General features: G+C 69.2%; 49 protein-coding genes and 6 pseudogenes. 40 read left to right on the top strand and 15 right to left on the bottom strand.

The features are described 5' to 3' along the window. Positions 1 to 314: pseudogene (locus ACWCQ1_RS42535) on the bottom strand (IS1380 family transposase); the annotation flags it as partial. A gap of 354 nt (positions 315 to 668) precedes the next feature. On the opposite strand from ACWCQ1_RS42535, the gene ACWCQ1_RS42530 reads away from it, so the two are divergent. Then, positions 669 to 1,826, top strand: a complete 1,158-nt coding sequence (locus ACWCQ1_RS42530) for an RNA-guided endonuclease InsQ/TnpB family protein (RefSeq protein ID WP_451028943.1) — start codon at positions 669 to 671, stop codon at positions 1,824 to 1,826. 441 nt (positions 1,827 to 2,267) lie between these two features. Here the strand turns inward: ACWCQ1_RS42530 and ACWCQ1_RS42525 are convergent, their stop codons facing one another. Further along, positions 2,268 to 3,113 carry an IclR family transcriptional regulator gene (locus ACWCQ1_RS42525; RefSeq protein ID WP_451028942.1) on the bottom strand — a complete coding sequence of 282 codons (846 nt, stop codon included), beginning with the start codon at positions 3,111 to 3,113 and terminating at the stop codon, positions 2,268 to 2,270. A 187-nt stretch (positions 3,114 to 3,300) separates the two neighbouring features. Between ACWCQ1_RS42525 and ACWCQ1_RS42520 the strand changes: the two genes are divergently transcribed. From ACWCQ1_RS42520 to ACWCQ1_RS42480, 9 genes are all read left to right on the top strand, one after another. Beyond that, positions 3,301 to 4,176: a 2-keto-4-pentenoate hydratase gene (locus tag ACWCQ1_RS42520; RefSeq protein ID WP_451028941.1), complete on the top strand. Its 876-nt coding sequence runs from the start codon at positions 3,301 to 3,303 to the stop codon at positions 4,174 to 4,176. Positions 4,177 to 4,324: 148 nt separating this feature from the next. Beyond that, the gene (locus ACWCQ1_RS42515; protein WP_451028940.1) at positions 4,325 to 5,698 is read left to right on the top strand and encodes an aromatic ring-hydroxylating dioxygenase subunit alpha; all 1,374 of its coding nucleotides are present in this window, start codon (positions 4,325 to 4,327) and stop codon (positions 5,696 to 5,698) included. Continuing rightward, positions 5,695 to 6,042, top strand: coding sequence for a bifunctional 3-phenylpropionate/cinnamic acid dioxygenase ferredoxin subunit (locus ACWCQ1_RS42510; RefSeq protein WP_451028939.1), 348 nt, complete (start codon positions 5,695 to 5,697; stop codon positions 6,040 to 6,042). The genes ACWCQ1_RS42515 and ACWCQ1_RS42510 overlap by 4 nt, the downstream gene beginning before the upstream one ends. Next, entirely contained in the window at positions 6,039 to 7,259 is a 1,221-nt protein-coding gene (locus ACWCQ1_RS42505) for an NAD(P)/FAD-dependent oxidoreductase (RefSeq protein ID WP_451028938.1), read from the top strand. The genes ACWCQ1_RS42510 and ACWCQ1_RS42505 overlap by 4 nt, the downstream gene beginning before the upstream one ends. Positions 7,260 to 7,354: 95 nt before the next feature. Then, positions 7,355 to 7,918 carry a 3-phenylpropionate/cinnamic acid dioxygenase subunit beta gene (locus ACWCQ1_RS42500; protein WP_451028937.1) on the top strand — a complete coding sequence of 188 codons (564 nt, stop codon included), beginning with the start codon at positions 7,355 to 7,357 and terminating at the stop codon, positions 7,916 to 7,918. Between the two features lie 24 nt (positions 7,919 to 7,942). Beyond that, a complete protein-coding gene (locus tag ACWCQ1_RS42495; RefSeq protein WP_451028936.1) occupies positions 7,943 to 8,809 on the top strand; it encodes an alpha/beta fold hydrolase in 867 nt (288 codons plus the stop codon). 3 nt (positions 8,810 to 8,812) lie between these two features. Next, the gene (locus ACWCQ1_RS42490; protein ID WP_451028935.1) at positions 8,813 to 9,652 is read left to right on the top strand and encodes an SDR family NAD(P)-dependent oxidoreductase; all 840 of its coding nucleotides are present in this window, start codon (positions 8,813 to 8,815) and stop codon (positions 9,650 to 9,652) included. A gap of 50 nt (positions 9,653 to 9,702) precedes the next feature. Continuing rightward, entirely contained in the window at positions 9,703 to 11,280 is a 1,578-nt protein-coding gene (locus tag ACWCQ1_RS42485) for an acyl-CoA synthetase (RefSeq protein ID WP_451028934.1), read from the top strand. 7 nt (positions 11,281 to 11,287) lie between these two features. Next, positions 11,288 to 11,788 carry a GNAT family N-acetyltransferase gene (locus ACWCQ1_RS42480; RefSeq protein ID WP_451028933.1) on the top strand — a complete coding sequence of 167 codons (501 nt, stop codon included), beginning with the start codon at positions 11,288 to 11,290 and terminating at the stop codon, positions 11,786 to 11,788. 8 nt (positions 11,789 to 11,796) lie between these two features. Here the strand turns inward: ACWCQ1_RS42480 and ACWCQ1_RS42475 are convergent, their stop codons facing one another. After that, positions 11,797 to 14,163, bottom strand: coding sequence for a SpoIIE family protein phosphatase (locus ACWCQ1_RS42475; protein WP_451028932.1), 2,367 nt, complete (start codon positions 14,161 to 14,163; stop codon positions 11,797 to 11,799). 253 nt (positions 14,164 to 14,416) lie between these two features. Between ACWCQ1_RS42475 and ACWCQ1_RS42470 the strand changes: the two genes are divergently transcribed. The 5 genes from ACWCQ1_RS42470 to dmpG are packed head-to-tail and all read left to right on the top strand — an operon-like array spanning position 14,417 to position 19,150. Then, entirely contained in the window at positions 14,417 to 15,400 is a 984-nt protein-coding gene (locus ACWCQ1_RS42470) for a zinc-binding dehydrogenase (RefSeq protein ID WP_451028931.1), read from the top strand. Between the two features lie 12 nt (positions 15,401 to 15,412). Further along, entirely contained in the window at positions 15,413 to 16,351 is a 939-nt protein-coding gene (locus ACWCQ1_RS42465) for a 3-carboxyethylcatechol 2,3-dioxygenase (protein WP_451028930.1), read from the top strand. Positions 16,352 to 16,356: 5 nt separating this feature from the next. Continuing rightward, positions 16,357 to 17,154 (top strand): 2-keto-4-pentenoate hydratase, encoded by a 798-nt coding sequence (locus ACWCQ1_RS42460; RefSeq protein WP_451028929.1) that lies wholly within the window; start codon positions 16,357 to 16,359, stop codon positions 17,152 to 17,154. Beyond that, positions 17,151 to 18,125, top strand: coding sequence for an acetaldehyde dehydrogenase (acetylating) (locus tag ACWCQ1_RS42455; protein WP_451028928.1), 975 nt, complete (start codon positions 17,151 to 17,153; stop codon positions 18,123 to 18,125). Before ACWCQ1_RS42460 ends, ACWCQ1_RS42455 begins: the two co-directional genes overlap by 4 nt. Next, positions 18,122 to 19,150, top strand: coding sequence for a 4-hydroxy-2-oxovalerate aldolase (dmpG, locus tag ACWCQ1_RS42450; protein ID WP_451028927.1), 1,029 nt, complete (start codon positions 18,122 to 18,124; stop codon positions 19,148 to 19,150). Before ACWCQ1_RS42455 ends, dmpG begins: the two co-directional genes overlap by 4 nt. Here dmpG and ACWCQ1_RS42445 read toward each other — a convergent pair. Together ACWCQ1_RS42445 and ACWCQ1_RS42440 are read right to left on the bottom strand one after the other, a co-directional pair. Further along, positions 19,131 to 19,424 carry a LysR family transcriptional regulator substrate-binding protein gene (locus tag ACWCQ1_RS42445; protein ID WP_451028926.1) on the bottom strand — a complete coding sequence of 98 codons (294 nt, stop codon included), beginning with the start codon at positions 19,422 to 19,424 and terminating at the stop codon, positions 19,131 to 19,133. The genes dmpG and ACWCQ1_RS42445 overlap by 20 nt on opposite strands. Further along, the gene (locus tag ACWCQ1_RS42440) at positions 19,406 to 20,455 is read right to left on the bottom strand and encodes an alpha/beta hydrolase (protein ID WP_451028925.1); all 1,050 of its coding nucleotides are present in this window, start codon (positions 20,453 to 20,455) and stop codon (positions 19,406 to 19,408) included. Before ACWCQ1_RS42440 ends, ACWCQ1_RS42445 begins: the two co-directional genes overlap by 19 nt. Before the next feature lie 90 nt (positions 20,456 to 20,545). Here ACWCQ1_RS42440 and ACWCQ1_RS42435 point away from each other — a divergent pair, with 90 nt between their 5' ends. The 7 genes and pseudogenes from ACWCQ1_RS42435 (at position 20,546) to ACWCQ1_RS42405 (ending at position 27,309) form a co-directional block, all read left to right on the top strand. Then, complete coding sequence (locus ACWCQ1_RS42435; RefSeq protein WP_451028924.1) at positions 20,546 to 22,408, top strand: flavin-containing monooxygenase; 1,863 nt, start codon at positions 20,546 to 20,548, stop codon at positions 22,406 to 22,408. 241 nt (positions 22,409 to 22,649) lie between these two features. Next, positions 22,650 to 22,990 (top strand): annotated as a pseudogene (locus ACWCQ1_RS42430) (acyl-CoA dehydrogenase family protein); the annotation flags it as partial. 41 nt (positions 22,991 to 23,031) lie between these two features. Then, a complete protein-coding gene (locus ACWCQ1_RS42425) occupies positions 23,032 to 24,210 on the top strand; it encodes an acyl-CoA dehydrogenase family protein (RefSeq protein WP_451028923.1) in 1,179 nt (392 codons plus the stop codon). Between the two features lie 551 nt (positions 24,211 to 24,761). Continuing rightward, entirely contained in the window at positions 24,762 to 24,977 is a 216-nt protein-coding gene (locus ACWCQ1_RS42420) for a hypothetical protein (protein WP_451028922.1), read from the top strand. Then, positions 24,974 to 25,513 (top strand): MarR family winged helix-turn-helix transcriptional regulator, encoded by a 540-nt coding sequence (locus ACWCQ1_RS42415; protein WP_451028921.1) that lies wholly within the window; start codon positions 24,974 to 24,976, stop codon positions 25,511 to 25,513. Before ACWCQ1_RS42420 ends, ACWCQ1_RS42415 begins: the two co-directional genes overlap by 4 nt. Positions 25,514 to 25,981: 468 nt before the next feature. After that, a complete protein-coding gene (locus tag ACWCQ1_RS42410) occupies positions 25,982 to 26,365 on the top strand; it encodes a cytochrome P450 (protein WP_451028945.1) in 384 nt (127 codons plus the stop codon). Positions 26,366 to 26,517: 152 nt separating this feature from the next. Next, entirely contained in the window at positions 26,518 to 27,309 is a 792-nt protein-coding gene (locus ACWCQ1_RS42405) for a TIGR03084 family metal-binding protein (protein ID WP_451028920.1), read from the top strand. A 114-nt stretch (positions 27,310 to 27,423) separates the two neighbouring features. On the opposite strand, the gene ACWCQ1_RS42400 is transcribed toward ACWCQ1_RS42405, so the two are convergent. Continuing rightward, entirely contained in the window at positions 27,424 to 27,549 is a 126-nt protein-coding gene (locus tag ACWCQ1_RS42400; protein ID WP_451028919.1) for a hypothetical protein, read from the bottom strand. Between the two features lie 81 nt (positions 27,550 to 27,630). On the opposite strand from ACWCQ1_RS42400, the gene ACWCQ1_RS42395 reads away from it, so the two are divergent. The 8 genes from ACWCQ1_RS42395 (at position 27,631) to ACWCQ1_RS42360 (ending at position 37,290) form a co-directional block, all read left to right on the top strand. Continuing rightward, on the top strand, positions 27,631 to 28,788 hold the full coding sequence (locus ACWCQ1_RS42395; RefSeq protein WP_451028918.1) for an acyl-CoA dehydrogenase family protein: 1,158 nt from the start codon (positions 27,631 to 27,633) through the stop codon (positions 28,786 to 28,788). Positions 28,789 to 28,878: 90 nt separating this feature from the next. Continuing rightward, positions 28,879 to 29,070, top strand: coding sequence for a hypothetical protein (locus ACWCQ1_RS42390; RefSeq protein WP_451028917.1), 192 nt, complete (start codon positions 28,879 to 28,881; stop codon positions 29,068 to 29,070). A gap of 72 nt (positions 29,071 to 29,142) precedes the next feature. Continuing rightward, complete coding sequence (locus tag ACWCQ1_RS42385; protein ID WP_451028916.1) at positions 29,143 to 30,072, top strand: SDR family NAD(P)-dependent oxidoreductase; 930 nt, start codon at positions 29,143 to 29,145, stop codon at positions 30,070 to 30,072. A 23-nt stretch (positions 30,073 to 30,095) separates the two neighbouring features. Beyond that, complete coding sequence (locus ACWCQ1_RS42380; RefSeq protein ID WP_451028915.1) at positions 30,096 to 30,980, top strand: amidohydrolase family protein; 885 nt, start codon at positions 30,096 to 30,098, stop codon at positions 30,978 to 30,980. A 41-nt stretch (positions 30,981 to 31,021) separates the two neighbouring features. Continuing rightward, positions 31,022 to 31,477 carry a MaoC family dehydratase gene (locus ACWCQ1_RS42375; protein WP_451028914.1) on the top strand — a complete coding sequence of 152 codons (456 nt, stop codon included), beginning with the start codon at positions 31,022 to 31,024 and terminating at the stop codon, positions 31,475 to 31,477. Between the two features lie 73 nt (positions 31,478 to 31,550). Then, the gene (locus tag ACWCQ1_RS42370; protein WP_451028913.1) at positions 31,551 to 33,080 is read left to right on the top strand and encodes an AMP-binding protein; all 1,530 of its coding nucleotides are present in this window, start codon (positions 31,551 to 31,553) and stop codon (positions 33,078 to 33,080) included. Positions 33,081 to 33,376: 296 nt separating this feature from the next. After that, on the top strand, positions 33,377 to 35,191 hold the full coding sequence (gene fadD11 / locus ACWCQ1_RS42365; protein WP_451028912.1) for a fatty acid--CoA ligase FadD11: 1,815 nt from the start codon (positions 33,377 to 33,379) through the stop codon (positions 35,189 to 35,191). Positions 35,192 to 35,277: 86 nt separating this feature from the next. Further along, positions 35,278 to 37,290 (top strand): oxidoreductase, encoded by a 2,013-nt coding sequence (locus ACWCQ1_RS42360; RefSeq protein ID WP_451028911.1) that lies wholly within the window; start codon positions 35,278 to 35,280, stop codon positions 37,288 to 37,290. A gap of 154 nt (positions 37,291 to 37,444) precedes the next feature. Here ACWCQ1_RS42360 and ACWCQ1_RS42355 read toward each other — a convergent pair whose 3' ends face one another. Both ACWCQ1_RS42355 and ACWCQ1_RS42350 read right to left on the bottom strand, forming a co-directional pair. Next, positions 37,445 to 37,576 carry a muconolactone Delta-isomerase family protein gene (locus ACWCQ1_RS42355; protein WP_451028910.1) on the bottom strand — a complete coding sequence of 44 codons (132 nt, stop codon included), beginning with the start codon at positions 37,574 to 37,576 and terminating at the stop codon, positions 37,445 to 37,447. Between the two features lie 253 nt (positions 37,577 to 37,829). Beyond that, positions 37,830 to 37,937 (bottom strand): annotated as a pseudogene (locus tag ACWCQ1_RS42350) (LysR family transcriptional regulator); the annotation flags it as partial. Between the two features lie 80 nt (positions 37,938 to 38,017). Here ACWCQ1_RS42350 and ACWCQ1_RS42345 point away from each other — a divergent pair. From ACWCQ1_RS42345 to ACWCQ1_RS42330, 4 genes and pseudogenes are all read left to right on the top strand, one after another. Beyond that, a pseudogene (locus ACWCQ1_RS42345) lies at positions 38,018 to 38,275 on the top strand (thiolase family protein); the annotation flags it as partial. Positions 38,276 to 38,408: 133 nt separating this feature from the next. After that, positions 38,409 to 39,194: an IclR family transcriptional regulator gene (locus ACWCQ1_RS42340; protein ID WP_451028909.1), complete on the top strand. Its 786-nt coding sequence runs from the start codon at positions 38,409 to 38,411 to the stop codon at positions 39,192 to 39,194. A gap of 75 nt (positions 39,195 to 39,269) precedes the next feature. Next, entirely contained in the window at positions 39,270 to 40,262 is a 993-nt protein-coding gene (locus tag ACWCQ1_RS42335; RefSeq protein WP_451028908.1) for a PDR/VanB family oxidoreductase, read from the top strand. Next, positions 40,237 to 41,538, top strand: coding sequence for a cytochrome P450 (locus ACWCQ1_RS42330; RefSeq protein WP_451028907.1), 1,302 nt, complete (start codon positions 40,237 to 40,239; stop codon positions 41,536 to 41,538). The genes ACWCQ1_RS42335 and ACWCQ1_RS42330 overlap by 26 nt, the downstream gene beginning before the upstream one ends. Before the next feature lie 320 nt (positions 41,539 to 41,858). Here the strand turns inward: ACWCQ1_RS42330 and ACWCQ1_RS42325 are convergent, their stop codons facing one another. Continuing rightward, on the bottom strand, positions 41,859 to 42,884 hold the full coding sequence (locus ACWCQ1_RS42325) for an AraC family transcriptional regulator (RefSeq protein ID WP_451028906.1): 1,026 nt from the start codon (positions 42,882 to 42,884) through the stop codon (positions 41,859 to 41,861). A 238-nt stretch (positions 42,885 to 43,122) separates the two neighbouring features. Between ACWCQ1_RS42325 and ACWCQ1_RS42320 the strand changes: the two genes are divergently transcribed. The 6 genes and pseudogenes from ACWCQ1_RS42320 to ACWCQ1_RS42295 form a co-directional block, all read left to right on the top strand. After that, entirely contained in the window at positions 43,123 to 44,070 is a 948-nt protein-coding gene (locus ACWCQ1_RS42320; RefSeq protein WP_451028905.1) for a carbohydrate kinase family protein, read from the top strand. Next, positions 44,067 to 45,266 (top strand): MFS transporter, encoded by a 1,200-nt coding sequence (locus tag ACWCQ1_RS42315; protein WP_451028904.1) that lies wholly within the window; start codon positions 44,067 to 44,069, stop codon positions 45,264 to 45,266. The genes ACWCQ1_RS42320 and ACWCQ1_RS42315 overlap by 4 nt, the downstream gene beginning before the upstream one ends. Further along, positions 45,263 to 46,651 carry a flavin monoamine oxidase family protein gene (locus ACWCQ1_RS42310; protein WP_451028903.1) on the top strand — a complete coding sequence of 463 codons (1,389 nt, stop codon included), beginning with the start codon at positions 45,263 to 45,265 and terminating at the stop codon, positions 46,649 to 46,651. The genes ACWCQ1_RS42315 and ACWCQ1_RS42310 overlap by 4 nt, the downstream gene beginning before the upstream one ends. Next, positions 46,648 to 47,067: a hypothetical protein gene (locus ACWCQ1_RS42305; RefSeq protein WP_351955265.1), complete on the top strand. Its 420-nt coding sequence runs from the start codon at positions 46,648 to 46,650 to the stop codon at positions 47,065 to 47,067. Before ACWCQ1_RS42310 ends, ACWCQ1_RS42305 begins: the two co-directional genes overlap by 4 nt. A gap of 23 nt (positions 47,068 to 47,090) precedes the next feature. After that, positions 47,091 to 47,786 (top strand): class II aldolase/adducin family protein, encoded by a 696-nt coding sequence (locus ACWCQ1_RS42300; protein WP_451028902.1) that lies wholly within the window; start codon positions 47,091 to 47,093, stop codon positions 47,784 to 47,786. A gap of 98 nt (positions 47,787 to 47,884) precedes the next feature. Further along, positions 47,885 to 48,325, top strand: a pseudogene (locus ACWCQ1_RS42295) (aldehyde dehydrogenase family protein); the annotation flags it as partial. Positions 48,326 to 48,695: 370 nt separating this feature from the next. Here ACWCQ1_RS42295 and ACWCQ1_RS42290 read toward each other — a convergent pair. The 6 genes and pseudogenes from ACWCQ1_RS42290 to ACWCQ1_RS42265 all read right to left on the bottom strand — a co-directional run bounded on the left by ACWCQ1_RS42290 (position 48,696) and on the right by ACWCQ1_RS42265 (position 54,766). Next, on the bottom strand, positions 48,696 to 49,328 hold the full coding sequence (locus ACWCQ1_RS42290; protein WP_451028901.1) for an MBL fold metallo-hydrolase: 633 nt from the start codon (positions 49,326 to 49,328) through the stop codon (positions 48,696 to 48,698). Continuing rightward, the gene (locus ACWCQ1_RS42285; protein WP_451028900.1) at positions 49,328 to 50,413 is read right to left on the bottom strand and encodes an S-(hydroxymethyl)mycothiol dehydrogenase; all 1,086 of its coding nucleotides are present in this window, start codon (positions 50,411 to 50,413) and stop codon (positions 49,328 to 49,330) included. Before ACWCQ1_RS42285 ends, ACWCQ1_RS42290 begins: the two co-directional genes overlap by 1 nt. Before the next feature lie 48 nt (positions 50,414 to 50,461). Continuing rightward, positions 50,462 to 51,157, bottom strand: coding sequence for a cytochrome P450 (locus tag ACWCQ1_RS42280; protein WP_451028944.1), 696 nt, complete (start codon positions 51,155 to 51,157; stop codon positions 50,462 to 50,464). 610 nt (positions 51,158 to 51,767) lie between these two features. Beyond that, positions 51,768 to 52,696: pseudogene (locus tag ACWCQ1_RS42275) on the bottom strand (PDR/VanB family oxidoreductase). A gap of 838 nt (positions 52,697 to 53,534) precedes the next feature. Continuing rightward, a complete protein-coding gene (locus tag ACWCQ1_RS42270; RefSeq protein ID WP_451028899.1) occupies positions 53,535 to 53,804 on the bottom strand; it encodes a hypothetical protein in 270 nt (89 codons plus the stop codon). Between the two features lie 374 nt (positions 53,805 to 54,178). Continuing rightward, the gene (locus ACWCQ1_RS42265) at positions 54,179 to 54,766 is read right to left on the bottom strand and encodes a TetR/AcrR family transcriptional regulator (protein ID WP_451028898.1); all 588 of its coding nucleotides are present in this window, start codon (positions 54,764 to 54,766) and stop codon (positions 54,179 to 54,181) included. Positions 54,767 to 54,891 lie beyond the last annotated feature (125 nt).

Here is a 54,891-nt window from a genome sequence, read left to right as displayed (position 1 = left end):
CGCAGGAACGTGCCCAGCGTGGAGGGGGCACGGATCCCGCCGAACAGGGCCGGCATCGCACCATGGCGCAGGACGTCCAGGTCGTCGATGCTGTCCGCACCCGTGACCATGCCGCCCACGATGCTGGTGGTCTTGGCGCCCGCCGCCGCACTCGCACCATTGCCGACCCCGCTCAGCTTCACCTTCTCCGTCGTCAGACGGGCAAGCCCGCACCGCTCAGCCAGCCGCATCACCGGGACCAGCCCGGCATACGCGATCAGATTCGTGTCGTCGAACGAGGCGGACACCGCCGAAGCGGCATGGGAAGATTGCATCTCGCGGGTGCTCTCTTGCTCTGTGGATATGGAACTGTAGGAAGTCCCATCGTCCCAGCTCAGAGGGCATCCGCGTCTTCATGTCCAAGCCCTGGACCGGCTATTGATCGGTGGATCGAGGCTTAGTCAGCTGCGAGCGGCGGGCCAGTTCGCTGACGCCGATCTCCCCGTCCATCGAGGCGAGCGACTTCAGCGTGTTCTTGCGAGGAACCCCCGGGTCTTCAGGCCCGGGAGGAACAGCATCCCGAGTCCGGCGGCGCGCAGCGCCGCAGCAGCGGCCCCGGAGGGGCTGTGAGTGGTATCGCATCGGTGGACAGCTCTCAACTGTCGTACCTGGCAGGTAGATTCGGCGGCATGAAGATCGTGGTGCAGGTCAAACTCGTGCCGGATGCCGTGCAGGCACCGGTACTTGAGATGACCCTGCGCACGGTCAACGAAGCCGCGAACTGGGTGTCTCAGATCGCGTTCGAGCGCGGTGTGCCGCGCGAGTACGAGCTACGCAAGCACACCTACACCGCACTCAAAGCCCGCGGGCTGGGAGCGCAGGCCGCGCAGCACACCATCAAGAAGGTCCGCGACGCCTACACCACGCTCCAGGCCAACATCCGGGCCGGGAACCTTGGCAAGGCGGGCTCCCAGCGCCGCCGCAAGGTGCAGTCCAAGCCCATCGTGTTCCGGCCCCAGGCCGCGCAGCCGTACGACGACCGGTGTCTTTCCTGGCAGTACGACCAGCAGACCGTGTCGGTATGGACCGTATCGGGCCGGTTGAAGAACGTCCCCTTCGCCTGTTCCCCGGGCGCGCTCGAGCTGCTCCGGCAGCATCGGAAGGGCGAGTCGGACCTCATCCAGCGGGACGGCGTCTTCTACCTCCTCGCCACCTGCGAGGTGCCCGAGGCCGAGACGTATGAGCCGGACGGTTTCATCCGCGTGGACCTCGGCATCGTCAACATCGCCGCCACCTCCACCGGCTACCAGGCCGCCGGACGGGGGCTCAACCGGTATCGCAAGCGGCAGCTGGCCCTGCGGGCCAAGCTGCAGAAGAAACGCACCAAGTCCGCCAAGCGGCGGCTCAAGGCCCGCGCCCGCAAAGAGGCGCGGCACGCCACCCACCGCAACCACATCATCTCCAAGACGATCGTGACCGAGGCTGAACGCACCGGACGCGGCCTGTCCCTCGAAAAACTGGGGGGCATCCGCACCCGGGTACGGCTCCGCAAACCCCAACGGGTCGCACTCCATTCCTGGGCCTTCGCCCAACTCGGAGAATTCATCGTCTACAAGGCCAGGCGGGCAGGCGTGCCCCTGGTCTTCGTTGATCCCGCGTACTCCTCCCGTGAGTGCGCCCAGTGCGGCCACATCGACCGCCCCAACCGGATCTCCCAAGCCACGTTCGTCTGCCGGTCGTGCGGCGTCGTTGCGCACGCCGACCGGAACGCTTCCCACGTCCTCGCCCACAGGGGCCAGGACGCGTGGCCCGCGGGGCGTGAGTCACGCGCCCCTGCCACCCCATAGGGGTGTCTGGACGGAGGAACCCACCCAGCAGCCAGCTGGGCACTACCTCCAAGCCCGGTCCTTCAGGGCCGGGACAAGTTGACAAGAACCAACGCCTTGTCGACTGCGGTTTGCTGGCCGTCGGTCGGCGCGCCGTGTGGTGCGTGTGCGGCGGTGTCAGCGTGGCGCGGCGCACGGCGGCGTCCGGCGCTGATCCGGATGCGCTGTGCCGTCTTGCGGCACGTGTTCTCGCCGCGGTAGGCGCCGACCCGCAATGCTGGCGCCAGCCGCCGGTGGACGTCGGGAGCGCCATCACCGTTGACCACTCCTGGCAAGGACAGTGGTGAACTTGGACGGGAACAGGCCACTCCGCTGGGCACGGCCCGTCCGTGAGGCGTCCTCGGTGCTGCGTACACCGGGGTCGGCGTCCAGGTGGGTGGCCTGTTGGCTCTCGTGCGAGGATCAAGCCGCAGACAGATTGTCGAGCCTTGAGGGGGCCGCCTGCCGGCTTGCTGTGGCCGCGTTGACCGCGCGTGCCGCTTCGTAGGCCACGCGTCGCAGAGCCGGCGCGAACCGGGCGGGCTCGAAGCGGCGGTCGGCGCTCGCGACGGAGAAGGCGGCCACGGGTCGCCCGGCCGAACCCATGATCGGTACGGCGACGCAGGTGAGGCCGGGAACGGCTTCCTGGCGGTCGTAGGCGACGCCGTCCTGGCGGATGCGGCGCAGCTCGGACCGGAAACGGTCGGGATCGGTGCAGGTGTACTCAGTGCGTGCCGCGAGTCCGTCGGCGATCGCGGCCTCGATGGTGTCGTGGTCGAAGGCGAGGAGGGCCTTGCCGACGCCGGTGCAGTAGGCGGGCAGGCGGGCGCCGATCCGGGAGGGGGAGCGGGTCGCTCGGTGGCCCTGGATCTTGTTGACGTACACGATCTCGGTGTCGTGCAGCACGGCCAGGTGTACGGTCTCGCGGGTCATCTCGTACAGGTCCGCCAGATGTGGCATCAGGCACTCCTGCAAGAGCGGGGGATTGGGGCCGTAGACCCGTACGCCGATGTCGAAGAGCTGGGATCCCAGCCGGTAGTTGCTGCCGACACGTTCCACGAGGTCGTTGCGTTGGAGGATGCCTAGCAGTCGGAAGGTGGTCGACTTGGTCAGCCGTGTCCGCCGAGCCAGCTCGCTCACGCCGATTTCCCCGTCCAGTTCGGCGAGGGACTTCAGGAGGAAGAGCGCCTTGTCGACCGCGGTCTGCTGGTCGGGCTCGCCGGTCGCCGTGGCTGAGGGCTGCGCGGAAGGCGGGGAGGGGAGTGGCATGGCGGGCTCCGATGGGGATCCAGGATGGCCATTAAAATGGACGCACGTCCAGCTTAATCGTTCATTTCGTCGTTGTAAAACACCGGGGACCCCGCTCGCCTCTGTGTGACGGATCCGATCGTCACCCCGTGCCGTATCTCGGCACGGTGGCTGGGCACAGCGGCCCGGAGCAGCGTCTGCTGTGGCCATGCAGCGACACGTCACCGTGGCGCCGACCGCCGTCCTCGCCGCCCCGGCTTCCCCCGACGCACAGCTCGTCGAGGAGCTGGCGGCGGTGCTGCGGCGCGCCGAGGCCTGGGGGCACCTCCCGGCCGAAGGCTGGGGGAGGATTCCCGTCGCACCACTCACTGAGGAGTACGAGGACCTGGACCTGGCCGTCGCCTACGCCGTGCAGGAGGCCAATGTACGGATCTGTCTCGCGGCGGGCGAGCACCTGTTCGGACGCAAGGTGGGCCTCACGTCCTTGCCGATGCGCGAGCAACTCGGCCTGCCCGAAGCGAGCTTCGGGACCCTGTTCCAGTCGATGGTGATCCCGGACGGCGGCATCATCGACACGCGGGAGCTCATCACCCCGCGAGCCGAGGTAGAGGTCGGTCTGGTCCCCGGCCGGCGGCTGTCCGGACCCCGCGTGACGGACGCGGAGGTCCGGGCGGCCGTCTCCCAGGTGGCGCCGGCCGTGGAGATCATCGACAGCCGCATCGCCGACTGGCGCGTCTCCCAGGTCGGCACCGTCGCCGACAACGCCTCCTCGGCGCGCGTCGCCGTCGGCCGTCCCGTCGACGCCACGGACGACCTGCTCACCGGGCTCCGGGACGAGTCCGTCGGGCTGTACGCCGGCGGGGAGCGCGTCGCGCTCGGCCTGGGGGCCGAAGTCCTCGGCGATCCGCTTCGGGTCGTGGCGTGGCTGGCCCGGACGCTCCACGCTCACGGCAGCGCTCTCCACCTGGGCGAGCTGCTGCTCACCGGGTCTGTGCACGCCAGCGTCCCACTGACACCGGGCTCTCGGCTCGCCGTGCGGTCCGGCACCGGCCGCCTGCCCGAACTGACCGTCACCGTCCGATGAACCACCAGCAAGGAAGCGGGGGAGCCGCCATGCCACCGCGTGAACCGGAGCGCTCCGACCCTTCGGGTGTGCACCTGAACGCACGCCGAACCACCAGCCCACGAGGGCGGCGCAGCACGCGCCCGATCCGGCCCGAGGAGGCCCAGCGATGACAACCACGCCCGCCCGGCTGGGGGCACCTCCCGCCCGAAGGGTGGGGGAGGACCGCCTGGCTCGCATACCCGAGCCGGCCGTCGACGTCAGCCCTTACTTCGACCTCGACCGCGGTCTGGTCGACCGCACGATCTTCAGCGACCAGGCCGTCTACCGGCAGGAGCTGCGCCGCGTTTTCGCGCCCAGCTGGCTGTTCCTCGCGCACGAGAGCCAGTTCACGAAGCCCGGTGACTTCTTCACCACCTACATGGGCGAGGACCCGGTCATCGTCACCATGGGCAAGGACCGGAAACTGCGCGCCTTCCTCAACGCCTGCCGCCACCGCGGCATGCGGGTATGCCGCGCCGACGCGGGGGCGACGAAGGCGTTCACGTGCAGCTACCACGGCTGGTCCTACGACACCTCCGGGAAGCTGATCAACGTCCCCAATGGAGGGGACTATCCCGCCCACTTCGAGCAGGACCAGTGGGGACTGATCGAGGTCGCGCAACTCGACACGTACAAGGGACTCGTCTTCGCGACCTGGAACCCCGAGGCCCCGCCCCTGGTGGAGGCGCTCGGCGGACTGACCTGGTACCTGGACGCGATGCTCGACCACGACCCGGAGGGCACCGAGGCCGTCGGCGGGGTGCACAAGTGGGTGCTGGAGGGCAACTGGAAGCTCGCCGCCGAGCAGTTCGCCTCCGACTGGTACCACGTCAACATCTCGCACGCCTCCGCGCTGATGGTCATGTCACCCACCGGCAAGGGACCCAAGACAGACATCGTGCAGACGCCGGGCCGGCAGTACACCGACTCGCTGGGGCACGGGCACGGCTTTCCGACCCACCCCAAGAGCCGTTTCGACGACCGTGTCGTACACGAGTGGACCGACTACGAGGCGCTGCGCGAACGGCTCGGTGACGCCCGGGTCGAGGGACCGATGACCACCGGGCACGGCACCGTCTTCCCGAACTTCTCCTACCTGCCGGTCAACGGCTCCATCCGCGTGTGGCACCCCAAGGGCCCGGACAAGATGGAGGTCTGGGCCTGGACCATCGTCGACAAGTCGATGCCGGACGAGGTCAAGAACGCCCAACGCATCTACAACCTGCGCACGTTCGGGCCGAGCGGCATCTTCGAGCAGGACGACGGCGAGAACTGGAGCGAGTGCCAGGCCACCGCGCACGGCTTCGTGGCCGGCTCCATGACGCTCAACTACCAGATGGGATTGGGGCTTCAGTCCGAGGACGGCGTCCACCCCGGCACCACCGGCCGCCTCTACAGCGACGGCGCCGCCCGCGGCTTCTACGCCCGCTGGCGCGACCTGATGAACACGCTCGCCTGGCACGAGAAGAACACCGAGAAGAACCCCGAGGACACCCCATGAGCACCACCAGCACCGGCATCCGGGTCGCCGCCATCGGCGACATCGAGGAGGGCGAGGCGCTGAAGGTGCCAGCCGAGACCACCGGCCACACCGACGCCATCGCCGTCTTCCACGAGGCCGGCGCCTACTACGCCCTCGACGACACCTGCACCCACGGCCAGGCATCGCTCGCCGACGGCTGGATCGAGAACGGCGAGGTCGAGTGCCCGCTGCACAGCGCCCGCTTCTGCCTCAAGTCCGGCGAACCGCAGTGCATGCCCGCCACCCTCGCCCAGCGCACCCACCGCGTCGAGGTGCGCGGGGATGAGGTCTGGCTGCACCCCGGCGAGGAGGCCGACGCATGAGCGCGCCACGGCGTATCGCCGTCGTCGGCGCGGGCCTGGCCGCCGTCTCGACCTGCGACGCGCTGCGCGCCCAGGGCTACGACGGCGAGCTCGTGCTGTACTCCGCCGAGCGCGGGCTGCCCTACGACCGCCCGCCACTCAGCAAGGACGTCCTGCTCGGCAAGTCCCGCCGCGAGAACATCCTGCTGCGGCCCGAGCAGTGGTACGACGAGCAGGGCATCGAACTCCGCGACGGCGCCCCGGTCCGGGCGATCCGCCCGCACGAGGGCGGACTGGAGCTGGCCGACGGCCAGCTTGCCGCAGCCGACCGGATCGTGCTGGCCACCGGCGGCACCGCGCGCCCCCTGCCGGTGCCGGGCGGCGACCACCCGGCCGTACACCTGCTGCGCACCTGGGAGGACGCCGAACGGCTGCGGGAGCGCCTGCTGCCCGGCGCCCGGGTGGCGGTGATCGGTGCCGGGCTGATCGGTGCGGAGACCGCGGCCGTCGCCCACGCCCTGGGCTGCCGCGTCACCCTCACCGACCCGCTACCGGTGCCACTGACCGCAGCGGTCGGGGACGACATCGCGAACGCACTGCATCGGAGGCACTCCGCCGAAGGCATCGGCGTCCTGACCGCCGGCGTCGAATGCATCGAGCGACGTCCAGGCAACCTTGGAGTCCTGCTGCACCTCACCGGCTACGGGGTACCCGTGCTCGCCGACACCGTGGTGGTCGGCATCGGCATGCGTCCGGCCACGGAACTGGCCGAGGCCGCGGGGCTGAACGTCGACAACGGTGTGGTCGTCCACCCCGGTCAGCGCACCTCCCACCCCAATGTCCTCGCCGTCGGCGACGTCGCCCGCCCCGAGGGGCACAAGGTCCGTCATGAGCACTGGGAGGCCGCCCAGCGCGACGGCGAGGCCGCCGCCCACGCCATCCTCGGCCGCCCCCTGCCGTCCTTCGGCGCTTCCTGGTTCTGGTCCGACCGGCACGGCTCCCGGCTGGAGGCGGTCGGCACGATGGCAGACGCCGAGCGCACCGTGCTGCGCGGGGCTCCCGACGACGGCGCCTTCACTGTCTTCGGGCTGCTGGGCGACCGGCTGGTGGCCGCGGCCGCCATCGACCGACAACGCGACATCAAGGCCGCTCGGCGGATCGTCGATCGCGGTGCCGCTGTCGACGCGGCTGTCCTGTCCGACGAGAGTGCGGATCTGCGCACGCTGCTCAAGCGCTGATCCGCCACGTGCCGCCTTGTGGCACACGCGCTCCCCGAACCGCCCCCTCCGCGTTGGAATGGCACCACCCGGCGCGGCCCAGAGGAGGACCCCCGATGAGCATCCACCCCCCGGAGACCCCCCGGACGACCGCACCAGCCGTCGACGAGGAGATGCGGCTCCACTTCGAGGTACAGCGCTTGTACGCCGTCGAGGCACAGCTGCTCGACCAGCACCGCTACGCCGACTGGCTGGAGCTGTTCACCGACGACCTGCACTATTGGGCGCCGGTCCGCACCAACCGCCTGCGGCGCCAGCAGGCCCTGGCCGACGGCGCCCCGGGCGAGGTCGCGATCTTCGACGAGACCAAGGCGAGCCTGGCCTGGCGCATCCGCCGGTTCGACTCGGGCATGGCCTGGGCCGAGGACCCGCCGTCGCGGACCCGGCATCTGATCACCAACATCCTGGTCTGGCCGGCCGACGAGCCCGGCGAGTACGTCGCCGAGTCGTCGTTCCTCTGCTACCGCAACCGTCTGGAACGTGAGGTCGACCTCTACGCCGGCGGCCGTACCGACCAGCTGCGCCGCGACCCGGACGACGGACGGCTGCTGATCGCGCGCCGCACCATCCTGCTCGACCAGAACATCCTGCTCGCCAAGAACATCAGCATCTTCCTGTAAGCCCTTGTCAACCGGAGCCCGCTCGTGACCACTGAACAGACCACAGAGGTGAAGCTCGTCGAGCACACCGTGCAGACCACGCTCGGCCGCATCGCGGTCAGCGAGGCCGGCGAGGGCCCGGTGTTGGTGATGCTGCACGGCGGCGGCCCCGGCGCGAGCGGGGTGGCCAACTACCGCCAGAACCTCCCCGCGCTCACCGAGCACTTCCGCGTAATCCTGCCCGACCAGCCCGGCTTCGGCGGCAGTTACCTCCCCACCGAGGCCGACCTCGACGCCCGCAGCATCACCGAGATCACCGTCGACGCCCTGCTGCAGATCCTGGACGCCCTCGGCATCGACCGCTTCCACCTGCTCGGCAACAGCCTCGGTGGGGCCGCCGCCATCGCCACTGCACTCGAAGTCCCCGACCGGGTCGAGAAGTTGGTTCTGATGGCGCCGGGAGGAGGCTGGCTGCCCTTCGGACCGACCCCGACCGAGGGCCAGAAGGCCATGTTCCGCTACTACAACGGCGAGGGCCCCACCCTGAAGAAGATGCGGGACTTCATCGGCGTGATGACCGCCGAGCCGGGGCGCTGGGCCGACACCGCGCAGGCCCGCTACGAGGCGTCCCTCGACGAGTCCCACATCGCCTTCTACCACGCCTACAACGCCGCTTTCGCCAAGCGGCACGGCATGGACCCGCTGTGGCAGCGCGTTCACAAGATCAAGGCGCCCACCCTCCTGCTGTGGGGCCGCGACGACCGCACCATCACTCTCGACGGCGCCCAGCTCATGCTCAAGCAGATCCGCGACGTCCAGCTGCACGTCTTCGGCGGCTGCGGCCACTGGGTCCAGCTGGAGCGGCAGGCCGAGTTCGAGCGCCTGGTCACCGACTTCCTCGGGGAGCACTGAATCATGGGTTGGCTGGAGGGCGAGGTCGCCCTGATCACCGGCGGGGGCTCCGGCATCGGTCGCGCCGTCGCCCTGCGCTACCTAACCGAAGGCGCGAGCGTCGCCGTCCTCGGCCGTGGGACCGCGCAGTTGGAGGAGGTCGTCGCCGCGGCGGGCAACCTCTCCGAGCGGGTGCTGCCCCTCACCGGCGACGTCCGCTCCCCGGACGATCTGCACCGGGCGGTGGACGCGACCGTCAAGAGGTTCGGCAAGCTGGACATCCTCGTCCCCAACGCCGGGATCTGGGACTACCACCGCAGCGTCACCATGCTCGACGGCAAGGAGCTGTCCGAGGCGTTCGACGAGGTCTTCGGCATCAACGTCAAGGGCTATGTCCTCGCCGTCGAGGCGGCCTGGCGGGAACTCGTCACCACGCGCGGCAGCATCGTGATGACCCTGTCCAACGCCTCCTTCCACACCGACGGTGGCGGCCCCCTGTACACCGCCAGCAAGCACGCCTGCCTCGGCCTGCTCCGGCAGTTCGCCTACGAGCTGGCGCCGAAGGTCCGGGTCAACGGCGTCGCCACCGGCGGCATGCGCACCAAGCTGCGCGGCCCCGAGAGCCTGGGCCTTCAGGACCGCACGCTGGCCGCGTCGTTCGCCAAGAACGAGGCGTCCGGACAGGAACAGCAACCGCTCATCCCGCTGTACGACTCCAGCGTCGAGCCGGAGGACTTCACCGGCCCGTACGTCCTGCTCGCCTCCCGCGCCAACAGCGGCACCGTCACCGGCGCCGTGATCCCCGCCGACGGCGGCATCGCCGTCCGCGGATTCCGTTCCCCGGCCGGTGGCGCCGGCCTCTGAACCGTCTCCCCTTCTCACTTCCGCACGACAGCCATCGAAGGAGCCGCCGCATGGCCGCCGTCGACATCAGCCCCGCCGCCGCACTGCACCGCAGAGCCCAGTACCCCACCGCCTGCGCACTCGTCTACGAGGGCCATGAGATCTCTGCCGCCCGACTCAGCCGCAGGACGGCCGATTTGGCCGCCGGGCTGGCCGAACGTGGACTGCGGCGCGGCGACCGGGTCGCCTACCTCGGCCTCAACAGCGTGACCTTCTTCGAGACGCTGCTGGCCGCGGCCCACCTCGGGGCGGTCTTCGTGCCGGTCAACTTCCGGCTCGCGGCCGAGGAGGTGCGCCACATCCTCAGCGACAGCGGTGCGCACACCCTGGTCGTCGAGGAGGGCCATCGCGCACTCGTCGAGTCCGTGATGAGCGACATACCCGCCCGCTTCCACGTGCTGGTGGACACAGATCCGCGGTGCCCCGCGGCGACGGCGCCCGCCGCCGTCTGGACACCGCTCTCGGAGCTGCTCGGAGCCGACCAACGTGGCACGGAGCCGGTGGCGCTGTACGACGACGACCTGGCGGCGCTCATGTACACGTCCGGCACGACCGGCCGGCCCAAGGGTGTCATGCTCACCCACGGCAACCTCTGGTGGAACGCGGTCAACGTCGAAAGTGTCGTGGACACCCGCCCGGACGACGTGAACCTCGCCGTCGCCCCGCTCTTCCACATCGGCGGCCTCAACGCCCTCACCCTGCGCACCCTCGTGCGCGGCGGCACCGTCGTCGTGCGCCGCGGCTTCGACCCCGCCCAGTGCCTGGAGGACCTCGTCCAGCACCGCGTGACGACCCTGTTCGCGGTCCCCGCGATGTACGGCGCCCTGACCCGCGTGCCCGGCTTCGCCGCGGCCGACCTCTCCGCCCTGCGATCCGCGATCGTCGCGGGCGCCCCCGTCCCGCCCCAGCTGATCAGGAACTACGAAGAACGCGGCATCCTGCTCCAGCAGGCATGGGGGCTGACCGAGACCGCGCCCTTCGCCTGCTACCTCCCGGCCGGGCTCACGGCGGAGAAGGCCGGATCGGCTGGCGCACCCATGCCGTACACGGAGATCCGCATCGTCGACCCGGTCACCGGGGTGGGCGTGCAGGACGCGGACATGCGCGGGGAGATCTGCGTGCGCGGCCCGAACGTCACGCCCGGCTACTGGAACAACCCCGAGGCCACCCGTGCCGCCTTCGACGACGCGGGCTGGTTCCACAGCGGCGACATCGCGCATCGGGACAAGGACGGCTTCTACTACATCGTCGACCGCCTCAAGGACATGATCATCAGCGGCGGGGAGAACGTGTACCCGGCCGAGGTCGAGCGCGTTCTCGCCGCGTACCCGGGTGTCCTTGAGGCGGCCGTCCTCGGCGTCCCGCATCCGAAGTGGGGCGAGACCGTGCTCGCCGTGCTGACCTGCGAGCCCGGGACCACGCCCACAGTGGAGGAGGTGCGCGCCTTCACCGGCGGGCACCTGGCCCGCTACAAGCTGCCCACCCAGGTGCTGATCGCCGAACAGCTGCCCCGCAACGCCGGCGGCAAGCTGGTCAAGTCCGAACTGCGGAGCTGGGTCGAGACCCAGCGGTCCGCCGAGACACCGTGAGCCGGCCATGAGCATGCACACCGCCGTGGTACCGGCACCGCCCGAACCCGTCCTGGGTACCGACTGGACGCTGCGCCCGCTCGACGAGCCCGCCACGGTGACCCCGCAGACGGCGCGCACGTATGCCGTCACCGAGGCCCAGGGCGGTCCGACGCTGCTCCTGCGCGTCCACCGCGTCGCGCACCACCCGCTGCACAGCTGCTATCCGTACGGCACCCACGACCTTGCCCTGGGCCTGGTCCTCCCCGACCACGGGCCGTCCGGTCGGGCGCTTGCCTCGAAACTGCTGTGCGCCCTCGTCCCCGCACTCTTCCTCGCGGACCCCCGCTGCCGCCGCATCGTCGCCGCACCGGACGAGAGCGACACCGTCACCCAGGTCGCCCTTGAGGCGGGCGGACTCCTCCGGGTCACCGAGGCCGACCTGCCCGACGCCAACGTGGTCCTGTTCGCCGCCGAACCGCCGGACCTCGCCGGCATGTCCACCGCCCTCGACGACATGCCCCACTGACCACCGCCTCACCGCGTGGAGGGGTGGAGAGGAGCAAGCTCGGCCCAGATGGTCTTGCCGGTGCGGGTGTAGCGCGTACCCCATCTTCGGGTGAGCTCGGCGACCATGAACAGGCCGCGGCCGCCCTCGTCGAACACCCGGGCGCGGCGGAGGTGCGGACTGGTGTTGCTGGCGTCGGAGACTTCGCAGATCAGTGCCTCGTCCTTGATCAGCCTGAGGCGGATCGGGCCGCTGGCGTAGCGGATGGCGTTCGTCACCAGCTCGCTGATGACCAGTTCCGTGACGAACGCGGTTTCCTCCAGGCCCCATGCGGCCAGCCGGTCGCAGGCGCGGCGGCGGGTCTCGGCGACGACCGCGGGATCGACGGGAACGTCCCAGGAGGCGACGCGGTCCTCGCCGAAGAGGCGGGTGCGGACCAGGAGCAGGGCGATGTCATCGGTGCGCGCTTCGGGGCTCAGGGTGCCCAGGACGGTGTCGCACAGCGCTGCGAGCGAGGACGCGGGCCGGGCCAGAGTGTGGCGCAGGGCGTCGAGTCCCTCGTCGAGGTCGCGCTCGCCGGCCGAGAGGAGGCCGTCGGTGAACAGGGCGAGCAGGCTTCCTTCGGGCACGGTGACCTCGGCCGCCTCGAAGGGCAGGCTGCCCAGACCCAGAGGCGGGCCGGCAGGCAGGTCGAGGACCGTGCCGGTGCCGTCCGGGTGCACCAGGATCGGCGGGGGATGGCCGGCCCGGGCAAGTGAGCAGATGCCGGAGAGAGGGTCGTAGACCGCGTACAGGCAACTGGCTCCGATGGCGCCGGGGATCTCGCCGGTGGCGACGGTGTCGTCCTCGGTGTGGGTGACGATGTCGTCGAGGTGGGTGAGAAGCTCGTCGGGCGGGAGGTCGATGTCGGCGAGGGTGCGCACCGCCGTACGCAGGCGGCCCATGGTGGCTGAGGCGTTGATGCCGTGGCCGACGACATCGCCGACGACCAGACCGACGCGGCCGCCGGGCAACGGGATCACGTCGTACCAGTCGCCGCCCGCCTGCGTGCTGCCGCCCGCAGGGAGATAACGGGAAGCCGTCTCCACGGCAGGAAGCGTGGTCGGACCGCGCGGCAGCAGGTTGCGTTGCAGCGCCAGCGAGATGCCGCGTTCGCGGGTGAACCGGCGGGCGTTGTCCAGGCAGACCGCGGCCCGCGCGACGAGGTCCTCGGTGACGGCCAGATCGTCAGGGTCGAACGGCTCGCGAGGTGAGCATCTGACGAACATGACTGCTCCGAGGGTGGTGCCCCGGGCACGGATGGGTACGGCGATCAGCGAACGCAATCCGCACGCGCGGGCCTGCGCCGCCTGGACAGGGTCGTCGGCGAACCAGCGGACGACCTGGGAGTCGTCCACGTGGTGCCGTTGCGCGCGGCCGCTGGCCAGACACCGGGTGATCGGCGACGAAGCAACATGGTTGCCGATCTCGCCCGTGGCCGGATGCTCTCCGGACGTCGCGGACGCCACCCTGTATGCTGCCCGGCGCAGCGGGACGGGACCGGACAGGTGAGGTGCGGGCACATCGCCCTGGAAGACGGGGTCGAGCAGGTCCACGCTGACGAGATCGGCGAAGCGGGGCACGGCGACCTCGGTGAGCTCGCGTGCGGTGCCCACCACGTCCAGGCTGGTGCCGATGCGGGTCCGGGCCTCACTCACGAGGGCCAGCCGCTCCCGGGACTCGTACTGCTGGGAGTAGTCGTACGCCGACAGACCCGCCCCCTGCACCTGACCGGCTTCGTCCGTGAGCGGGAAGATGTCGAGAGCCCAGGGGTGCGCCTTCGGCTCGCCCGGAAGTCTCACGAAGTGCTCGGTGAATTCGGGCTTCCCGGTCTGAAGAGTCCGGCGGATCCGCTGCTGGACTTCGTCGTATGCGGGGCCCTGAAGGGACTCGCTCAGGAACCGGCCGCGGGCGTCGTGCTCGGAGAGGCCCGTCACCTGCTCCGCGACCTCGTTGCCGAACAGTGTGCGTCCCTCGCGGTCAAAGATCGAAAGGGCGAGGGGCTGCTCCTGGAACATCCATCGCTTGAGTGAACACTCGTCCGGGGAGTCCGTCCCGGGTGCGACAATCACCAGGCCCCCGGTCGGCCGCTTGTCGGACGGCAGCGGATAGAGGCACACCTGAGCATCCGACAGCCTGCCATCGCGGTGTCTCAGCACTGCCCAGTCAGCGGTGAACAGATCGGCCAGAGGCCTGCCGATGACCTCCTCGGGGGCATAGCCCCACAACGTCTGGGCGCCGCTGCTCCAATGGGTCACCCGGCCGTCCGGGTCCGTGACCACGATGGCTGCGGCCGTGCCGAGGAAGGATCCTGTCGACGCTGGAGGGAGTCGGCCGGGCGGCTCGTCGGACGTCATTGTCGTGTCCTTGGTGGCCTTGTTGTCGTGCCCTAGTGGCTTTGTTGCCGGGCTTGCTGACCATGTTCACGATCCCCCTGAGGGTGGCAGGTTTCAAGCCGGGCGGCCACGCCGCGCGCTGGTCGGCGTGCCGGGCGTCCGAGGGGAGTGCAGGGGGCGGGGCACGGGCCGCCGTCCGGCAGGAGCCCGGACGTGTGCTGCACCGTGGCACACGGGCTAGGTCGGGCTTCCGGGTGCGGGTGACCGTGGCTGCGTGCTTGCAGCAACCGCCATCTCCCAGAGCGCCGCCGACCCGCTGTCCGGGCTGGTGCTGCGCGACGTACCGGTACCTCACCCGAAGCCCGGCTGGTCCCGGGTACGGGTCGTGGCCTCTTCCCTGAACATGCACGACCTGTGGACGCTGCGTGGCGTGGGCCATCCCCCGGAGCGCCTTCCCATCGTGCTCGGCTGCGACGCGGCCGGATTCGACGAGGACGGCAACGAGGTCATCGTGCATCCGGTGCTTGGCGACCCGGACGCGGGCGGGGGAGACGAGACGCTCGACCCGAACCGTGCGCTGCTGTCCGAACAGCACGACGGGGCCTTCGCCGAGTACCTGACCGTGCCCACCCGCAACCTGGTGCCGAAGCCCGCGTGGCTGTCCTTCGACGAGGCGGCCTGCCTGCCGGTCGCCTGGGGCACCGCCTACCGCATGCTCTTCACCCAGGCCCGGATCACCGCCGGCGACCGGGTGCTCGTTCAGGGCGCGGGCGGCGGGGTCGCCTCCGCCGCCATCCGGCTCGCGGTGGCCGCCGGGGCCGTCGTCTACGCCACCAGCCGCAGCGAGGCCAAGCGTGCCGAGGCCCTCACCTGGGGGGTGCGGGCCGCGCTGGCCCCCGGTGAGCGGCTGCCCGACCGGGTGGACGTCGTGATCGAGACGGTCGGCGAGGCGACCTGGTCCCATTCGCTGAAGTCGCTGCGGCGCGGCGGCACGGTCGTGATCGCGGGAGCGACGAGCGGCGCCAACCCGCCCGCGGACCTGGCCCGCATTTTCTACCTCCAGGGACGTGTGCTCGGCTCCACCGGCTGCACCCGGAGCGAGCTCGTCGCGCTGCTCCGGCTGATGGAGGCCACCGGAGTCCGCCCTGTGATCGACCGCACCCTGCCCCTCACGGACATCCACAAGGGCTTCCAGCTCATGATCGACGGCGGTCTGACCGGGAAGCTCGTCATCCACCCGTCGGCCCCCCAGAGCTAAGGACCCTCTCCCATGACCGCAGCTGTCGTCGGGCTCTCGCACTCGCCCCTGATCGGCAGGAACGACCCCGAGCCCGAGGTTCTGGCCCGCGTCGACGAGGCCGTCGAGAACGCCAGGGCCTTCGTCCGCCGCTTCGACCCGGAGCTCGTCGTCCTCTACGCGCCCGACCACTACAACGGCTTCTTCTACAAGGAGATGCCCCCGTTCTGCCTGGCCACCGAGGCCCACGCGGTGGGCGACTTCGGTTCCCAGCACGGGCCGCTGTCGGTCGACACCGACGCCGCCAGAACGCTGGCCAAGGGGGTGCTCGACCGCGGCATCGATCTCACCGTCTCGGCCCGGATGACCGTGGACCACGGCTTCGCGCAGCCTCTGGAGGTGCTCTTCGGCGGTATCGACCGCGTGCCGGTGGTGCCCGTCTTCGTCAACGGCGTGGCGACCCCGCTCGGCCCGGTCAGCCGTATCCGCGCACTCGGCACCGCGGTCGGTCAGGCCGCGGCCGACCTGGACAAGCGGGTGCTGTTCGTCGCCTCCGGTGGTCTGTCCCACGACCCGCCGGTGCCGGTGCTCGAGGGCGCACCGCCCCGGGTCGCCGACGCGCTCATCGAGGGAAACCCGCCCACCCCCGAGCAGCGTGCGAAGGGCGAGGAGCGGGTCGTCCAGGCCGGCCGCGACTATGCCGCCGGGTCGACGAAGATGATCCCGATCAACCCCGCCTGGGACAACCTCCTCCTCGACCACCTGGATCGCGGCGACCTCGCGGAGTTCGACTCCTGGGCCGTCGATGACATGGCCGCACAGGGCGGCGGCTCCGCCCACGAGGTCCGCACCTGGATCGCGGCGTACGCCTCCCTCGCGGCCACCGGCAAGTACGAGATGACGTCTCGCTTCTACGAGGCCATCCCCGCCTGGATTGCCGGATTCGCCGTGACCACGGCGGAAGGGCGGTGACCGGGATGGCAGTCACACCCGTCGAACTGGCGGCCGCCCGGCTCGCCGCCGCCTTCGCCGAGGGACGGCCCGTGGCCCCGGTACGCGATCTGCTCGGTACCCAGGACGTCGACGCCGCGTACGCCGTACAGCAGGAACTCATCCGCGGCAGAGTGGACAGCGGTGCGATCGTCGTCGGCCGCAAGATCGGCCTGACCTCCCCGGCCGTCCAGCGCCAACTCGGCGTCGACCAGCCTGACTTCGGGGTGCTCTTCGCCGACATGGACGTCTCCGCCGAAGCCGAGGTCCCCTCCGGCAGGCTGCTGCAGCCCAAGGCCGAGGCGGAGATCGCCTTCGTCCTCAAGGAGGACCTGGCCGACGGCGACCTGGACCCGGCGCAGGTGCGCGCTGCGGCCGACTACGCCGTGGCCGCGCTGGAGATCGTCGACAGCCGTATCGTCGACTGGGACATCTCCCTCACCGACACGGTCGCCGACAACGCCTCCAGCGGACTGTTCGTGCTGGCGGAACGCCGCCTCACGCTGGACGAGTTCGAGCCCCGCGAGACCGTGATGCGGCTGTACGCCGACGACGTCCTCGTCTCCGAGGGCAACGGCGCCGCCTGCCTCGGCGACCCCCTGAACGCGCTGGCCTGGCTCGCCCGGACGGCCCGTGACCTGGGTGACCCGCTGCGGGCCGGACAGGTCGTTCTCTCCGGCGCGCTGGGCCCGATGGTCCCGGCCCCGCCCGGCACCCGGATCCGCGCCGAGATCAGCTCGCTCGGCGAGGTCACCGCCGCATTCTCCGAGAAGAAGGACGCATGACTTCCCCCAAGACGTCGAAGACCAAGGTCGCCATCATCGGGTCGGGCAACATCGGCACCGACCTGATGATCAAGATCCTCCGCCTGTCGGACACCCTCGAAGTGGCCGCCATGGTGGGCATCGACCCGGAGTCCGACGGCCTCGCCCGCGCCGCCCGGCTGAAGGTCCCGACGACCCACGAGGGCGTCGAGGGCTTGATCGCTCTGCCGCACTTCGACGACATCGAGATCGTCTTCGACGCGACCTCGGCCAAGGCCCACCTGGCCCACGCCCACCGGCTCGCGCCCTTCGGGAAGCGGCTCATCGACCTCACCCCCGCCGCCATCGGCCCGTTCGTCGTCCCGCCCGTCAACCTCGACGAGCACCTGGAGGCCGGCGCGGACAACCTCAACATGGTCACCTGCGGCGGCCAGGCCACCATCCCCATGGTCGCGGCCATCTCCGCGGTGACCGCCGTCCACTATGCGGAGATCGTCGCCTCCATCGCCTCCAAGTCGGCGGGGCCGGGCACGCGCGCCAACATCGACGAGTTCACCGAGACCACCTCCCACGCCATCGAGAACGTCGGCGGAGCGGCCCGCGGCAAGGCGATCATCGTCCTCAACCCCGCCGAACCCCCGCTGATCATGCGAGACACCGTCCTCTGTCTCATCGGGGACGCGGACCACGACGCCATCCGAGCCTCCGTCAAGGAGATGGCCGAGCGGGTCGCCCAGTACGTGCCGGGCTACCGCCTCAAGCAGGAGGTGCAGTTCACCCCGATCGCGGAAGGCGAGCCCGTGCACACCCTGCTCCCCGAGGGCGCGGGCCCGGTGACCACCCGTGTCTCGGTGTTCCTCGAAGTCGAGGGCGCCGCCCACTACCTGCCCGCCTACGCCGGAAACCTCGACATCATGACCTCGGCCGCCCTGCGCACCGCCGAGTCGATCGCCCGGCACAGCACCACCGTCACCGCGGAGGCCAGCCGATGACTCACCAGCTCTACATACAGGACGTGACCCTGCGGGACGGCATGCACGCCATCCGGCACCGCATCGATCCCGCCGACGTGGGCCGCATCGCGGCCGCCCTCGACGCAGCCGGCGTCGACGCCATCGAGGTCGCCCACGGCGACGGCCTCGCCGGCGGCTCCCTCAACTACGGCCCGGGCAGCCACACCGACTGGGAGTGGATCGAGGCCGCGGCGGACGCGATCGACAACGCCGTCCTCACCACCCTCCTCCTGCCCGGCATCGGCACCATCGCAGAACTGGGGCGCGCCTACGCCCTCGGCGTCCGCTCGGTGCGCATCGCCACCCACTGCACCGAGGCCGACATCTCGGCCCAGCACATCGCCAAGGCGCGCGAGCTGGGCATGGACGTCTCGGGCTTCCTGATGATGAGCCACATGGCCGAGGCGCCCCAACTCGCCGCGCAGGCAAAGCTCATGGAGTCCTACGGTGCCCAGTGCGTCTACGTCACCGACTCCGGCGGCCGCCTCACCCTGGACGGTGTACGCGAACGGGTCCGCGCCTACCGCGACGTACTCGACGAGAGCACGCAGATCGGCATCCACGCGCACGAGAACCTCTCTCTGTCGGTCGCCAACAGTGTCGTCGCCGTCGAGGAGGGCGTCACCCGCGTCGACGCCTCCCTGGCCGGACAAGGAGCGGGTGCCGGAAACTGCCCCATCGAGGCGTTCATCGCCGTGGCGAACATCCAGGGCTGGAAGCACGGCTGCGACCTGTTCGACCTCCAGGACGCCGCCGACGACCTGGTCCGCCCCCTGCGCGACCGCCCCGTGCAAGTCGACCGCGAGACGCTCACCCTCGGCTACGGCGGCGCCTACTCCTCCTTCCTGCGCCACGCGGAGATCGCCGCCGAGCGCTACGGCGTCGATGCCCGCACCCTCCTGCTGGAAGTCGGCCGGCGCGGCCTGGTCGGAGGACAGGAGGACATGATCGTGGACATCGCACTCGACTTGATGTCCAACCCGGCTACCAGGCCCGTGAACTGACACGGAGGTCCATCAGGCCGGCGTTGCGGTCGCTGCGCACGGCCAGCTCAACCTGCGGGTACCGGGTGCGAAAGGCGCGCACGACGCGGGGCAGCAGGGATGCGGCGATGGCGGGGAAGGTGCCGATGTGCAGGCCCGCCGCAACGCCACGCCGTCCGCGCGCTCGGCGGCGGTAATCTGAAGGCCCGGCACATCGTGGTCGCCCGGAGGGCTGAGATCCCGACTGAAGGCGTTGTCGTCGCCATTCCGCGATCCTTACAACCCGGTGATCCAATCCGTCACGACGCGCAGGGCGTCGGCGTTGTTTTTCTCAATGATCATCCCGTGGCCGTTGCCGTGCACGCCGTGGTCGGCGAGGCGCACCAGCTCGACGTCGCAGCCTGCCTGCTCGAGGAACGCGACGAGGTGGCCGTCGAAGTGCACGAATGGCGACGCTGGCGCGCTGACGACCGCAATCGGGAACTGGCTGAGGTTGGCAAGCCTGCGCGCCGGCTCCTCCTGGAGGGTCATCGGGATCCCGCCGTCCGCGGGCGGCTCGTGCGTCACCAGCCGCAACTCGTCGGCGCTCACCGCCGGTGGGTCGAAGGTGAACGGGGCGGAGGCGATGCCCCACGTCAGGTCGAGGCCAGCCTCCGGCATCTTGAGGAACGGCGGGCCGAGGACCTCGAGGGCGACGAAGGCCTTGACGAGGTGCGGCCGCGCGTCGGCGGCCAGGAACGCGCCCGGACCGCCCGCCGAGTGCGCGACGATGACGGCTGGGCCAATGCGGTCGAGCAACGCGGCCAGCCGCGCCTGCTCGAGGGCGTGCATCTCGGGTTGGTTGGCGAGCACCGGGCCGCTCGAGGCCAGCCACTGGTCGGACAGAGGATCGTCGAGCTTGCGGGCACCAGGCCACTGCGTATGCAGGTGCGCGGTCGGATGCGAGCCGGGACCCTCGGTCGGCGGCACGAAGATCGGCTCCAGGAACTCAGTCCCAAGGACCGGGCTCATCGGTCCGAGAACGTCCGGGTGGTGCGGCGAGCGTCCGTGGCCCGGCCGATCGACGACGTATACGGCGTAGCCCTGATCAACCAGGAGCGGGGCCCAGCCCGGCCGGCCGTCGGGCGTCGTCAGGTAGTCGAGCCCCTGACCGCCGCCTCCATGCACGAGCACCAGCGGCACCGGGAAACGTCTTTCTTCCGGCTCGTACCACTCGACGTACATCGGCCCGCGCAGCACGGTTCCCAGCGGTCCCTCGACCCGCTCGCCGCCGACCCAGAACGACCCGCGGCGACCAGACGCCGTCCAGCCGTGATCCTCACCCATGTTGTTCCTCCGGCCCTGTGTCCCTGTGTGCGATATCGGTGGCTACCCGACTCTGTACGTCAGGCTACCTGACACTCTACCGTGACCGGCATGACGACAACCGGAAGCATCGACACCATCACCGACAGCGAGCTTCAGGCGGCCCGAGAGCGCTACCGCGTCGAACGGGACAAGCGACTGCGGCCTGATGCCAACGACCAGTACATCGAGGTCACTGGCGAGTACGAGAGCTACGTCGCTGACCCCTACGTCGAGCCCGGCTTCACCCGCGACCCCGTCGTTCGCGATGTCCAGGTCCTGATCATGGGCGCGGGGTTCAGCGGGCTGCTCGCCGCAGCGCGTCTGCGCGACGCCGGCATCGATGACTTCGCCATCATCGAGAAGGCCGGCGACGTCGGCGGCACCTGGTACTGGAATCGCTATCCGGGCGCGCAGTGCGACATCGAGAGCTACATCTACCTCCCCCTTCTGGAGGAAACGGGCTACCTCCCGATCGAGAAGTACAGCCGCGCGCCCGAGATCCGACAGCACGCCATCCGGATCGCCCAGTTCTACGACCTCTACCCCCGGCTGCTGTTCCAGACCGAGCTCCGCGAACTCCGCTGGGATCCCACCGACTCCCGCTGGCACGCCAGCACCGACCGTGACGATCGCATCAGCGCCCGTTACGTCATCCTCTCCAACGGTCCGGTGAACCGCCCAAAGCTGCCCGGCATCCCGGGAATCACCACCTTCACCGGCCACACGTTCCACACCAGCCGCTGGGACTACGCCTACACCGGAGGCGACGAGCGCGGCGGCCTCGAAGGCCTCGCCGACAAGCGCGTCGCCGTCATCGGCACCGGCGCCACCGCCATCCAGTGCGTGCCCCACCTCGGCCGCTACGCAGAGCACCTGTACGTCGTCCAGCGGACTCCGTCCGCCGTGGACGTCCGGGGCAATCGGCCCACCGATCCCGAGTGGGCGGCCACGCTCAAGCCCGGTTGGCAACGCGAGCGGATGCGCAACTTCAACGCGCTCGTCAACCCAGCCTCCCTCTTTCTCGGGTCCGCTCCGAGCGAGGACCTCGTCGCCGACGGCTGGACCTCCCTGTTGGGCAGCACCATGTCGGCGAGCCTCGAGGCCGCGCAGTCCGGTGCCACCGGCGACGACGTCGGTGTCGCCTACGAACGCGCCGACCTCGCCCACATGAACCGGGTCCGCCGGCGCGTCGACGAGATCGTCGACGACCCTGACACGGCAGAGAAGCTCAAGGCCTGGTACCGGACGTTCTGCAAGCGCCCGACCTTCAACGACGACTACCTGCCCACCTTCAACCGACCCAACGTCACCCTTCTGGACACCGAGGGCCGAGGCGTCGAGCGCGTCACCGAGCAGGGGATCGTCGTCAACGGCGTCGAGTACGAGGTCGACTGCATCATCTTCGCCACGGGGTTCGAGATCGGCACCAACTACACCCGCCGATTCGGGTTCGAGATCGTCGGACGAGACGGCGCCACGCTCTCGGCGCACTGGGCCCAGGGGCCGCGCACCCTCCACGGCTACTACAGCGACGGCTTCCCGAACTGCTTCTTCACCGGCCTCAACCAGAACGCCTTCACCCCGAACTTCTGCCACATCCTGGACGAGCAGGTCGAGCACATCACCAGCGTCTTGCTCGAGGCCGAGCGCCGAGGCAGTCACAGCGTCGAGCCCACCGCCGACGCCGTTGAGGGCTGGGTCCAGGAGATCGCCGCGACCCAAATGCCCTTCACCACCGAGCTCCAGACCACATGCACCCCGGGCTACTACAACGGCGAAGGCGCCACTGGGAAGGGGAAAGGGCTCCTCGAAGGGCTCTACGGGTTCGGGTCCGACGCCTACTTCGAAGTCGTCCGCACGTGGCGCGAGAACGGCATGCCCGGTCTCGCCTTCGCCCGACGCGACACGGAGGTGAGTCCAAATGCCGACTGAGCTTCCGCCCAGTCCCCGCACACCAGCCTTCGTGCAGATGCTTGCTGGCTGCTGCGTCCCAACCCGTACATGTCGCGCTGCCGGCGCAAGCACGGCACGACGTTCTCGCTGCGGATCCTCACGCAGTCGCCGATCGTCGTCCTCACCGGCAAGCACTGAGGCCGGTCACCATGGCATCAGCCTGCTCGTCGTCGGGCGCGGCATGGAGGGCTTCGGGCGAGGCCCCAACCTCGACATCGACTACGCCAAGACGCGCGAGGCGTTCGGCAAGCCCATCGGCAAGTTCCGGCACAACCGGTTCCTGCTCGCCGAGATGGCGACCGGGGCCAAGAACACCCGGGTGTTCGTCGACGACGGCGTGCGTAAGCACGTCGCCGGCCGGCTCGACGCCGTCGGGGCCTCGCAGGCGAAGTACTGGGCCACCGAGCTGCAGGACAAGCTGGTCAACCAGGGCGTCCAGCTGCACGGCGGCTACGGCTACATGCTCGAGTACCCCTCGCACGGGCATACCTCGACAGCCGGATCTCCACCATCCACGGCGGCACGACCGAGATCCAGAAGGAGATCATCGGCCGCTCGCTCGGCCTCTGGGCCGGCCCCCACCGATATCCGGAAGGAACACGATGGACTTCAATCTGCCCGAGACCGCGCTGGCCGTGCAGGACGGCGTTCGCGCCGTCGCCGCCAAGTACGACCACGCCTACTGGTCGGAGTGCGAGGAGGCGCACCGCTTCCCCACCGAGGTGTTCACCGACCTCGGGAAGGGCGGCTGGTTCGGACTCAACATCCCCGAGGAGTACGGCGGCGGCGGCCAGGGCCTGCTCGAGGTCGCCGTCGCCAACGAGACCCTGTGCGCGTCCGGCGGCAGCGCCGGCACCTTCTTCTACGTGACGACGCCCGGGTTCGGGGCGACCACGCTGGTGCGGCATGGCACCGAGGAGCAGAAGAGAGAGATCCTGCCCGGGATCGCCGCCGGCGACGTCCAGTTCTGCTTCGCGCTGACCGAGCCGGACGCCGGCAGCAACGCCATCGAGATCACGACCTCGGCCCGTCGCGACGGGGACGACTTCCTGATCAAGGGCCAGAAGGTCTGGATCTCCAACGTCGAGAACGCCGACTGGATGGTCGCGGTGACCCGCACGATCCCGGCAGCCGAGGCGCAGCCACGCCACGCCGGCTTCACGCTGTTCCTCATCGACGTCAAGGAGGCGCTCGCCGCGGGCTCGCTGACTTACACGCCGATCCCCAAGATGGGGAGCAACATCCTCTACTCGAGCCAGGTGTTCTTCGACGACGTCCGCGTGCCCGCCCGCAATGCCATCGGCGAGGTCGACCACGGCTTCACGGTGCTCTGGGACGTGCTGAACCCCGAGCGGATCCTCGCCGCCGCCGGCGGTGTCGGCGCCGCCGACGCGGCACTCGCCTACGCCGTGCAGTACGCAACGGAGCGGGAGGTGTTCGGTCGGCCGATCGGCGCCAACCAGGGCCTCCAGTTCCCCCTCGCCCAGATCAAGGCGAAGGCGGAGCTCGGCCGACTGATGACCTACAAGGCCGCCTGGCTCTTCGACCAGGGCCTCCCCTGCGGCAACGAGGCCAACGTCGCCAAGCTCACAGGCGCCCAGGTGGCGTGGGAGGCCGCCGACCAGGCCTTCCAGACGCTCGGCGGCATGGCGTACTCCAAGGAGTACCCGGTGGAGCGGTGGCTGCGTGATGCCCGTATCGGCAAGAACGTTCCCGTTGCCGAGCAGCTCGTCCTCGCGCACATCGGCACGTCGATGCTGGGGCTGCCCAAGTCGTACTGACGCCCGCCCCCGCCCTGCGGTCGGCGGCGGAGGGTGACCCTGTCCGCGGCTACGAGCACAAAGCAGGGCTTCTCCGAGCCCGAGGCGGGCTCGGACCTCGGCTCCTGTGCCATCGGAGCCAGGATCGACAGCGCGGCGTACCGCTACCGAACCATCCTCATCCCCGCCGTTCAACGAACTCCTTCCAAGACACCGCCACGGCAGATGCCATCGTCAGACGGGACCCGAAAGGCGTCGCCGAGCAGGCAAGGCGGCGCCACCTCGCGAAAGGCGCGGAGACGTTGCGCGCCTCCGCTGCCGCATGATGCTCGGGAAAGACACCGTAGGAGTCGTGGCTACGTCCGGGCCCGTCACGTGGTAAACCTCTGCGACTCAGAGGCCGAGGAAGCCGCGGCGACGTGCTCAGCGTCGACCCGTCGCACAGAGTTTCTGCTAACCTGAAACTGCTCTTGGTGGCCCCGTGATGCCAAACAGGAAGCAGGCCAGTGCGGATAAGTTTCAGGTACCCGCAGACTGTCGCTCGTTCGGCGACGCGGTGGGAGGGCTTGACAGTGGCGACCGAGGGCGACGTACTGCTGGTAGGCAGCCTGCCGTTCTACAGCGCGATGGAGCTCGCCCGGCGAGACCTGCCCGCCTTCGGCGTCGCGGTGGTGTGCGGCTGCGGACGCGTCCCGCGCGAAGAGCTGCCGGCGATCCTGCAGGCCCATCGCGACTGCGCTGTCGAACTACAGCGAGCCGAGGCAGCGCCAGTAGCGAGCGCATCATGAGCGCCGTCGGGGGGGTGGCCGGTGCGAGCCGGGCGCTCCAGCACGATGAGTTCACGAACGACAGCACCCCGGCGACGGCCGAGCCGGGGATCTCGTACGCGATCGGGCGGCTGCAGACGCTCGTCTTCGCCGCCGTCACCGAGCGTGTCGCCCCATATGGCCTGACCACTTTGCAGTTCACCTCACTCAGCGTGCTGAACCGCCACGGCACACCGCTCTCGAACTCGCAACTGGCACGGCGCTCGTTCATGACGCCGCAGTCGATGCACGAGGTGATCAAGCGCCTCGAAGGCGAGGGCCTGATCAAGCGCGACCCGCACCCCGACCACGGCCGCAAGCTGCTCGCAACGCTGACCGCCAAGGGCCGTCGCGTCCTTGCCGAGTGCGAGGCTGCGGTGGCGGAGTGGGAGGAGACGTTGCTCGAAGGGTTCAGCGAGGAGGAGCGCGCGGCGTTCCTGAGAATGATCAAGTGCGCAGTCAATAACGTCCACGGCGGCTTCGAGGTTCCGGGGCCGGCAGCGGAGGCCCGCCGCTGATGTCGAACTGTCCGGTCTGAGAGAGCTTCGACCCGCTCAGCATCGAGTTCCTCTGCGACCCGTTCGCAGTGAGGCAGGCGCTTCCGCACGACGACGAACCGGTGTTCTGCGCGCCGTCGCTCGACTCCTACGTCATCACGCGCTACGCCGACGTTGAGTACGTGTTCCTGCATGCGGACACGAGAACGCGCGCGCCGTCGGCCTGCAGGAATGGTGCGGCAGCCAGGCGTGCCTTGCGTGGGGACGGCCGGCGCTGGAAGTGGCCTTTACGCCATGCGGAGCAGATGATCGCCTACCGCCGCTACGTAACTGCGCCAGTTGGTCGCGGCCAAACCGAACCAGCGGATGGACGGTCTCGCGAGCGCTCTCCTCGACATCCACGACGAGGACCCCGAGGCGCTGAGGCAGGAAGAGGTCGCCTCGATCCTGTTCTGACTCAGCTTCGAGGAGCCCGCGCGGTGGCAGCAGCTGGTCGACTACCCGGATCTCATCCCCGGCGCTGTCGACGAGATCCTCCGGTGCGACCCATCCGTTTCCGTCTGGCGACGCGTCACCAAGGCGCCTGTGACGCCCGGAGGGGTGGATCTGTCCGCCGGAGAAAAGTTCCTTCTCTGGCTGGCCGCTGCCGGCCGGGACGCGAGCGTCTTCCCAGACCCCGGCCACTACGAACCCGAGCGAGGCAACTCCCGCCCCACCTTGGCCTTCAGGCGCGGGATCCACTTCTGTATCGGCTCCGCGCTTGGGCGGGCGGCTCGTGCCGGAGCAGGACATCCCCTACCACCCGAGCATTTCCTTTCGCGGACCTCGGCGTCTCATGGTCCTGACGTAGACCTGGAGTATCAGGCTCCCTGATGTATTATCGTCAGGCGACCTTACACGCAACGGGAAATGGCGATGACCACAACCGGCACCGCAGGGACCGGCCTGCAGACCGACGTCATGGGGCTCGCCGCCCACGCGGGCGAACCCGTTGCAGGAGACCCGAATCGACTCGAGGTGCCGCGATGAACATGTTGGACGGTGTGCTGCGCGACCTCGCCGAGGAGAGCGAGCGGCTCGACAGCTACGTGACCGCACTCCCATCCCGCGCGTGGTTGACGGTCACGACCCCGGAAGGGTGGACGGTGGCCCACCAAGTCGGCCACCTGCACGACACCGACGGCCTCGCGCTCGCAGCGGTCGTCGATCCAGAAGCGTTCGCGAAGGAGGCCCGCGCCGCGAGGGACGACCCCGCGAAGCGCGTCGACGCGGGTGCCGACGAGCTGGCGCAACTGGGTCGTGACGAGCTGATGACTCGGTGGCGTGCCGGCCGTTCCACGCTCGCCTCCGCGCTCGCGGATACGGCTGAAGGGCGCAGGATCCCGTGGTTCGGGCCGTCCATGGGCGCCGCATCCATGGCCACGGCGCGCCTCATGGAAACCTGGGCTCATGGGCATGACGTCGTCGAAGCGACCGGCGGCACTGTTGTCCCCACTGCCCGGGCGCGTCACGTGTGCCACCTCGGCGTGCGCGCGCGTGACTTCGCTCACGCATCGAGGGGCGAGCTGCCTCCCGAGGTGGACGTTCGCGTCGAGCTCACTGGTCCCGACGGCGACCTGTGGACGTGGGGTGACCCGTCGGCCACCGACCGCGTGACCGGACAAGGGCACGACTTCGCGCTGCTTGCCACGCGTCGGCGGCACCTCGACGACGTCGATGTGCGCGCCGAGGGCCCGACGGCGAGTCACTGGCTCACGCTGGTTCAGGCCTTCGCTGGACCAGCGGGCAACGATCCGGTGCGACTGGCTGATCGGTAGCCCTCCGACGCGATGCGGGCACTGCTCCATAGAGGGGCAGGATCCACTTCGCACGTGGCGCACGGGCGTCAGGCGACGGGTGGGACGATCACGACCCTGCCGTGACCCTGGCCCTCATCCGGCCTGGCGGTGCACGGTCGCGAAGTCGTTAAGCGGTACGTGCCGCGCGATGTCGACCGTGAGGCTGCCGGAGTCGACCAATGATGCGAGCTTCGAGACCACGACTGCGACGGCGTGCATGAAGATCGTCTCGGCTCGGACGCCCCGGCGAGACCATATGCGCACGCGAGTCCGAACTCCGATTTGCGAAGGACCCACACCATGAACGCCCAGCTTCCGCGCACCCTGTTCGACGACGACCACAACGCCTTCCGGGCGGTGGTGCGAGAGTTCATCGACGGTGAAGTCGTCCCGCACCTGGACCGTTGGGCAGCCGACGGCAGCGTCGACCGGGAGTTCTACCAGGCAGCCGGTCGCGTCGGGCTGCTCGGCCCAGCCGTACCCGAGCCGTACGGTGGCGGCGGAGTCGACGATTTTCGGTACAGCATGGTCATCACGGAGGAACTGTGCCTCGTGGGCGCGAACGCCGTATCGATGAGCATCGGCGGCTTCAACGACCTCGTCGCGCCGTACCTGTGCGGTCTCGGCACTGAGGAGCAAAAGCGGCGCTGGCTGCCCCGAGCCTGCTCCGGAGGGCTGGTCACCGCGATCGCGATGTCCGAGCCCGGTGCGGGCAGCGACCTGCGGGCGATACGTACCTCTGCGACGCCCGACGGCGACCACTACCGCCTCACCGGCGCGAAGACCTTCATCAGCAACGGAATCCTCGCCGACCTGGTGGTCGTCGCCGCCAAGACCGGCCCCCCGCGTGACCGGGACGGGATAAGCCTGTTCGTCGTCGAACGCGACATGCCCGGGTTCACCCGCGGCAGGAAACTGGCCAAGATCGGGCTGGACGCCCAAGACACCGCGGAGCTGTTCTTCGACGACGTCGTCGTACCCCGCACCAACCTCCTCGGCGACGAAGGACGCGGCCTGTCATACCTGATGTACAACCTGGCGACCGAGCGGATCAGCGTGACCGTCGCCGCCATGGCGTCCATGGAACGCACCTTGCACCACACGCTGGAGTACACCCGGCAGCGACAAGCCTTCGGCCGCGCCGTCGCCGACTTCCAGCACAATCGGTTCGTGCTCGCCGAACTGGCCACCCAGATCCAGGTCGCCCGCGTCTTCGTCGACCGCTGCGTCACCGAGCTCGTCGACGGCACCCTGACCCCAGAGACCGCGGCAATGGCGAAACTGTGGACCACAGAACTTCAGCAGACCGTGGTGCAGCGTTGCCTCCAGCTGTACGGAGGCTACGGGTACATGCGCGAGTACCCGATCGCCCGTGACTTTCTCGACGCCCGGGTCACCACTCTCTTCGCCGGCACGAGCGAAATCATGAAAGAGATCATCGCCCGATCATTGCCGTGATCACCTGTGGCGTGGAGACATCGCCCTTGAGGAGGCAATGGGGCGATGACGAGGAGCTGGCGCCCGCCATGAAGCAGGACCCCCTGCACGATGCCGGTGCAGACATCGGTGCCGCAGCCGCCCCACCACCTGCTGGTCGTTGACGATGCGCTCGACTACACCGATCTCGCCGAGCCGGCGACGCGCACGGCCTTCATCTCCAAGGCAGCGGATGTCCCGGGGGGCCTGGAGGTCCTGAAGAGTGTCGACGGCCCGAGCGCCCAGAGATACGCCTTGGAGTAACGGATGACCGACCCCACCAGAGCAGCAGTTCCGTCCCGCCTCGCCCATCGGGCGGGTCATGATTCAGAAGGAGTGCACCACGTGGATCTCTCAGGCAAGGTAGCGATCGTCACGGGAAGCGGCCGCGGGCTCGGACTCGCCTACGCCACGGAACTCGCCCGCCGTGGCGCCGCCGTCGTTGTCAACGACGTCGACGCAGACGTGGCCGAGGCCGCGGTCTCGACGATCGCCGACATCGGCGGTAAGGCCGTGGCGGAGGTCGTCCCCGTCGGCGCGCAGGAAGCCGCGCAGGCACTCGTCGACCGCGCCGTCGCTGAGTTCGGTCGCCTCGACATCCTGGTCAACAACGCCGGAATCCTTCGCGATTCGACGCTCTGGAAGATGACCGACGAGGCGTTCGACGCGGTGATGACCACCCACGTCCGCGGGACCTTCACCTGCACCCGGGCCGCGGCGATTCGGATGCGCGAACAGGGCGACGGTGGCCGGATCATCTGCATCGGCTCTCCGACCGGCCAGGTCGGCAACTTCGGCCAGACCAATTACGCCGCCGCAAAGGCGGGCATCGTGGGCATGGTGCGTACCTGGGCGATGGAGCTGGCTCGGGCGAACATCACCGTCAACGCCGTTGTCCCGGTCGCGGCTACCGCGATGACCGAGACCGTCCCGTTCGTCCAGCCCTACATCGAGGCCCTCAAGGAAGGCCGGGCGCTGCCGCGGTACGCACGCGAGCAGCTCGGCTTCGGCACCCCGCAGGACGCGGCCGGGCTGGTCGCCTTCCTGGCCTCGGACGCCGCCCGCGACATCACCGGGCAGGCCATCGGCATCGGCGGAGACCGGCTGTCCCTGTGGAGCCATCCGACCGAGGTCGTCGTGGAGTTCGCCGACGGCACCGGCTGGACCGCCGACGACATCGCCGCAGCCTGGCCCGGGAAGTACGCCGCGGCACACCAGACCGTCGGCCCGCAGGTCGAGCCTTCGCCCGAAGGACAGGCCCAGTGACCGCACAAGGGCCAGTGGCCGCCATGGATCTTGACGCTCTCACGGCTATCGACGTTCACGTTCATGTGCACGCCGACCTTCACGGCCACCTCGCGCTCGACGACGAGCTCAACGAGGCCGCCGCCATGTACTTCAAGGGCGACCCCTACGACCCGACCGTGCACGACATCGCCGCCGACTACCGCGCACGGCAGATTGCAGCCGTGATCTTCAGCGTCGACGCCGAGGCGGTCACCGGTCATCCAGCGCTCTCGAACGAGGAGATCGCCGAGGCAGCCGCCGAGCACCGCGACGTGCTCATCCCGTTCGGGTCCATCGACCCTGCCCGAGGCAAGGCCGGCATCCGCAGCGCCCGCCGGCTCGTCGAGGAGTACGGCGTGCGCGGGTTCAAGTTCCACCCGAGCCTCCAGGGGTTCATCCCGAACGACCCAACGGTGTACCCGCTCTACGAAGAACTGGAGAGCCTCGGCGTACCCGCGCTGTTCCACACCGGTCAGACCGGCATCGGCTCGGGCCTCCCCGGGGGGCGCGGGATCAAGCTGCGCTACTCCGACCCGATGCTGCTCGACGATGTGGCCGCCGATTTCCCGGGACTGACCATCATCATGGCGCACCCCTCAGTGCCGTGGCAGGACGCGGCGATCTCGGTCGCCCAGCACAAGGCGAACGTCTACATCGACCTGTCCGGCTGGTCTCCCAAGTACTTCCCGCCCCAGCTCGTACACGCCATCAACCGTGCGCTGCAGAACAAGGTGCTCTTCGGATCCGATTACCCCCTCCTGCGCCCCGAGCGCTGGATGAAGGACTTCGACCAACTCGACATCCGCGACGAGGTCAGGCCGCTGGTGATGAAGGAGAACGCCATGCGTGCGCTCGGGCTGCGCGGAGGCACAGGACCCGCCCGCTAGCAGCCCGGCGCGCTCACACGAGTTCACAACCAGGAGACAGCATGACAACCATCGTTTCGTTCGACGACCTGCAGGGCATGGAGGGCGCCGCCCTCGGCACCAGCAAGTGGCTGGAGATCACGCAGGACCGCGTCAACACCTTCGCGGACGCCACCGACGACCATCAGTGGATCCACACCGACCCCGTGCGCGCGAGCGAGGGACCGTTCGGCGGGCCGATCGCCCACGGGTACCTGACCCTGTCACTGGCGATCCCGCTCTGGTCCGAAGTGCTCGAGGTGAGCGACGTGAGCACCAAGGTCAACTACGGGCTCAACAAGGTGCGCTTCCCGTCACCTGTTCCCGTCGGTGCTCGCATTCGCCTGACAGGCACAGTTGCCCGGGTCGAGAAGGTGGGTGGGGAGGGTCTGCAGATCACCACAGACGTCATCATCGAGATAGAGGGTTCCGACAAGCCCGCCTGTGTCGCCCAGCCTGTGTTCAGGTTCTACCGCTGAGACATGTTCCTCAGAGAGGCAACAAGTCGTGACAATCCATCGAAGCCCGGCGGCTGACATCGAGATTCCGGACGTGACCCTCGTGGAGCACGTCCTCGGGAACGCACTGCAACGGGGCGACAAGGTGGCCTTGGTCGACGCCACCACTGGTCAGCGCCTTACCTATCGCGAGCTCGCGGAAGGTGCGGCCGCGGCCGCTCGTGGCCTCGCGAGCCGGGGGATGAGGCCCGGCGATGTGGTGGCGATCATGAGTCACAACCAGCCGCACTACGCCCTTGCCGTCTACGCGGTCCTGGCGGCAGGCGGTGTGGTGACTCCCGTGAATCCGGCACTGACGACCGGCGAGCTCGTCAAGCAGTTCGTCAGCGCAGGGGCCAAGGTCATCGTCAGTTCCGGTCAGGCTGCCGACAAAGCCGCGGAGGCCGCACACGAAGCTGGGATCCAGCATCATTTCGTGCTCGGCGACGGGCAGTTGGCCCCTCAGGGCGGACCAGGCGCTGGGCGCCCGTTCTCCGACCTCCTGATCGGTGAAGGTCCGCCGCCACCTCTTGATCTCGACCCGGCCACGGCCCTCGCGGCGCTCCCCTTCTCAAGCGGGACTACCGGAGTGTCCAAGGGCGTGATGCTGACCCACCGGAACCTGGTCGCGAACCTGGAACAGGTCGGTGTCGGCTGGAAGGTCGAGGAGGCCGATGTCCTCTCGGCCGCGTTGCCGTTCTTCCACATCTACGGGTTCACGATCATCCTGAACGCTGCCCTCCGCGCCGGGGCCACGCTGGTGACCCTTGGGCGTTACAGCCTCACTTCCTATCTGCGGATGGTGCAGGACTTCAAAGTCACTCGCGCCCTCCTGGCACCGCCGATGGTCCTCGACCTGGCCATCGCGCGCGAAGTCGACGACTACGACCTCTCGTCCCTGAGGCTCGCCAGCTGCGGTGCGGCACCTCTGGACGTGGAAGTGACCCTGCGGGCGGAGCGCAGGATCGGCTGCCTCATCCGCCAGGGCTACGGCATGACCGAGGCGAGTCCGGGCACCCACCTCGTGCCCGACGATCTGTTCGAGACCACGCCGGCGGGTTCGGTCGGGCTGTTGGTTCCCAACACGGAGGCTCGCCTCGTGGACCCCGTCAGCGGTCAGGACGCTGGTCCTGGGGAGCCGGGGGAGTTGTGGGTCCGTGGTCCCCAGGTGATGGCCGGCTACTTGCACAATCCCGCGGCGACAGCCGAGACCGTTGTCGACGACGGCTGGCTGAGGACTGGTGACATCGTCCGGGTGGATGAGAACGGGGTTTTCTGGGTCGTCGACCGCCTCAAGGAGCTGATCAAGTACAAGGGATATCAGGTGGCTCCCGCAGAGCTTGAGTCGGTGCTGCTGACACATCCCGATGTGCTTGATGCCGCCGTGGTCGGCGTTCCGCACGCCGAGGGCGGAGAGGCGCCCAAGGCCTTCGTGGTCACCGCCCGGGCCCTTGATGCGTCCGAGCTCATGGCCTGGACGGCCGAGCGCGTTGCGCCCTACAAGAAGGTCCGGGAGATCGAGTTCATCGACGAGATTCCCAAGTCGCCTGCCGGAAAGATCCTCCGGCGGCTGCTCAGGAGCTGACTCTCATCGAGAACGGTCAGTACATCATGAAGGCACTCAGGCACCCGATCGGCCCGACCGGGTCCGCGGTTCCACGAAGAGACCCGCGTCGCCGTCGAGCTGCGATTCCGACTGCAGCCCGAACTGCACGCTCACAGCAGTGACAGCGGTCACCACAATGCTGCCATTCAATGGGATGGTGATGGTGACGCCAGTCACTTGCGACTGACACTCTGCGCAAGGCCATCGCAGGCTCGCCGCCGACCGCTCGTGCGGTCGCATCGGCCGCTACGACTTTCCATCGTAAAGGCGAATCTATGACATGGCGCACGACCCAGCCCGCCACACTTTGTGAGGCGTTCCAGAGAATCGCTGTCATCGACCCCCACGCCGTTGCCGTGCGCAATGTCGGCGGCTCCCAGACCCTGACCTGGGGCGAGTACGCCCACAAGGTCCGCCTCGTGGCGGCAGGCCTGGACAGCCTCGGCGTCGCGCGGGGCGACACAGTGGCTCTGATCATGTCCAACCGGATCGAGTTCTATCCGGTCGATGTCGGGGTACAGCACCTCGGCGCGACGTCGTTCTCCGTCTACAACACCTTGGCAGCCGACCAGCTGGAGTACGTCCTCTCCAATGCCGGCAACAAGGTTGTCGTGTGCGAGCCACAGTACGTCGAGGTGATCCGCGCCTCCCGAGTCCCGATCGACCACCTCATCGTGCTCGACGAACCCGTCGACGGCGCGATCACCCTCGACGACCTGATGGCGCGCGGATCTGCCAACACCACCTTCGACTTCGAGGCGACCTGGCAGGCGGTGCATCCCGACGACGTCGTCACGCTCATCTACACCTCAGGCACGACCGGCAACCCCAAGGGCGTCGAGATGACGCACTCCAACATCGCCTTCGAGTGCGCCACAGTGACGTCCGTGCTCCCTGCCGAGTTCGGGGACCGGATCACGTCTTTCCTCCCGTCGGCGCACATCGCCGACCGGTTCAGCGCGCTCTACCTGCAGATGTGGGCTGGGGTCCAGATCACCGTCGTACCCGACCCGCGCCAGATTGCCGCCGCCGTCCGCGACTGCCGGCCGACCATCTGGGGCGCCGTGCCGCGGGTGTGGGAGAAACTCAAGGCAGCCACCGAGAACATCGTCGCCACCGAGCCCGACGAACAACGCCGTCAAGACATGCAGTGGGCCTTTGCCGTCGCGTCCCGCAAGGCGCGGGCGGACCTCGCCGGCGAGCCGGTCTCCGACGAGTTGGCTGCGGAGTACGCCAAGGCCGACGCCGCCGTGCTGTCGTCGGTGCGGGCCAAGCTCGGCTTCGATCAACTGAAGTGGGCTATCTCGGGGGCCGCTCCTATCCCGGCTGAGACGCTCGCGTTTTTCGGCGGGCTCGGGGTGCCGATCACCGAGATCTGGGGAATGTCGGAGCTCTCGTGCATCTGCAGCGTCGTGCCGCCGGCCGAGCACCGGCTCGGGACCATCGGCAAGATCCTCCCCGGCATGCAGGCCCGGATCGCCGACGACGGAGAGTTGCTGGTCCGCGGGCCGCTGGTGATGAAGGGCTATCGCAAGGAGCCCGCCAAGACCGCCGAGGCCTTCGACCCGGACGGATGGCTGGCGACCGGTGACGTGGTGACGATGGACGGCGACGGCTACCTCACGATCATCGACCGCAAGAAGGAGTTGATCATCACCGAGGGCGGGAAGAACATCTCACCGGCCAACGTCGAGAACGTCATCATGGCCGCCACGCCCCTGGCCGGCGTCGTCGTCAGCATCGGCGACGCTCGCCCATACATGACGGCCTTGGTCACCCTTGACGCCGAGGGCGCCGCCGCGTACGCCGCGCGCCGAGGCCTGCCGGACGCGTCGGCCAAGGCACTCGCCGACGATCCCGAGGTCGTCGCCGCGATCTGCGCCGGCATCTCTGCCGGTAACGCGAAACTGTCCCGGGTCGAGCAGATCAAACGGTTCCGGATCCTGCCCACCTTCTGGGAGCCGGGTGGCGGCGAGCTCACGCTCACCATGAAGCTGCGGCGGAAGCCGATCCTTCAAAAGTACGCCGCCGAGATCGCCGAGCTCTATTCCGCAACACCCGGCCCCGGGGTGCTCGAACCGACGAGCTGAGGCGACCGCAACAAGCTGAGCGGCCGAGACCTCGGCCTCTGACGTCCTCGGGCAGCCGAATGGGCGCTTTCGAAATGGAGTTCCGCATGTCCTATCCCCACCTTCTCGCACCCGTCGACCTTGGATTCACGTGTCTGCCGAACCGAGTGCTGATGGGCTCGATGCACGTGGGGCTGGAGGAGGTCGAGCACGGCTTCGAGCGGATGGCGGCGTTCTACGCCGAGAGGGCCCGAGGGGGCGTCGGTCTGATCGTCACCGGGGGCATCGCGCCGAACGAAGCCGGGTTGCCGATTGAAGGAGGCTCCAAGCTCACCACGGCCGACGAGATCGATCGGCACCGCTTGATCACTGAGGCCGTCCACCAGGCTGGTGGACGGATCGCGATGCAGATCCTGCACGTTGGCAGGTACGGCCACCATCACGGCGTGGTCGCGCCCAGCCCGATCCAGGCGCCCATCAGCGACTACCTGCCCCGCGAACTCAGTTCCGCCGAGGTGGAGCGGACGATCGCGGACTTTGCGACCTGCGCCGCACTGGCCAAGCAGGCCGGGTACGACGGTGTTGAGATCATGGGCTCCGAGGGCTACCTGATCAATCAGTTCATCGTCCGGCGCACCAACCAGCGCACCGACGGGTGGGGCGGCAGCTACGAGAATCGAATGCGCTTCCCGGTCGAAGTCGTCCGCGCGGTGCGCGAGGCAGTCGGGCCCGACTTCATCCTGATCTACCGACTGTCGATGCTGGACCTGGTCCCGGACGGGTCCACGTTTGACGAGGTCGTCACTCTGGCCAAGGCTGTCGAGTCGGCGGGAGCGACCATCATCAACACGGGAATCGGCTGGCACGAGGCCCGCATCCCGACAATCGCCACGTCGGTACCCCGCGCTGCGTACGCCTGGGTCACCAAGCGCCTCATGGGCGCCGTGGAGGTGCCACTGGTGACGAGCAATCGGATCAACACACCAGACAAGGCGGAGGAGCTACTCGCCGGTGGATACGCCGACATGGTGTCCCTCGCCCGCCCCTTCCTGGCCGACCCGAACTTCGTCAGCAAGGCGGCCAACGGAAGCGCGCACACCATCAACACCTGCATCGGCTGTAACCAGGCCTGCCTCGACCACACCTTCGCCGGGAGGGTCACCTCTTGCCTGGTCAATCCTCGCGCGTGCCACGAGACGGAGATCGTTCTCGGTCCGACGCGGCGGACGAAGCGAGTCGCCGTGGTCGGCGCCGGCCCAGCGGGACTCGCCGCCGCAACGGCCGCAGCCGAGCGGGGCCACCAGGTGGAGTTGTACGACAGCGCCGATGTCATCGGCGGCCAGCTGAACGTGGCGCGCCAGGTACCTGGCAAGCAGGAGTTCGATGAGACCCTCCGCTATTTCCGGCACCGGATCGACGCCACCGGCGTCGCGCTCCGGCTGGGAGCGACGGTCTCCGCCACGGACCTGCTCGGCTACGACGAGGTCGTCCTCGCGACGGGAGTTCGTCCCAGAACGCCGGACATCGCGGGCATCGATCATCCGATGGTGTTGGGCTATCTCGACGTGCTGCGCGACAAGCAGCCCGTGGGTAGGAGGGTCGTGATTCTCGGCGCAGGTGGAATCGGCTTCGATGTGGCCGAGTACCTCACCGACAGCGGACGAGACCTCAGCACGAACGTCCCCGAGTTCCTGGCCCAGTGGGGAGTCGACCCCGACCAGCGAGACGCTGGTGGACTCAAGGCTCCGCTCCGGTCGCCATCCCCTCGGTATGTCACGCTCATGCAGCGAAAGTCGACGAAGGTCGGTGCCGGGCTGGGCAAGACGACGGGCTGGATCCATCGCACCGAACTCAAGCACCGTGGCGTCGAAATGATCGCAGGAGTGACGTACGACCGTATCGACGACGAAGGCTTGCACTACCGCGTCGGTGACGAGAAGCAGGTGCTCGCGGTCGACAACGTCGTCTTGTGCACCGGCCAGGAGCCCAACCGGGACCTCCACGACCCTCTGCAGTCGGCCGGCATCCCGGTGCACCTCATCGGAGGAGCGGACATCGCGGCCGAGCTGGATGCCAAGCGCGCAATCGACCAGGGCACCCGGCTCGCGGCTGCTCTCTGACTTGCGCCTTGGCTGGCCGCATCAAGCCTTGATGTCGGATGGATGGGTTGCCAGCGGGATCACTTTGACGTCCATGAAGGGGGAACGACGGTAGGTCTGCCGGCAGGTCGTGGAGCCCGTCGCTGGAGTTGACGTCGAAGATGGAGATGTTGGCCTATTCCCCGACGATCCGCCACAGGTGCGGCCACTTGCCGGCGCGCTGCAGATCCTGTGCGTAGGTGTTCTCGCGCGCCACGACTTCGGCTCGCACCGCGGCGTCGAGGTCGTGGGGGAAGCGGACGTCCATCCGGGGCGTGGAAGAGCATGTGTCTCCCGCTTCAGCGGTCGGTGCGGTAGCGGGCGAGCTTGCCGGGGTCGATCTCCACGCCCAGGCCCGCTTCGGGACGCACCGCGAGCTCACCCATGGATCTGGAGCGGCTCTGTGAGCAGGTCGTCGCTCTTGTTGAGGAAGTTGAGGAGCTTGCCGGCGCGCCGGGAGGTCAGCCGGCAGGCCGCGCCGAATACGACGGTGTCCGGGCCGCGGTTCTTCGGGGTGCGTCGATCGCCTGCGACAGGGGTGGCTGCGTCATGTGGAGGCGGTCGGCGGCGCGGCCGAAGTGACGTTCCTCGGCGACGGCGACGAAGTAGCGCAGGTGCCGCAGATCCATACGGCCACCATCTCAATCTGACCCGATATTGATACTTCACCCTATCGCTGATCGCGTCTACCGTCGTTGTCATGACGTCGCTGGCCAGTGCCTTTCTCTATGCCGCGGTGCGGACCCCGTTCGGCCGGTTCAACGGCGCCCTGGCGGGTGTGCGCCCCGACGATCTCGCCGCCGCGCTGATCGAGTCGCTGCTCGTGAAGACGCCGGGCCTCGACCCGGCCGCGGTCGAGGAGGTGGTGTGGGGCAACGCGAACGGTGCGGGGGAGGAGAAACGCAACGTCGGCCGGATGGCGGCGCTGCTGGCAGGGCTGCCGACCGGTGTGCCCGCGACCACGGTCGGAACCGACAGCGAGGACTCCTCCTCGTCAACACGGAGGATCCGGCCGCATCCCACAACGTTTGGTAGCGGTCGGCAAGGCGCCGATCCAACCCCGAGGGTTGAGTCCAGTTAGCTCGTCGAGGAGGGGCAAGTTGGCCAGATCTACCTCTGGGGAGTCGGTCCTGGAACGCGTCGTACGCATCCTTGATGCGTTCGGGCCAGACACCCCGGCGCTTCAGGTCTCGCAGATCGCCACGCGAGCCAAGCTTCCTCTCTCGACCGCCTCGCGCATGGTCGACGAGCTCATTGACCATGGCTTGTTGCGGCGCGATGCCCACCGCCATGTGCGAATTGGTGTCCGCCTTTGGGAGCTCGGCCAGCGCGCCTCACCCACGCTGGGGCTGCGCGAGGCAGCTCTGCCGTTCATGGAGGACCTGCACGCGGTCACCGGCCACCACGTTCAGATAGGTGTGCTGCAAAACGACGAGGTGCTCTTCGTTGAACGACTGAGTGCACGCAGCTCGGTCATCAACTTCACCCGCATCGCCGGACGGCTCTCCCTCCACGCCTCCTCCTCCGGGCTGGTCCTGCTTGCACACGCTGGGCGCACCCTGCAGGAGCGCATCCTGAACTCTCCGATGGAGCGCTTCACCGACGCGACCATCACCACCGAGGCAGCACTGCGTTCAGAGCTGGCCCGCATCCGACACGATGGCTACGCATTCTGCCCCGGCTTCCTCCACCCGGACGCCACCGGCATCGCCGCCCCCATCCGGGACAGCAGAAACCGCGTCATCGCAGCGCTTTCGGTCGTCGTACCGAACGACGACGCCGCGCGTTCACACATCCCCGCGCTGCTCGCTGCGGCACGGGGAACCCACCGCCTCTTGGTCGGCCCGTCGGCGGAGCAGCCCAAACTGGACGATCACGAGCAGTGACAGCGGTAACCACGATGCTGCCATTCAATGGGATGGCGCTGGTGACCCTAGTCTCCGGCGAGCGACAGTCTGCGCATGTCCATCGCACTCTCGCCCGGTCGTGCGGTCGCATCGACCGCTACGACGTTGGTCGTGGCCTCCAAACGCATCGTCGCCGACGGGGTCGCCCAGCTCACGCTGCGTGATCCCAGCGGTGCGCGGCTGCCGGACTGGGCGCCCGGAGCGCACATCGACCTTGTGCTGACCGCGCCCGACGGCTCGCAGTACTCACGGCAGTACTCCTTGTGCGGCGACCGATGGGACGCCTCGACCTACCAAATCGCGGTCCTCCGTGAACCCGCCGGCCGCGGAGGCTCAGCGCTGGTTCACGACCACCTCGCCGAAGGAGACGTCGTTGGCGTCGGTGGCCCGCGCAACAACTTCGCCCTTGTTCCGGCCGACCGGTACCTCTTCATCGCGGGCGGCATCGGGATCACTCCCATCCTCCCGATGGTTGCTGCAGCTGAACGACTCGGTGCCGGCTGGAAGCTGCTCTACGGCGGACGTACGCGCGCCTCGATGGCGTACCTGCCCGAGCTCCAGACCTATGGAGATCGGGTCCAGGTGTGCCCGCAAGACGAGTTCGGCCTGCTGGACCTGGCCGCTGCACTCACGGACTTCGAGCACGGCACAGGCAAGGTTTACTGCTGCGGGCCCGCGCCCCTCCTGGATGCGCTGGCCTCGGCGACGCACGAGTGGCCAGCCGGAGCAGTGCGAACCGAGCGCTTCGTACCGAAAGAACAGGACGCTCCGACGCGTACGACCCCGTTCGTCGTCGACCTCGCCAGGACTGGCGGATCTGTGACGGTCGAGCCCGATGTGTCGATTCTCGACGCCCTCGACCGTCACGGAGTGAACGTTCTGTCCTCGTGTAGGGAGGGCACGTGCGGAACCTGTGAGACAACCGTCCTCGAAGGCGCTCCGGACCACCGCGATTCGCTCCTCTCCGACGCCGAGCGGGAAAGCGGTGACTGCATGTTCGTCTGTGTGTCGCGCTCCATCGGTGACCGACTCGTGCTGGACCTGTGAGGAGAGCGTCATGACTACGTCGAATCCAGAGGCTGCTCGGCTCCCGCTCGAGGCCTCGGAGCCACTCGGCGGCCTCGGGGGCGTTCCGACAATCGACGCCGACCCGTTCGGGCACGACATCCTCGAGGACCCGTCGGAGTTCCACGAGCAGCTGCGTGGGGCCGGCCAGGTCGTCTACCTGCCCCGCTACGACGTGTTCGCGATGGGGCGCTACGCCGACGTCCGGGCTGCGCTCGTCGATTGGCAGTCGTTCCAGTCCGCAGCAGGAGTGGGCCTCAGCAACTTCAAGTACGAGAAGCCATGGCGGCCGCCGAGCCTGCTGCTGGAGACCGATCCGCCGCACCACGACGCACCACGCGTCGTGCTCTCCTCGATCCTGTCGGTTCGTGCCCTCCGAAAGCTCCGGGACGCCTGGATGGCTGACGCCGAGCAGCTGGTCGGTGACCTGGCCGAACGAGCGACCGGCAAGGTGCTGGAGATCGACGGGTACGCCGACCTGGCGGCCGCGTTCCCGATCCGAGTGTTCCCCGACGCGGTAGGCATCGGACAAGAAGGCCGCGAGAACCTTCTGCCGTACGGCGACCACCTGTTCAACGCCTTCGGCCCGAGCAACGACCTGGTCCAGAAGGGCGCGGACCGCATCGGCGACATCTCCACATGGGTCAACACACAGTGCGCCCGCGACGCCCTAACCGCCGGAGGGTTCGGCGAGGCCATCTGGGCGGCGGCTGACCGCGGCGACATTACTCACGAGCAAGCACCCGTCATCGTCCGCTCACTGCTCTCCGCAGGCGTCGACACCACCGTGCACGGCATCGCAGCTGTTCTCCACGCCTTCGCCAGCCACCCGCATGAATGGGACGCACTCAGAGGCGACCGCGACCGCATCCGCGTCGCCTTCGACGAAGCCGTTCGCTGGGAATCCCCCGTACAGACGTTCTTCCGCACCGCCACCACAGACGTCCGGATCGGCGACGTCACCATCCCGGAGGGACGAAAGATACTGATGTTCCTCGGAGCCGCCAACCGCGACCCGCGCCGCTGGGACAACCCCGACGTGTACGACCTCGCCCGAGACCCCTCCGGTCACGTGGGCTTCGGCATGGGCATACACCAGTGTGTGGGACAGCATGTAGCTCGGCTCGAAGCGGAGGCGCTGTTGCACGCCCTTCTCGACCGCGTGTGCCGCATCGAGATCGCTGAGGCGCCTGAACGTCACCACAACAACACGCTCCGAGCGTGGAAGTCGATCCCCCTGCGGTTCCACCTGAGCTGATTCCCTATAGGGGATCGCCTGTCAAGCGGGTCTCTTGTTGGCCTGGGCGCCGGGTGCCGTTGAGGATCGTTGGTGGGGAAGGCCGCCCCGTAGCAACGGGTCTCGCTGGGACTGTTCGGGGGGCCTTCCCCGTCTTCCTGCTGCGGCGTCGGGCCCGGACCTCGGGTGGGACGGTCCAGTGTTCGGCGATGATCGCTTGCGCCTCACTCGGGGTAACCGCACAGGCGTTGGTGTCGCAGATGACGTAGGGCATCTGGCGGTGCATCACGGTCCAGAAGCGTTCGGCGAGGTTGGCTGCGACCACGAATAGTGGGGTCTCATCAAATGCTGGGGGTCGATTGTTGTCGCGCTTGGGTGGGTGTGGTGTTGGTCCATCGTTTGTAGGCGCGGCGGAACTCGCGCGGGTCGTGGTAGCCGAGTTCGGCTGCGATGGCGGTGATCGACCTGCGTGTCTGCGTCAGCAGTACGTCGGCCTGCTGCCGCCGTACCCGGTCCTGGATCGTGCCGAAGGTGTACCCGGCTTTGGCGAGGTGACGATGAAGGGTGCGGGGACTCATGCCGAGCGCGTCAGCGACCTGCGTCGCCGTTCGGCGGGAGCGGAGGTCTTGGCGAAGTGTTCCTTCGACGGCTGCGACGAGGTCGTCGACCGGGTCGGAGTCCAGGATCGCGCGAGTGGCGTGCAGAGCGGCCTCGAACTGGGTGGCGTTCGCCGTGGGAACGCGCCGCTCTTCGAGGGCACTGGGCATCGTGAGGGTCGTGCGTTCGCAGTCGAAGGTGACCGGGCAGCGCCACAGTCGGGTGTACTCCGCAGCCCACGGTGGCGGCGGGTAGGACAGTTCCGCGGCCAGCGGGCCGGATGACGGACCGAACATGAGCCGGGTGAGGACCACGATCCCGGCGAACGCCTCCTCGCTGAGGAAGACCAGCAGGTCCGGCTCGTGGGTGCGGGGCAGGAGCTCGACCACGTTTCCCTGGTCCGTGCGGGACACGAGGTAGTCCATCATCGTGCCCGCCCCTTGCTGGAACCGGGTCGCGACCTTTAGGGCTTCGGCGCCCGTCGACGCGGACCGCACGGCGGTGCCGAGCGTTCCCCAGGTGAGGAGCGGGTCGCGGCTTCCGATCATGAGGCCGATCGGTCCGGCGGGCAGTTCCTTCAGGGCGCGGCGTATCACGGTGATCGCCTGCCGGTAGGAGACCAGCGTCCGGGGCTGCTCGAGTCGGGCCCGGTCCAGGCCCGTGCCCGCGAACCACCTGGCCGTCTCGATTCGGTGGTGGTCGGCCATTTCGAGCAACCCGGTCAGGGTCAGCGGAGGAATCGTGGCCTGCGTCAGCTTCGGTTTCTCCACGGTCCGCCTCCTGGGCATCCTGCCGCCGCACTATCCCTCCACCCGAGGTGAGGAGGGTGCGCGTTCGCGCCATGACGGGGGGAAATGTTGCCACAAGCGTCACGCGGCGCCCAGATCCGGGCGGCGCGCTCCTACCGTCGCTCAACCGTTCGTGGTCGCGGCAGGCAATCGGCCGCCGCGCAGCGATGCCGTCGCCCCACGGGCCAGGAGGCGGAGCAAGGCGGAGGAGGAACACGCGATGAGCGACGTGATGAAGCTGGGGTGCGTGGGCGTGCACGTGCTCGACCATCTGGTGATCGGGATCGAGTCGATCCCCGAGCGCAACGAGGGTCAGCTGGTCGAGACCATCCGCGCCACCGCCGCCGGCACGGCAGGCGGGACAGCGCTGGTGGCGGCGCGGCTGGGAGCCGACGTCCGCAGCGTCGGAGCGATCGGGGACGACGTTCTCGCGGACACACTCGTGGCGCTCCTGGCCCGCGAAGGCGTGGACACCTCCGGCCTGGTGCGCAAGGAGGGCCACCAGACATCGGCCTCCGTGCTGCCCGTCCGTCCGGGCGGCGACCGCCCGGCCTGGCACTGCATCGGGGCGAACGCGGCGTTCACCCTCGGCGACGTCTCCGACGAGTTGCTGCGTGACCTGACGCATCTGCACCTCGGCGGTCCGGAGTTCCTCGGCGGCGACGCCGCCGCCTCGCTGCTGGCCCGGGCACGCTCGTGCGGTGCGACGACCTCGGTCGACATCCTCGCCCCCGGCGACCCGGGAATGCTGGAGTGGATCGCGGCCGCGCTGCCCCACACCGACTACCTGCTGCCCAACCACGAGCAGGTGCTGGGCTTCACCGGCGCCGACGACCTGGTCACTGGCGCCCGCGCGCTCGTGAGCGCCGGCGCCGGGTGCGTGGCGGTGACCCACGGCGCCCATGGCGCGGTGGTGGTGACCGCGGACGAGGTGGTGGAGGTTCCGGCCTTCGCGGTGAAGGTTGTCGACACCACCGGGTGCGGCGATGCGTTCAGCGCGGGCTTCCTTTGCGCCCGGTCGCTCGGGCTCGGGCTGCGGGAGGCGGCCGAGCTGGGCTGCGCGACGTCGGCACAGGCCGCCGGCGGCCTCGGGACCGACGCCGGCACCTACACGCTCGACGACGTCCGCGCATTCGCCGCGACCGCCGACCGCCTGGACGTGCGGTGAACCCCCGTAAGAAGCCGGCCGCGACGACGTTGATGGTCTGCGCGGTATACGGCGCCCAGGGGCTCGGCTACGCCGCGGTCGTCACCGCGCTTCCCGCGGCCAAGGACCGCATGGACTTCAGCGACGCCGTCCTCTCCGCGATCCTGCTCGGGGTCTGCGTCGCCGCGGTGTTCGGGTCGGGACTGGCGGATGCGGTCGCCGTGCGCCGCGGGAGCCGGAGTGCGCTGTGCCTCGGATTCCTGCTGCAGTTCGCGGCCATGGCCGGGATGAGCCTCGCCCACGACCGAGGCGTCTATCTGGGCGCGGTCGCCGTCTACGGCTTGGGCCTGGGCACGGTCGACGCCGGCAGCAACATGCAGGGCGTCGCCCTGCAAAGCCGCGCCGGAGTGCCCATGATGGGCCGCCTGTACTCGGCCTTCACCGCCGGCGGCATCATCGGAGCGCTCCTCGCCGCGGCTCTGGCCACCGGCGGTGTCTCCGCGCTCACCCTGGTCGGGGGCGTTGCCCTGCTGCAGCTCACCGTGGCACTCACCGGCCGCGTCTGGCTCGTGCCGCAGCCTCCGGCCCGAACGGCGGACACCACTTCGCCCGATCGCCGGAGCACCCCACTCCCGCGAGCGGCGATCTGGGCTGTCGGGTCGCTCGTCCTCGTCGCATACGTGCTCGACGCGGCGGTCTCGACCTGGAGCACCGTCTATCTCTCCGACGGTTTGAAGACCTCCGATGCCGTCGCGCCGACTGGCTATGCGGCCTACCTGGCGATGGTCCTGCTCGCCCGGCTCGTGACCGACCCGGCCGTGCTGCGCTGGGGCCGGCGTGCCGTCGGTGTGTGCACCATCCCTCTCGGAACGATCGGGTGCGCCCTCGTCGTCGTCGGCCCGGGCGCCGCCGCGGCGGTCGCCGGATTCGCGGTCGCCGGGATCGCCACCGGCGTCCTGGTGCCGATCGCCTTCGCGGCCGCCGGTCAGCTGCTGCCCGCCCGCAGCGACGAGGTCATCGCCCGCGTCAACGTCTTCAACTATGCCGGCGCCGTCACCGGGGCCGTCGTCCCGGGCCTGCTCGGCTCAGGTGCCGCCCTCCGGCTCGGGTTCGTGGCACCCGCGCTCGCGCTGCTGCTCGTGCTGCCCATCGCCCGCCGGCTCCCGACCCGTACCTCTGCTTCCCCCAAGCCTCTTCCCGAAGGAGAACCAGCGTGACCGACAGCTTCGACGTCGATGTCGTAGTGGTGGGCGCCGGACTTTCCGGCCTCGCCGCCGCCCGCAGCCTGCAGCGGCACGGGCTGCGCGTGAAGGTGTTCGAGGCGCTCGACAGGGTCGGAGGCCGGGTCCACTCCGCCACCGTCGCCGATGCGCATGTCGACCTCGGAGGCACCTTCGTCGGCCCCGACCACGACCGCATCAACTCCCTCGCGGACGAGGTCGGCGTGGGCCGCTACCTGACGCACGAGGCCGGGGACACCCTGCTGCTGTGGCGCAAGGACCGCAAGCGGTACCGCGGGGCCGCCCTCCCGATCGGTGCGACCTCCCTGCTGGACCTCGCCCGTATCCGTTCCTCCCTTGAGCGGATGAGCCGCAAGATCCCCGTCGGCCGGCCGTGGGACGCCCCCGATGCGGCAGGCCTCGACGCCCAGACCCTCGGCAGCTGGCTCACCGCCAAGCACGCCGGCCAGGCGACCAAAGACCTGCTGGCGGTGGTGTGCAAGACCTCGTGGGGCTGCGAACCCTCGGAGATCTCGCTGCTGTACGTGCTGCACTACATCGCCCAGGCCGGCGGGCTCGACCCGATGCTCGACACCCGCGGCGGCGCGCAGGAGCAGCACTTCGTCGAAGGCTCGCACGAGGTCGCGGTCCGCGTCGCCGACGGACTGGGCGCGGACACCGTCCGCCTCGGGTCGCCGGTCCTGCGGATCGACTGGAGCGACCACGCCGTGACCGTCCACACCGACGACGGCCCCACCACCGCACGCCGCGTCATCGTTGCGGTTCCGCCGGCCATGCGACGCCGGATCCGGTTCGTCCCCGACCTTCCCGCCGCACACCGGCACCTTTCACAGCGCTGGTCGCCCGGCGTCCTGTCCAAGATCTACGCCGTCTACGACACGCCGTTCTGGCGCGAACAGGGCCTCAGCGGCATGACGATCTCCGACGAAGGCCCCGTCTTCATCACCTTCGACGCCAGCCCTCCCGACGCCTCCCGCGGCGTCCTGCTCGGCTTCATCGGAGGCGACTACGCACGCGAGTGGGACGCGGTGGACGCCGACGAACGGCGGGTGCGCGCACTCTCGGCGCTCGCGGACCTCTTCGGTGAACGCGCCCTGAAACCACGCGGCTACACCGATCAGCGGTGGGGCGAGGAGGACTGGCTCGGCGGCGGGCCCACGGCAGCACCGGGCCCCGGAGCGGTCGCCTCGTTGCACGCCCGGCTGACAGAGCCGGTCGGCCCCATCCACTGGGCCGGCACCGAGACCGCGCGACGTTGGGCCGGATTCATGGACGGCGCGGTCGCAGCCGGCGAACGCGCCGCCCGCGAGACCGCCATCGAACTCACCACGACCACGCCCTACGAGAAGGCACGCCGATGACCTGGAGCCGCTACCACAGCCAGCTGACCACCGCCACCGCCCCCCAGCTGTGGGAGCGCTGGACGAACGCCGCCTACTGGCAGCTCGACGATCCCGGCGTCGCATGGGCCCAGATCGACGGCCCCCTCACCGTCGGAACCACCGGAGTCGTCAAGGACCACGGCACCCCGGCCCAGAAGATCGAGTTCACCCGCGTCGAACACGAACGCGCCATGGACTTCGTCATCCGGCTGCCACTGGCCACCCTGACCATCACCCACGACATGGAGCCCGCCGGCGAGGGCATGCGCACCACCCACGGCGTCGTCCTCGACGGCCCCCTGCACCGCCTCTACGCCGCGTTGCTCGGCGGGAAACTCGCACGCCAACTCCCCGTCGTGGTCCGCAACGTGACGGCCGGCGCCCTGAAGCGCTGAGCCGCCCGAACAGCCACCACCCGATGCAGCGGCACAAGCAACGGCACAAGAACGGACGCGGTGACAACGCAGTGGACGACACACACGAACTGAAAACCCGGACAGCTCTGGTCGACGCGAGCCGGCACCTCCACGACACCGGGCTCGTCACCGGCACGTCGGGAAACCTCAGCGTCCGCACCGGCGACCAGGTACTCGTGACGCCGTCCGGGGTGAACTACCGGACGCTGGAACCCGCCGGCATCGCCCGCGTCACACTCGACGGCGAAATCCTCGACCCGGGCGCGAGCTCACCCTCCTCGGAAACCCCCCTCCACCTGGGGATCTACCGCACAACGGACGCCCAGGCCATCGTGCACACACACGCGCCGTGGGCCACCGCCCTCGGCCTGGTGCGCGACGAGCTGCCCAGCGTCCACTACGCCATCCTCCAGCTCGGAGGCCCAATCCGAGTGGCGCCCTACGCGACGTTCGGCAGCCAGGAACTCGCCGACAACGTGCGCCGCGCGATGCTCGACCGGAAGGCTGCGCTCATGCGCAACCACGGCGCAGTCACCAGTGGCGCCACATTGGCCGAGGCGGTCCACAACGCCGAATCGGTCGAATGGCTCGCACGCCTGTACATGCAGGCCGCCCAACTCGCAGAGCCGGCAACGCTGACAAGCGAGCAATTGGAGGACGTATGGCGCCGTGCCACAGCCAGCGGATATCAGCCCTGAACCAACCTCCAGGCGCCCGCGCCCCAACGCGCGCGCGGCCATAAACACCGAAATGGCGCGCCTGTGAGCCGTGCCAGGTCGAAAGCGAAAGGGATTTTGTGAGTCCGACCAGCCAAGCAGCCGCCAGTCGGCGCGGACACGCCGCCGCCACGTTCGACTCGCTCGACCCCGCCACCGGCGAGGTCGTCGGTACCCACCCGGTGCACACCGAGGAGGAGGTACGCGCGGCCGTCGACAGCGCCCGCACCGAGGCCGCCTGGTGGGCCGACCTCGGCTTCACCGTACGCAAGCGGCACCTGACGGCGTGGAAAGCCGCTCTGGTCCAGCGACTGCCCGAGCTGATCGAGACAGTGCACCGCGAGACCGGCAAACCGGTCGGTGACGCGACGCTCGAGGCAGGGCTCGCAATCGAACACATCGGGTGGGCCGCCGGACACGCGAGGAGAGTGCTCGGTCGGCGCAAGGTGTCCCCGGGCTTGCTGATGGTCAATCAGTCCGCGTCGGTGGCCTACAAGCCGCTGGGGGTGATCGGCGTGATCGGGCCGTGGAACTACCCGGTCTTCACACCGCTGGGGTCGATCGCCTACGCACTGGCAGCCGCAATGCCGTGGTCTTCAAGCCCAGCGAGTACACGCCGGGGGTGGGCGTGTGGCTCGCCGAGCGATTCGAGGAGGCCGTGGGCCGTCCGGTCCTCCAGGTCGTCACCGGCCTCGGTGCCACCGGCGCCACATCGCGGTCATCGGCTACGACGACCTCGACTTCGCGGCGTCCGCCGTCGAACCGCTGATCTCGGTGCGCCGACCTGCGTCGCCATGGGCCGACAGGCCGAATGCGACCCCGACGCGTCGCCGTTGGCCCCTGTCGGTGGGACGGGCACCGGCAGGGTGCCGTGGCGGTGCGCCTCCGGCCTCAGTGGCCTCGCGCGATCCATGTGGAGAGGTGCGGCGCCTCGTCGCCGATCGTGGTGTCCGCTCCGTGCCCGGTGCGGACGGTGGTGGCGGCAGGCAGCACCAGCAGGCGGTCGCGGATCGAGCGGATGATGGTGGGGAAATGGGAGTACGACCGCCCGGTCGCTCCCGGCCCGCCCGCGAACAAGGTGTCACCGGTGAAGACGGTGCCGAGGTCCGGCAGGTACAGGCAGATGGCACCCGGCGTGTGTCCGGGGGTGTGGAGGACACGCAGCTCTGTGCCGGCGACCTCGATGCGCTGGTTGTCGGAGAGGTAACCGTCGGGGTCGCGGTCCGAGTGGGTGTGCTTCCACAGCAGCCGGTCGTCCAGGTGGAGCAGGATGGGTGCGCCGGTGGCTGCGGCGAGCGCCGGTGCCGCGTTGATGTGGTCGTTGTGGGCGTGGGTGCACACGATGGCGACCAGCTTCCGGTCGCCGACCGCCTCGGCGACGGCGACGGCGTCGTGGGCAGGGTCGATGACGACCGCTTCATGATCGTCGCGGATGACCCAGACGTTGTTGTCGACGTCCCAGGTGCCGCCGTCCAGCGTGAAGAGGCCCGAGGTGACCACGCTTTCGATACGCAGGCCGGTCATTAGAAGATCACCACCGAGCGCAGGACGTCGCCCTTGTGCATGCGGGCGAAGGCGTCCTCGACCTCGTCGAGGACGATGGTCTCGGTGACGAAGGCGTCCAGGTCGAGGCGGCCCTGGAGGTAGAGGTCGATGAGCATGGGGAAGTCGCGGGAGGGCAGGCAGTCGCCGTACCAGGAGGACTTCAGGGCCCCACCGCGTCCGAAGACGTCCAGCAGCGGCAGTTCGACGGTCATCTCAGGGGTGGGCACTCCGACGAGGACGACGGTGCCGGCCAGGTCGCGGGCGTAGAAGGCCTGCCGGTAGGTCTCCGGCCGGCCTACGGCCTCGATCACCACGTTGGCGCCGAAGCCTCCGGTGAGGTGACGGATGGCCTCGACCGGGTCGGTGGTGCGGGAGTTGACCGTGTGTGTGGCGCCCAGGGACTTGGCGGTGGACAGCTTGCGGTCGTCGATGTCGACGGCAATGACCTTCGCCGCGCCGGCCAGACGTGCGCCGACCACGGCCGCGTCGCCGACACCGCCGCAGCCGATGACGGCCACGGTGTCGCCCCGGCCGACGCCGCCGGTGTTGATAGCGGCACCGATGCCCGCCATCACCCCGCAGCCCAGCAGCCCTGCGGCGGCCGGGGAGGCAGCCGGATCCACCTTGGTGCACTGACCGGCGGCGACGAGTGTCTTCTCTGCGAACGCACCGATGCCGAGGGCAGGCGAAAGCTCGGTTCCGTCGGGCAGGGTCATCTTCTGCCGCGCGTTGTGCGTGTCGAAGCAGTACTGCGGGCGGCCGCGCCGACAGGCGCGGCAACGGCCGCACACCGCACGCCAATTGAGGATGACGAAGTCACCCGGGGCCACGTCGGTCACGTCGGGTCCGACCTGCTCGACGACGCCTGCCGCCTCGTGGCCGAGGAGGAAGGGGAAGTCGTCGTTGATGCCGCCCTCGCGGTAGTGCAGGTCGGTATGGCAGACGCCGCACGCCTGCACCTTCACGACCGCCTCCCCCGGGCCGGGGTCGGGGACGACGATCGTCTCGACGTGTACCGCTTCGCCTTTGGTGCGGGCGACGACTCCGCGTACGTGCTGGGGCATGGGGGAGGGGTCCTTTCGGTGGGTAAGGCGGGGATCCGGTGAGTGTGGTCAGCTGGCAGGCAGGACGCGCACTGGCAGCGAAGACCACGAGCGCAGGGTGTTGTTGAGGTGCCGCCTCGGCTCGCCGGCCAGCGCCAGGTGTCCGACGCGGCGGGCGAGGGCGGTCAGCAGGGCCTCCGCTTCAAGGCGGGCTACGTGCTGGCCGACGCACTGGTGGATACCCATGCCGAAACCGACGTTGCCGGAGGGATCGCGGGTGAGGTCGAAGCGGTCGGGGTCGGCCCAGCGATCTGGGTCGCGGTTGGCGGAGCCGAGGAACATGAGGATCTTGCCGCCTGCGGAGATGCGGGTACCCGCGATGTCGACATCGGTCGTGGCGGTACGGAAGAAGGTCTGCACCGGAGACTGCCAGCGCACCGCCTCGTCGAACGCCACCCGCGCCAGCTCGGGGCGCTCACGCAGCCGCTGCCACTCCTCCGGGTGCGTGGCGAAGGCGTACAGCGCGGCGGCCAGTCCGTGCACGGTGGTGTCGATACCGGCGGTGAGCAGCGACCGCACGACCAGGGGCGCCTGCGCATGGGTGAGGTCACCGCGGTCGGCGGCGGCCCAGATCCGGGCACCGAAGCCGTCCTCGCTCAGCGCCTCACGGGCACACTGGGCGTTCACCCAGTCCGACAGCGCGCCGACGCGGTGCGCGTCGGCCTCGACAAGGGCGTTGCGCGGCCCGAAGGCGTTAAAGGCCATGTTGCCGTAGGGCAGCAGGTTTTTCCGCCCGTGCGAGCCGAGGCCGACGGCGTCGGGGAAGACACGCAAGGGGAACGCCGCCGCCAGCACCTCGAAGGCATCGAACTCCCTCCCTTGCTCAGCCAGTACGGTCGCGACGAGTTCCTCGGCCACCGCCTGCCACGTCTCCCGTAGTCGGCGCAGGCTGAGCGGGGCGAGGACGTCCCGCAACACGCGGCGCGGCGCGTCATGGTGGGGCGGGTCGGCCTCCAGCAGCAAACTCGGCGGGCGCCATGGCCTTTCGTGACGGAAGTTGGCCAGTCCCACTCCCGCGCCGGACTGGAAGGTCTGCCAGTCGACGAGGGCGGCGTACACCTCTTGGTAGCGGGTCAGGGCGTGGACGCCGTAATGCGACAGGCGGATGACGGGGCTGGCTTGGCGCAGCTGCCGGTGCAGGGGCTCGGGATGTTCCAGGTGGTCGGCGGCGAACGGGTCTGCGTCGCTGATCGGCGGCGACGCGGGAACGGCGGCTGTCTCGGTCATGGCGGCTCCACGAGATTGCGGCTGAGGGGGTTTGAGGCGACGTGGCTCGGAAGTCCGACCGCGCGGTTCGGTACCGGTCACCGGACGGTCAGAGGGCCAGGACGAGATGGTCGTAGTGCGAGCGGGACCCGCAGGGCAGCATGCAATCGCCCGCCGCACGTTCGTGGTCGGCCGGCACCGCGTCCCGGTGGTCTGGCGTGCCCTCCAGCACCGGGACGAGGCAGGTGCGCACGTGCCGTGTTCGCAGGAGGACAGCACCTCGGCACCGGCTCGGCGCACGGCGTGCAGCACGGACACGTCCGGGGTGACGGTGACCGTACGGTCGGTGCGCCGCAGTTCCACCTCAAAGGGCAGCCGGCGCGCGGGCTCGGAGCGGTCGGTGGCGGTGAAGCGCTCGGTATGCAGGCTGTGGTGGGGCCAGTGGGCGCACGCCTCCTGGACGGCCGCCAGGAGGGGAGCCGGTCCACAGCAGTACACCTTGGTACCGGGCAGCGGCTCGCCCAGCAACGCAGCCAGATCCAGCAGCCCGCACTTGTCCGGGGGCCTGATGTGCACCCGCTCGCCGTAGGCGTGCGTGAGGTCCGCGCGGAACGCCATCGAGGCGCGGCTACGGCTCCCGTAGAGCAACTCCCACGCCGCGCCGACCAGTTCTGCCTGCTGGATCAACGGCAACAGCGGGGTGATTCCGATGCCGCCCGAGATGAACAGGTAACGGCCGGCGGGCACCAGGGGGAAGTGGTTGTGCACCCCGCCGAAGCTCACCCGGGCACCGGGCATGAGCCGGTTGTGCACGTACGCCGACCCACCGCGCCCGGCCGACTCACGCAGGCCGGCGATGCGGAAACTGTGCGGGTCTCACAGGTCACCGCACAGGGAGTACTGCCGGGTCGTCCCGTCCGGCAGCACGAAAGCGATGTGCGCCCCCGGCGTCCAGTCCGGCAGGCGGACACCGTCGGGATGGTCGAGCGCGAGGGACACGACGCCGTCCGCGACGACATCCTTGGCACGGACCCGCAAGGAGAGGGCGGATGTGGGGTGGGGCGGGGCATTGCGGACAGCAGGTTGTGCACGACCACGTTGTCGCCTCCCTCCTGTGGAATGCAGGAAGGATGCACGTGGCCGCCGGCACGGCGCGACGGCATTCTCATTGAGTGAGAGACGCTTTTTTTCGCGAGTCACACTGCCGTCACACAGCGGGCCCCTCTCGTCCGGTGGGCGCGCCCAGTGCACGGGAAGCGCCTCGCGCGGCCGTCCGCAGGACGGGAACGACCGCCTGGGCGCCCGCGTCATTGGGGACGACGACCGACAGCGCCGCCAGCACCCTGCCGTCCGCACCACGCACCGGGGCGGCCACACCGAGGGCGTCCTCGTGGATAGCCGGGGCAGTAGGCGTACCCCCGCTTGCGGACGTCGGCCAGGACTGCCTGCAGTCGGCTCGGCGTGGCCGGGGTCGTTGGCGTGTAGGCGGTGAGCGGGCCTGCCAGCTGCCGTTCCCTGAGGTCTGCCGGGCCGTGGGCCCCTTCCTGGCTCAGCGCCTGCGGGAGTGGTCACTCCTTCGCGCCATCACGCTCAACCTGCCCTGGCAACCGGACGACCTGCTCGCGTCATCCAACTGGCTCCAGCTCATGACCGCCCCCGGGACGAACATCGAGGCCGTCGAGATCCTCGCCGAAGCCGGCCGCACCAAGCGGATCCGCAACCCACAACTCTTGACTATTGCTCGGAGGCTCCTGGGGGGGAGCACTGGAGCAACGTAGGCGATCCGCCCCTCGGTGGCGGCAGACCTCGGGCAGTGACAGTCGGCACCGGAACCCTGATCGCCGCGAAGATTCCGGTGCACGAGTAGCGCGGGCTGTCAGTCGTCATCATCGTCGTCCGGTTCGGACTCCCGGGTGGAGGCCAGATCAAGGATGTAGCGTTCGTCGGCAGGACACTGGTTCCATGCCTGACGGATCTGCGCCGGGGTCCAGTCATCGGTGATGCTGCTCAGCTTCTCGTCGTAGTAGGCGGAGGCCGCTTCGCGTCCGGCCCACCACACGTAGCCCTCGTACACGCCCGGTCGGGGCAGGGTCATCTCGCCGGCGGGCCCCAGAGTCAGCTGGTTCACGACGAGGGTGCGGGCCATGGCGTAGTTGAAGTCGAGCGGCAGCGGACCGACTCGGCGGCCTGCCGGTCCTTCAGGCCAAGCAGGAACTGCAGCACACAGACGGTGGCCAGATGAGCGGGCGAAAGCCCCGGACGCCCGTCCCTGGGGTACCAGTCCGCGAAGTCCTCGTCACACCACAGCCCGTCCACCCGATCCCACCCATTTCGCCGTCGTGCCACCCGGGTTGCTCGCCCGCGCGACCCGCGCGGTCAGAGGCGGAACGTGCTCACCGGAACGGGGACGAAGGGACGACGAGCACCCCGACAGCTGTATCGGTCGGTGGAACTACACGAGCATGCCCGTCGATCTTGCTGCCGCACCGGGAAACTCCAAGATCCACGACAGAGGCAAGCTTAGGCCATGGCAAGGACGGCCGAGACTAGGGACCGCAGGCATGCGTTCTCGGCTTCCTCGTCCGGCAGGGAGAGGTGCTGCATCGTCAGTCCGTCGAAGCCGGCCAGGAAGAACCTCGCGATCATCTCAGCGGGCTGGCCGAGCCGGTGACCGGTGCGTTCGGCGGCCTGCTCGACCAGCTTCGTCGTCACCGCCAGGACCCCGCTGAAGTGGTTCTGAAGAGCTTCGCTCAGATGTGGCGTACGCAGGGCGAACATGCTCAGTTCGGTGAGCAGTTGGTGCGAGGCGGGCTGTTCGAGCACGGTGTGCCAGAGTGCTTCGGCGAGTGTGACGATGGTTTCCTCGAAGCTCGCGTCCGCGGGCGCGGCCCGTGTCACCTGCTCGATGAGGTCGTGCGTGAGCTGTTCCATGACGGCCCGGTACAGCTCCTCCTTCGTGCCGAAGGTGTAGTGCACGGTCGCCTGGGCCACGCCGAGCTCGGCGGCGATGGCGCGGGTGCTGCCGGCGGCGACGCCCTCCCTGGCCATGAGGCCGATGGCCGCCTTGATCAGTTGCGGGCGGCGCTCCGCCGCGGATACATGAGCCATGACGCGATCCTATGCGACTCAGTCTGTCGAACAGGTCGCTCGACAAAACAGCGGTATGTGATGACGGCCGTTCCTGGGCCGGCGGCGGGGGGGGGCGGGCGGGCCCGCCCCCCGCCCCCTCGCGG

It is taken from the genome of Streptomyces sp. NPDC002144 (assembly GCF_053593695.1).
The sequence above is the reverse complement of the archived record's forward strand: the minus strand, read 5'-3'. Positions and strand labels throughout refer to the sequence as shown.

Excerpts from the sequence above, each read along its gene's own strand:
- ACWCQ1_RS42530 (WP_451028943.1), top strand. The coding sequence starts at position 669 with ATGAAGATCGTGGTGCAGGTCAAACTCGTGCCGGATGCCGTGCAGGCA.
- ACWCQ1_RS42525 (WP_451028942.1), bottom strand. The coding sequence starts at position 3,113 with ATGCCACTCCCCTCCCCGCCTTCCGCGCAGCCCTCAGCCACGGCGACC.
- ACWCQ1_RS42520 (WP_451028941.1), top strand. The coding sequence starts at position 3,301 with ATGCAGCGACACGTCACCGTGGCGCCGACCGCCGTCCTCGCCGCCCCG.
- ACWCQ1_RS42515 (WP_451028940.1), top strand. The coding sequence starts at position 4,325 with ATGACAACCACGCCCGCCCGGCTGGGGGCACCTCCCGCCCGAAGGGTG.
- ACWCQ1_RS42510 (WP_451028939.1), top strand. The coding sequence starts at position 5,695 with ATGAGCACCACCAGCACCGGCATCCGGGTCGCCGCCATCGGCGACATC.
- ACWCQ1_RS42505 (WP_451028938.1), top strand. The coding sequence starts at position 6,039 with ATGAGCGCGCCACGGCGTATCGCCGTCGTCGGCGCGGGCCTGGCCGCC.
- ACWCQ1_RS42500 (WP_451028937.1), top strand. The coding sequence starts at position 7,355 with ATGAGCATCCACCCCCCGGAGACCCCCCGGACGACCGCACCAGCCGTC.
- ACWCQ1_RS42490 (WP_451028935.1), top strand. The coding sequence starts at position 8,813 with ATGGGTTGGCTGGAGGGCGAGGTCGCCCTGATCACCGGCGGGGGCTCC.
- ACWCQ1_RS42485 (WP_451028934.1), top strand. The coding sequence starts at position 9,703 with ATGGCCGCCGTCGACATCAGCCCCGCCGCCGCACTGCACCGCAGAGCC.
- ACWCQ1_RS42480 (WP_451028933.1), top strand. The coding sequence starts at position 11,288 with ATGAGCATGCACACCGCCGTGGTACCGGCACCGCCCGAACCCGTCCTG.
- ACWCQ1_RS42475 (WP_451028932.1), bottom strand. The coding sequence starts at position 14,163 with ATGACGTCCGACGAGCCGCCCGGCCGACTCCCTCCAGCGTCGACAGGA.
- ACWCQ1_RS42465 (WP_451028930.1), top strand. The coding sequence starts at position 15,413 with ATGACCGCAGCTGTCGTCGGGCTCTCGCACTCGCCCCTGATCGGCAGG.
- ACWCQ1_RS42460 (WP_451028929.1), top strand. The coding sequence starts at position 16,357 with ATGGCAGTCACACCCGTCGAACTGGCGGCCGCCCGGCTCGCCGCCGCC.
- ACWCQ1_RS42455 (WP_451028928.1), top strand. The coding sequence starts at position 17,151 with ATGACTTCCCCCAAGACGTCGAAGACCAAGGTCGCCATCATCGGGTCG.
- dmpG (WP_451028927.1), top strand. The coding sequence starts at position 18,122 with ATGACTCACCAGCTCTACATACAGGACGTGACCCTGCGGGACGGCATG.
- ACWCQ1_RS42440 (WP_451028925.1), bottom strand. The coding sequence starts at position 20,455 with ATGGGTGAGGATCACGGCTGGACGGCGTCTGGTCGCCGCGGGTCGTTC.
- ACWCQ1_RS42435 (WP_451028924.1), top strand. The coding sequence starts at position 20,546 with ATGACGACAACCGGAAGCATCGACACCATCACCGACAGCGAGCTTCAG.
- ACWCQ1_RS42425 (WP_451028923.1), top strand. The coding sequence starts at position 23,032 with ATGGACTTCAATCTGCCCGAGACCGCGCTGGCCGTGCAGGACGGCGTT.
- ACWCQ1_RS42415 (WP_451028921.1), top strand. The coding sequence starts at position 24,974 with ATGAGCGCCGTCGGGGGGGTGGCCGGTGCGAGCCGGGCGCTCCAGCAC.
- ACWCQ1_RS42405 (WP_451028920.1), top strand. The coding sequence starts at position 26,518 with ATGAACATGTTGGACGGTGTGCTGCGCGACCTCGCCGAGGAGAGCGAG.
- ACWCQ1_RS42400 (WP_451028919.1), bottom strand. The coding sequence starts at position 27,549 with ATGCACGCCGTCGCAGTCGTGGTCTCGAAGCTCGCATCATTGGTCGAC.
- ACWCQ1_RS42395 (WP_451028918.1), top strand. The coding sequence starts at position 27,631 with ATGAACGCCCAGCTTCCGCGCACCCTGTTCGACGACGACCACAACGCC.
- ACWCQ1_RS42390 (WP_451028917.1), top strand. The coding sequence starts at position 28,879 with ATGCCGGTGCAGACATCGGTGCCGCAGCCGCCCCACCACCTGCTGGTC.
- ACWCQ1_RS42380 (WP_451028915.1), top strand. The coding sequence starts at position 30,096 with ATGGATCTTGACGCTCTCACGGCTATCGACGTTCACGTTCATGTGCAC.
- ACWCQ1_RS42375 (WP_451028914.1), top strand. The coding sequence starts at position 31,022 with ATGACAACCATCGTTTCGTTCGACGACCTGCAGGGCATGGAGGGCGCC.
- fadD11 (WP_451028912.1), top strand. The coding sequence starts at position 33,377 with ATGACATGGCGCACGACCCAGCCCGCCACACTTTGTGAGGCGTTCCAG.
- ACWCQ1_RS42360 (WP_451028911.1), top strand. The coding sequence starts at position 35,278 with ATGTCCTATCCCCACCTTCTCGCACCCGTCGACCTTGGATTCACGTGT.
- ACWCQ1_RS42355 (WP_451028910.1), bottom strand. The coding sequence starts at position 37,576 with ATGGACGTCCGCTTCCCCCACGACCTCGACGCCGCGGTGCGAGCCGAA.
- ACWCQ1_RS42335 (WP_451028908.1), top strand. The coding sequence starts at position 39,270 with ATGTCCATCGCACTCTCGCCCGGTCGTGCGGTCGCATCGACCGCTACG.
- ACWCQ1_RS42320 (WP_451028905.1), top strand. The coding sequence starts at position 43,123 with ATGAGCGACGTGATGAAGCTGGGGTGCGTGGGCGTGCACGTGCTCGAC.
- ACWCQ1_RS42305 (WP_351955265.1), top strand. The coding sequence starts at position 46,648 with ATGACCTGGAGCCGCTACCACAGCCAGCTGACCACCGCCACCGCCCCC.
- ACWCQ1_RS42300 (WP_451028902.1), top strand. The coding sequence starts at position 47,091 with ATGCAGCGGCACAAGCAACGGCACAAGAACGGACGCGGTGACAACGCA.
- ACWCQ1_RS42290 (WP_451028901.1), bottom strand. The coding sequence starts at position 49,328 with ATGACCGGCCTGCGTATCGAAAGCGTGGTCACCTCGGGCCTCTTCACG.
- ACWCQ1_RS42285 (WP_451028900.1), bottom strand. The coding sequence starts at position 50,413 with ATGCCCCAGCACGTACGCGGAGTCGTCGCCCGCACCAAAGGCGAAGCG.
- ACWCQ1_RS42280 (WP_451028944.1), bottom strand. The coding sequence starts at position 51,157 with ATGGCCTTTAACGCCTTCGGGCCGCGCAACGCCCTTGTCGAGGCCGAC.
- ACWCQ1_RS42270 (WP_451028899.1), bottom strand. The coding sequence starts at position 53,804 with ATGGCCCGCACCCTCGTCGTGAACCAGCTGACTCTGGGGCCCGCCGGC.
- ACWCQ1_RS42265 (WP_451028898.1), bottom strand. The coding sequence starts at position 54,766 with ATGGCTCATGTATCCGCGGCGGAGCGCCGCCCGCAACTGATCAAGGCG.